Origin of the sequence: Marinobacter shunpengi (assembly GCF_045449715.1) — a bacterium.
In the GTDB taxonomy this organism is placed as follows: Bacteria; Pseudomonadota; Gammaproteobacteria; order Pseudomonadales; family Oleiphilaceae; genus Marinobacter.
The window spans coordinates 344,367-394,218 of the sequence record NZ_JBJJLA010000017.1 but is presented as its reverse complement, the minus strand read 5'-3'; the positions used below and the strand labels follow the sequence as shown (position 1 = coordinate 394,218).

The window sequence follows — 49,852 nt, the reverse complement described above, 5'->3', positions numbered from 1 at the left end:
CACTGGAAGACCTGACGCCATGGGAATACCTGGCGAAACACCAACGGGCGGAAAACTCTAATCAGCGGTGCAACTGAAACAGGGATGTTTACACAATACCATCAGGGACGCACCGACAGCCCCAAGTAATGCAAACAACGTCGTTAACGAGGCGTCAGTCATCAATCCACCAGATCATAGAGCCAGCCAATTATGTCCTTGAAGGCGTAATCGGCGCCAACCGCTGCCGCGCCGCCCGCAACGATACCAACAGCCAGCCCCACTGGGGTGACCGCAATCACCGCACCGATCAAAACGCCAGCGCCAATCCCCGCCAAGAACGACCCACCTTCCACCACCGCTTTACGCTCCCAGTTTTCGCCATTCTTCCAGCTCTGGTAGACCCCATTCGCCCTCAGATAACCATCAACCATAATGAACCCTGGGCCCGCGACCCGGCCAATCTTGGCAAGTTTGGTGAGTTTCTGCACATCGGCAATGTCACGAACAGGTATGGACTCCCATACGGTCCGGCCAGTCGCATTTGTGGTCTGACGCATCCTGAAAGTGTTGTTGTTCAGATAATTCTTGGATCGGCTGAACAGCACCTGATTCATCTCCTTGAAGGCGGCTTCCGCTCGCATTTTGCAACGGGGCATCCTGTTCAGCCTCACCGATTACCTGGAGTTGGTAGACTTCACCGGGCGGATCATCCGTCCCAACAAGCGGGGCCATATACCGGAGAACCAGCCACCGATCCTGACAAGGCTGGGGCTGACTACCGAAGAGTGGCTTACCGAAGCGACCGAGTTTGAAGATCGGTATCAGGCCAATCGCCGCGATCATCTGGATCGACGACGATCGGCGGCCTAACCTCAGCACTACTCCCCCACACGAACCTCTCAGTGGCCTCCCCTGCCAGGCCCTGACTCGCTCTGAAAACCGGCTGTAGACCGATTTTGGACTATTTTGCCTGTTGTGAGGCATTTGGCCGCCCCTAGACGGATTAGCCAGCGCTCTCAGGCAGCCTCCAGCGGTGAAAGAAGCTGTTCTTCTCTAGCAGTGCCTGTCCTTACTGGGAGAAAATCCGTGCCATCGGACCACAATCGACTGTATACCGACTGAAACCTTGTATAGTTGGCCCGACCAGTTAGCTGAATCATACCTCTGCCGCGATAACGCCAGCCATCACCAGAAGCCACATCCCCATAGACTGACCTAAGCCTGTCCTGTGACCTTCCAGGCTCCGGGCAAAACGAATGCACTAACGTTATCCATGGACCAAAAACCGGGACAGACAATAAAGCCGTCCCGGTTCTTCTTTGCAGTATGTCGCTTGGTTACAACTGGCCTAACAGTGTTTCGGCGCTACTCTGGTCCACGCCCTTGGCGTCGACCCCAAGCCATTCGACAACGCCGTCATTCGCAATGAGTGCAAAGCGCTGGCTACGGATGCCCATGCCCATGGCTGTGGCGTCGAGTTCCAGACCGAGCTGCCGGATGAAATCCCCATTGCCGTCGCTCAGCATGAGAATATGCTCGGCATTCTGGTCTTTTTGCCAGGCATTCATGACAAAGACGTCGTTCGTTGCCAGGCAAGCAATCTGATCGACGCCTTTCTCAAAAATTCTATCTGCATTGACCACAAAACCGGGCATGTGAGTCTGGGAGCAGCCCGGCGTGAAGGCTCCCGGTACTGCAAACAGGGCAACGCGCCGACCGCTGAAGAGCTCCTCAGTAGACAGTGTCTGAGGGCCTTTCTCACCCATTGTTCTGAGTTCCACGCTGGGGAGTTTGTCGCCTACCTTGATCGTCATGTCGTTGTGCTCCGGTGATTGGTGTGTTGCGGCACTTCGCCGCCCTTGGAGTCCTGCAGGGTTAGACCTTACACGGTTTTCTGGTCTTATACCTCAGCGGCCCCATTTTCAGAATGCATAATCGGTTTTCAAAAAGATAAATCCGGAGAATGACGCTGTCGCCACCGGGCACCGGATCACCACCTTCAGGAAAGAATCACTCCTCGCATCAACCTGGCAGAAGCCACCGAATTTGAGGATCGGTATCAGGCCAATCGCCGTGATCATCTGGATCGGTGACGATCCGCGGCCTGACCTAAACCCGACTTCCCTACCCGAACCTCTCAGTGGCCTCCCTGCCAGGGCCAGGCTCGTACTAAAAACCGCCTAAACGAGCGATCTGGGTCTGTTTTGCCTATTGTTGAGAGTTCGGACTGTCCCTGACGTATTCTCCAGCTCTCCCAGGCGGCCTAGATCGCTAACTGAATCCGTTCTTCTCTGGCAGTGCCTGTCATTGATTTCCGACTTTTTATTTACCTATCCTTCATTGGCTTCTCTTTTTAGAACAGAGGGCGCTTGCCCGTTCTCTCTGGCTCCATCACTTCCCTCCTGTAAGGGTCAATCTTCCGCTCCATAGCCTGCACTTTCTGTTCAAAGGTCTTCATATCCATATTTCGCCAATAGTTGGGTTTTCTTTTTACCATTCTGTCATATTCTTTAGTTTTCGGATCCTGGTCACGGAACTCCTCCAGGAAGGGAGCATCTGGTAAAGGCTGAGTAACATCCATATAGTTCTGTATGAAATCCCAAAATGCCTCACACTGTTTGTATTCCGTTTGAATCCCAAATATCGCGCCCAGATCGACTCGGTCTCCGGTTTCTCGATGTCGAAAATAGAAACCATGCCATACGGCGAACTCGCCTCCACCCACTCCACAGGACGCTTCATAGTGAATGAACGGGTTCTCGACTACCCTCGGTTCTCGCCAAAAAAAAAGACTGGGATACTTCCAAGTCTTAACCATGCCAGTCTCACGGTTAATCTCCCACTCAGGTCCCCGACCTTTCTTAGAGAACCAATCAGGGAAAACTTTAAGAATCAGTGTGGACCAGTGCCACATTAGCAATGGCAGAACCACAAAACCAAAATATAGCGGCCAAACCTCCAGCGATATATCATAGAAATCAGACCAACTATCAGACATATACCAAGTAAGCAATACGTTAACCACCAAAAACAGTGGAGTTGCGAACTGAAAAATTACCCCACCAAACGTCTCAAGATACGCCGCACTTATCACTCGAAAATGGTATGGAGAGTATCGAATACGTCGGTGGTCGAAGCAGCTTTCATGAATTATTCCCAAGTCAAGATCGGTACCGCTATTTGGATCTCGCAGATCCTCTGGCGTCTTAAACAATAAGAAGTGTGAAGGAATGACATTTCGGGTTTTCCCCCATAGAAGCTTAGTAGTACCGTAGCCTCTCTGATACCAAGGGTCTTTGTATTTACTTTCTCTGTTGGCTTTTTCTTGATCCCTATAAGACCTATACGCACTATCGGGATATTCCATAAATTCTTTCACATCAACTCCTTATGATGACCTTACGAAACTGAATCAGGTCTCCTATGATCGACCAAGACCAATCGCTTCCCTGAAGATACCGTTACTTCGCTCCATTATGTCAACAAACTGATCGCCGACAGGTAGCATTCATAGTCGAGAACTTCAATAGATACTGCTTGACGGTCGTGGCCGCGCTGTACGATATGATGAGGAAGTCCGGGCACGATCACCCTGGCGTGACGGGGCATTTTGGCTTCTCCTTGCCTTGTAGAGTCAAGGCACAGGATCCGTCCTGTGCCTGGTGCTTCGTATTCTAGCCTACAGAGTAAGACTTGACTGCTAGAGGAGCCAAATCGTCAAGGTGCCGCGCTTGAAAAATAGATCTGTCCCGGTTTTCCAGTTTCCCCTGCCCCTCAAACCATTGCTGAATTTTGAGGGGGCGGCACGGAACGAGCCCCAACGGGGCCTCTTGTTCAGCCTAAACGATTACCTGGAATTGGTGGATTACACGGGGCGGATGATTCACCCCAGCAAACGGTGTCATATTCCGGACTCTCAACCACCCATCCTGAAACGCCTTGGACTGAGCCCTGAAGAATGGCTGGCAGAAGCCACCGAATTTGAGGATCGGTATCAGGCCAATCGCCGCGATCATCTGGATCGACGACGATCGGCGGCCTAACCTCAGCACTACTCCCCCACACGAACCTCTCAGTGGCCTCCCCCGCCAGGCCCTGACTCGCTCTAAAAACCGGCTAGTAGACCGATTTTGGACTATTTCGCCTGTTGTGAGGCATTTGGCCGCCCCTAGACGGATTAGCCAGCGCTCTCAGGCAGCCTGCAGCGGTGAAAGAAGCTGTTCTTCTCTAGCAGTGCCTGTCCTTCAGTTCAGTGATGATGCCGCATTGAAAGTGGCGTTCCTGGCGATCCAGCAAGCCTCGAAAAAGTGGACCATGCCGATCCGAGATTGGAGCCTGCACTGAATCGATCGAATTCGGTGACCGCCTGGACGGCCACCTGTAATGGGGTGGGCAGTTACACAGATTTATTTACAGGCTCTTTTAGTCTGGATACCACGAATTCTCAACGTACGTACCCGATCTTATTCTGTTGCCTTCTGTATCCCATTTGGCTGCGGGACCGTTCCTTACTCCTTCCGCCATGGTGGTTTCAGCAATTTTCTGTCCAGTTTCCGGGTCCCATTCAGTCACCACGCCGTGAGACAAACCGTTTTTCATCGGTGCTTCAACCAGCAAGACGCCATCGGGGCTCCAAGATCGTACTACCCCATCAAGTTTCCCGTTGACCATATCAGCTGAATAGGTCAAGTTTCCTGTTTGTGGATCCCACTGTTTTTGTTTACCGTGTCCTTTGCCAGCATTGTTGTTGAACTCTCCGATGAGGTTGCTGTTCAATCCGAAGAATTTAGAAGTGCCGTCAGCCAAGCCGTTTGAAAAAGGGTACTCTGCTTGTATATCCTCACCGTTGAGGGAGTAGATTCTAAATTCCCCCTCCGGCCTACCACCCTCATAGCTGCCTTCCCAGCGTTTGGTTTCTGAGCGGGGAAGAAAACACTCCACACTACCCGAAAGAAGACCTTCCTCGACCCCAGCGCCACACACTAAGTTGTCCATATTCAGTGCTTCCTGACTATCTATGGGGCCCATCAATGTGTAATGGGTGGTGAATAGGCTTCGTATATCATCCGTCGATCGGATGAATTCGTCCGGTATATTTGTTACCTGCCCAGAAAATGGAGTATTGCTAGCCTTCTCATATATCAAGCCATTACTTACTTCGACGTTACGCCAATCAAGAATATCTTCGCCACATCCGCTCAGCATCGAAGTCGAAATCAGCAAACACGCGGCTTTGAACTTCATTCTATACTCCTTAATCTAGTATTATTACATTGCTCAATTTTAAGTAAACCTGCAGGTTATTTCCTGATATTCTCATGCATCAGGCCTGCTATACTTCGCCTGCAGGCATCTGTAATGCTTAAACCCCCAGCGCTATCTGCTTTGAGTGTCGGAGAATGGGGCCTTTCCCCAAATTCGCTTCAATATGGCCCTTTACTACTGCCATCACGGCATGGTGCATCCGATAGTCGATGCTCTGCCCCAAGGTTTCAATCACCTGCTCCTTTGCCATCTAGGAGACATCGAAGTCAATGCCTCTTATAGGTGCCTGTCCTTGATTGTTCTGTTGTGTCGGATGACGCGTTCGTTACTGTGAAGCATGAGGGCTACCTCTTGTGTTTCTATTCTAGGTTTAGGCACCTTCATCACCATCGGAAACCCTCTTTTATCCAAAAAGCCATATCATATCTGGCCTTAACTACTCCGCTTAAATTACCTCATGCTTTATTGAACTCACGCACTAAGATTTCCACTGCTTCGTAAACTCACCAAAATCTAGTTCAGTCCATTCATTCTTCCACAGCCTTAAATAAGGTATATCAGATGACGATGGGGGCATGCTAGTCACGTCTATTTTTACAAGTGAGGGTAGTATTGTAGCATCCCCCATCAGCAACGCCTCACCAGTTTTAAGTGAGGAAAGGTTAGCGGTCAAATTTCCAAAAGTATCAGGTAGAATCCTCCTAACATAATTCTGATCATCTGGATTAGTTAAGCGCATCGCGACAAAGTTGCTACATTGAGAAAAAATCGTTTCAGATATTTCTGACGGCCTCTGACTTGCTAACAAAAGTGTAACACCATATTTACGCCCCTCTTTTGCAACTCGTTCTATAGAATTTTTCGATGCACTAAACCTCGCGAGGTCACTTCTCGGTACATACTTATGCGCTTCTTCAAGAACGAGCAGAATCGGTATATCATGCTCACCTTCACTCACACTTGCCGCATATCGCTTATAATTGTATCCAAAGTCAAATAGAACCCTAGAGATCAAAGAAACGGTAATGCTCAGAACCTCAAAAGGAATTCCACTCAAATCAAATATCGTTACGTTTGCCTCTTTATTTTTTCTATAACCCAAAAACTGCCTAATTGCATCCTCAAACGAAATCAACTTAGCTTTCTCGCCAAACAAAAAGCTCAACCTATCTTGCCTGTACTTAGAAACAAAACGAGAGATAAATTTATCTAAAGTGCCATCTGCATAATCACCTTTTGTTACGTTGGAGCTTTTTGTCGGGCGAAACTCGAAAACTTTTTCGAAATATTTATTTAACTTATCTTCGTTGGTTAAATAAACTCCGGAATCAACAGTGGTGGAGCTATTCTCCGAATCACCCTCTTCACCAACGATCATGTAGCGGTCTGCCGCTTTGGCATTTTTCGTTTCATTCTTAAGATTAATAAGACAGTTTAGTACCTCATCAATATCAAACTTTATTGGACTGTCATAAAATATCTTGTTAATTTCAGGATTATGCTTTTTTTTGTTTTGCGTAATGACAGTTCGCAAGACCGAAGACTGGTTGTAGTTATTATTGTCTCCTGAATCCAGAAAAAGCTCTTCAAGCTCTTCACTATTCAATAGCCAATATGGCAAAACAATATCCTCAACACTTAGTTTGTTTGAAGAAGGAAACGCAGATGGATACTCTGCATGAATATCAAATATCATAATGTGCGAATTATTAAGACCAGAATATTCACCCTTTTTTTCTGATATAGCACTTTGGAGAATTGTCGCTATAGTATGCGACTTACCTGATCCTGTGGAACCTACAATTCCAATATGCTTATTGAAAAACTTATCTCCATCAACAGGGACTCTTACACTTTCATTATGTGATAGCTGAGAAAAATTGAGCTTTTCCTTTGAGTCAAGTCCATATGTATAGATTTTTTCTATTTCATTAGCTTTAGCTGGCTCCACTTTCTTGGGGGGGATAGCAATAGAATCCCCACCACGTGAAAAGACGTCGTCTTTAATTACGCCCAACGGACTAGCCTCAATAATATACTTCCTGTCACCGCTATCCTTAACTTCAATCGAAAAACTCTCTATTACAGCTATTAGAACAACATCGTCACTATCGGCAATCCTGAGATAGGAGCCTACTTTTAGATGCTCCTCCGCCAACCGAAACGAATCCAGATCATCTACAGATACTTTTACCCTATCAGGATACACAGATATTACTTCGGCGTTAATGTCGTCTGTCATTTGTTTAAATCCCTTACGTAGCTCAAATCTTCAATTTTAATTCTTACATGCTTATTGTTGACATCTGAATAATAAGGATTATCTATGTAGAATTGATAAATTTCAACTGCAACCGGCGACTGGTCAACTAAAATTTTTAAGTCAGCCACTGAATCAATAAACCTAAACCTTATCTTGTTATCTGCACTTGGATCAGTATAAAAATGCTCACTAGATAGCCTAGAACCCCTAAATGGGTAAGGATCCAAAAAGGCCATCCCTTCAAAGTATATAGAGTTTTTAATCTCATACCTCTCTTGATCACTCAGTCCATTTATATAAATCGCTGGACAAAAGCAAGGGCTTTGGCGCTTTGAAATTTTAGACCATTTTTTTGCGATCAGACGAACTGTCTCATTAATTAATGAAAGATCCTGACTGTTCTGACAATCAATAAGAAAAAACCTATTGAAAGGCTCCATATTCAGTCGGCTCGACAAAAACTCTCTCTTTATCGACTGAAGATACTTTTCACGACCCTTCCGCTTAATAAACCATGCATCAAAAATTTCGTCTTTTGCTGAGATACGGTCCAAAAAATCCGACTTTGAGATCTTCCTTTTATCACGATCCTGCTCCATCGACAGAGACTTTATTACCTTTAATGCTGAGTTGTAGTGATATAACTCGGCCTCGGAGTGAGACACATTGAGACATACCTTTATATTTTCTATGATCAAGCTATATTGCTCACTCATCGACGGAGCATTGATATCTAGCTCTAGAAGTCCTAAGAACTCCTCTAAATCATCATCTGTAAGAGCTAATTCTTCGTATACTCTATAGGTTACTTGTTGGACTTCATCTTTCTCATTCTTTTCTGTCTTCTTGTATGTCAAGAATTTTTCTTTAAGAAAATCGCAAGATAGCTCTGGCAGCTTCTCATGGCCTGAAGCGTAGTGGCCGTATAGATGATAATTGATGCCAGCGCTTCGATTTTTTGCGAAGTGACGAAGCATCATTACGACAGCCTCTTTGATAACCGAATGATTGTACTTTGTCTTTGCGTAGTATTTGCACTGTATAGCACTTGTATTGTCGGGATTCACTATATCAATGTCTTCAATACCTTCAACACACACAGAATTTTGATTGTCGGTTTGCTTCAAAATTTCAAGAATGGTTTTATCGAATTGATAAAAATACCCGGTTATCGTGTCGATAGCTTCTCTTGACGGCATTGACACCTCTACACAAAGTAGGCCTTTTTTATTGCTAAAGTTTATATTGGCGTTATCTAGTGGAAACTTTTAGGCTACCCCCTCAGCCTACCCAAAAATTCTTCCCCAACATCATCACCACGCTTACTAATCTGCCGAACCACCTCCCCACCAGAGTTCGGACAAACAACAGCATTCGTCTTGTCCTCTAAAATGTCCTGAACGTGCCGCACATGCTCTCGACTGGTCCTTAAAGAGGCGTCCAACCGCCCCGAAGCAACCCGCTCAATCACTTCCTCAACCTGCACAGGCGTCAGCACTTCTTCCCGATACGACTTGATAAATCGAAGATACCCACCACCCTCAGTCACATTCGGTGGCATCTGCATCTTGAAGGTGGAATCCCCCACAAACACCACCAGGGAATAGACCTGCTGATTATCCAGACCTAGCAGGTCCTGCACGGTTTTCACATGCTTGTAGTTCTGATGAAGCGGATTCTGGAACTTCTGGGTGTACCGATAGATCTTCTGAGTCCAATACCGCTGCCTCTCCCCACCAAAGATCCACCCCTTCATATTCTTCGTCTCCACCACAAACACTCCATACGGAGACACAATCAAATGATCAATCTGGGTAGTCCCATCCTCAGTCGGCAGCGTCACATTTCGGATCAGATGGTAGGTCTTGCGGTCGAGGAGGAAATGGGCCGACAGGTTAACAATGACCTCACCCACCCAGCCCTTGAATCGGGCGGACTTGAGGACAGCAACCAGTAGAAGGAGGGGAATGAGGAACCAGAGGTGTTCCAACAGCGGTTGCAGGATGACGGTAAAGTCCATTTTCTCGTCCGGGTGAAGTTTATTTAATCTATTTCAATCCACTCTAGAACATGCGGCCAAGCCTGTCTGAAAAAAATTGTAAAACGGCAATCAATTTACAGCTTTAGCACCACAAAAAACCCGCCCCAGCAAAGCCTGGACGGGCCAAAACCTCAAAACCGGTTTTCCCAGGCGATCAACCCACCATTAGGTAACCACCCACCGCAGCTAGGCCAGCCCCCACACCACGGGCAACCCGGTTGTCCGCCTTCATCAGCAGTGCCCCCAATCCGCGACCAGCAAAGGTAATGCCCAGCGTCGCAATGGAGAACCCAGCCAGATAAGCCGCCAGCATGGCACCAGATGGCATTTCGGTGCCGTGGGCGTAGCCATGGAACACCATGAAGGCCATCACCAGCGCCGCGCCTACAACCGTAGGCAGTTTCGCCATGGCCGCAATCAGGATGCCGGCGACGATGACGGACAGGACGATGCCGGTTTCAACGCCCGGCAGGGCGATACCGGCGAACGCAATGCCCGCGCCCAGGATCATGCCGCCCACCACGAACAGCGGGGTGGCGTTTTTCATGACGTTGCCCTGGCGGACGCTCCAGAAGCCGATGGCGGCCATGGCCAGCAGGTGGTCCAGGCCCAGCAGCGGGTGCAGCAGGCCGCTGGTGAAGCCGCTGGCGCCGTGGTCGTGGCCCGGGTGGGCGACGGCGGCGGTGGCGGTCAGCAGCAGGGCGGCGGTGGTGAGCAGTTTGGTGGTCAGTTTCATGGTTTACTCCTGGTTATCTGAATTCGTGTCCCGGTTTCGCTTATGCGCTTTCGGCCTGCTTGTTGGGACGTCTCTCGGGCAACATGCCTCGCTCCAGAATGAAGCTGATGATGGTTTCCAGCCCTACCCCGTCGTACAGGTTGGTGAAGACGAAGGGGCGTTCGCCGCGCATTTTCTTGCTGTCGCGGTCCATAACGTCGAGGGAGGCGTGGACCTGTTCGGCGATGTCGATTTTGTTGATGATGAGCATGTCGGATTTGGTGATGCCGGGGCCGCCTTTGCGGGGGATCTTGTCGCCGGCAGAGACGTCGATGACGTACAGGGTGAGGTCGCTCAGTTCGGGGCTGAAGGTGGCGCTGAGGTTGTCGCCGCCGGATTCGACCAGGACGAGTTCGAGGTTTGGGTGGCGGCTCTGGAGGTCGTCGATGGCCGCGAGGTTCATGGAGGCGTCCTCGCGGATGGCGGTGTGGGGGCAGCCGCCGGTTTCTACGCCCAGGATTCGGTCGGCTGACAGGGCCTCGTGTTTCAGGAGGAAGTCGGCGTCTTCTCTGGTGTAGATGTCGTTGGTGACGACGGCGATGTCGTAGTGATCACGCAGGGCGAGGCACAGTTGGCGCAGCAGTGCGGTTTTACCGGAGCCTACCGGGCCCCCTACTCCTACTCTCAGGCAATGTTTCATTTCAATATCCTCATCGGTTCAAACTCCGAGGGAAGGCGCATGATCGGGGACGCTTTCCGGGACACGCCGTGAATCCGTCCATGGAGGCTCTTCAAAAACGTCCCTGTTTTTGAAGGTCCCGGAAAGCGTCCCCGACCACGCGCCGCCATCTGCGGAGTTGTAGTCATGTGATTAACTCCGAAATAACCGGGAGTACTGTGTTTCGTGTAAGGCACTGGCCAGGGCTAGGCCCGGTAATATCGGTCCGAGTTCGTCGTCGGTTCGCGTCAGGGCGTTGTCGACGGCATCGACCAGTTGGGGCCGTAGCTGTTCGGTCAGGCGTTGGGCCGCTGTGTGGCCTAGCGGTAGGGCCTTGCAGGCGACCGCGAGTTGGTTTTCCAGCCAGGCCCAGGCGAAGCCGAGCAGGGTCTGACGTACCGGGACGTTGCGTGTGTGGGCGCACCAGGCGAACAGGGTGACGTAGCCCGGGGTGGCCGGTAGCAGGTCCCGTTCCGGGGCCAGGTCCAGGTTGCGCAGCAGGGTTAGCAGCGCGGTGCCCAGGCGGGTGTCTTCGTCCACCAGTTCGGCGGTTTCCCGGGTGGCGTGCAACCATTGGTTCCAGTGGTTGATGGCCACTGCGTCGTCTTCGGCCCAGGCCTGTTGCAGTCGGGTCAGCAGGGGCAGTTCGCAGCGGCTGAGGCCGTCGTCGAGGACGCCTTCCAGCCAGTCGCCCAGTTCGGCCTCGTTGTTGACCCAGCCCAGTTCGAAGGCGCTTTCCAGGCCCTGGGACCAGGCGAAGGCGCCGATGGGCAGGGCCGGGCTGACCAGTTGCATCAGGCCCAGCAGGGCCAGGTCGGCCTGTGGATCGGTGTCAGTGTGCATGGCTATGGCCGTGTTCATGGCTGTGGTCGTGGTTATGGCCGTGGCTGTGACTATGGTTGTGGCCGTCGCGGCCCGCCTTGTCGTAGGCGCCGGGTTCGGGGTCGAAGGGGGCCTGGTGGTGTTCCAGTTTGGCGCCCAGGCGTTCGGCCAGTTCTTCCAGCACGTGGTCCGGCGGGAAGCGCACCCAGCCTGTGCCGTCGCCCTCCACACCGATGGCCAGTTGCACGTGGCGGTTGCCCAGGTGATAGCAGAGTTTGGCCAGGGGCAGGCCCGCGTCGATGTGAGCGGTTACTACCGGCTCGTCCGCTGCTTTTATGCGGATGATTTCGCCGGTGTCGGCTTGCAGGCAGTCGCCGCTGCGCAGGACCGGGCCGCGGTCGAGGAACAGGCCGACGTCGTGGCCGGTGTCGGTGGTGGCCCGCAGGCGGCCGCGGATGCGCAGTTCCAGCGGCAGCGTGAGGGTGTCGTGGATTTCCGCCTGTTCCATGGGTTCGATGCGTTGTGTCAGTTCCAGCATGGTGTCATTCCTCAGAACAGGTGGTAGCGCTGGGCCAGGGGCAGTTCGGTGGCGGGCTCGCAGGTGAGCAGTTCGCCATCGGCGTGCACTTCGTAGGTCTGCGGATCCACGGTCAGGTGCGGGCAGGCGTCGTTGAGCTTGAGATCGCCCTTGCGCACGGTGCGGACGTTTTTGCAGGCGGAGAGCATACTGCGCAGGCCCAGTTCCTTGCCGATGCCGGCGTCCAGGGCAGCCTGGCTAACGAAGCTGAGCCGGGTCTGGCTGGCGGCGCGGCCGAAGGCACCGAACATGGGGCGGTAGTGTACCGGCTGCGGTGTGGGTATCGACGCGTTCGGGTCGCCCATCGGTGCGGCCGCAATCATGCCGCCCTTGATGATGGTGGAGGGTTTGGTGCCGAAGAAGGCGGGTTTCCACAGTACCAGGTCCGCCAGTTTGCCCACTTCGATGGAGCCCACATCGTGGGCGATGCCGTGGGTGATGGCCGGGTTGATGGTGTACTTGGCAATGTAGCGCTTGGCGCGGAAGTTGTCGGCGCCCCGCTCCTCGTCTTCCGGCAGCAGGCCGCGCTGGACTTTCATCTTATGGGCGGTCTGCCAGGTGCGGCACACCACTTCGCCCACCCGGCCCATGGCCTGGGAGTCGGAGGCGATCATGGAGATGACGCCCATGTCCTGGAGGATGTCTTCGGCGGCGATGGTTTCGCGGCGGATGCGGCTGTCGGCGAAGGCCACGTCTTCCGGGATGTTGGGATCCAGGTGGTGGCAGACCATGAGCATGTCCAGGTGCTCGTCGATGGTGTTGACGGTGTAGGGCCGTGTGGGGTTGGTGGACGACGGCAGTACGTAGTCCTTGGCGCACGCGGTTATGATGTCCGGGGCGTGGCCGCCGCCGGCGCCTTCGGTGTGGTAGGTGTGGATGCAGCGTTCCTTGAAGGCGGCCAGGGTGTCTTCCACAAAGCCGGACTCGTTGAGGGTGTCGGTGTGGATGGCGATCTGGACGTCGTATTTGTCGGCCACGGTCAGGCAGTTGTCGATGGACGCGGGGGTGGTGCCCCAGTCTTCGTGGAGTTTGAGGCCCATGGCGCCGTATTTGAGCTGCAGTTCCAGGGACTCGGGCAGGCTGGCGTTGCCTTTGCCCAGGAAGCCGATGTTCATGGGTATGTCGTCGACGGCCTGGAGCATTTTGCCGATGTGCCAGGGGCCCGGAGTGCAGGTGGTGGCGTTGGTGCCGGTGGCCGGGCCGGTGCCGCCACCGAGCATGGTGGTGATGCCGCTCATGAGGGCTTCGTCGATCTGCTGGGGGCAGATGAAGTGGATGTGGGCGTCAATGCCGCCGGCGGTGAGGATTTTGCCTTCACCGGCGATGACTTCGGTGCCGGGGCCGATGACGATCTGGACGTCGGGTTGGGTGTCGGGGTTGCCGGCTTTGCCGATGGCGGCGATTCTGCCCCCCTGGATGCCGACGTCGGCTTTGACGATGCCCCACCAATCGAGGATCAGGGCGTTGGTGATGACGGTGTCCATGACGGTGTCGTCGGCCCGTTGGCTTTGGCCCATGCCGTCACGGATGACTTTGCCGCCGCCGAATTTGACTTCGTCGCCGTAGTGGGTGGCGTCGCTTTCGACTTCGATCCACAGTTCGGTGTCGCCCAGGCGGATGCGGTCCCCGGTGGTGGGGCCGTACATGTCGGCGTAGGCCTGTCTGCTGATTTTCATGTTAATGCCTCGCTTTCTGGATTCCGGGGGAAGGAGCCGATCGGGTAAGGCTTTCCGGGACACGCCGTGGATACGTCCCTGTAGGCTCTTCGAAAACGTCCATGTTTTCGAAGGTCCCGGAAAGCCTTACCCGACCGTCTCCCCTGAATTTGGTTGCAAGCCTCACAGCTTTCCCATTACGTCGCCTCGGAAACCGTAAATAGTGCGATCGCCGGAGTATGGGATAAGCGTCACTTCGCGAGTCTGACCCGGTTCAAACCGGATGGCGGTGCCGGCGGCTACGTCGAGGCGATAGCCTTTGGCCTTGTCGCGATCAAACCGGAGCGCCGGGTTGGTTTCGGCGAAGTGGTAGTGGGAGCCGACCTGGATCGGGCGGTCGCCGGTGTTGGCGACGTCGACGGTGATGCGTTCGCGGCCGGCACAGAGTTCGATGTCGCCGTCTTTGAGTTGGTATTCGCCGGGTATCATCTGCGTCTCCTTAAACGATCGGGTTATGGACCGTGACCAGTTTGGTGCCGTCCGGGAAGGTGGCTTCCACCTGCACTTCGTCCACCATTTCCGCCACGCCTTCCATCACGTCGTCACGGGTGAGCACTTCGCGGCCGGCGCTCATCATGTCGGCGACGCTTCGGCCTTCCCGGGCGCCTTCCATGATTTCGGCGCTGATGAGGGCGACGGCTTCGGGGTAGTTGAGTTTCAGGCCCTTGGCCTTGCGTCTTTCCGCCAGCAGGGCGGCGGTGAAGAGCAGTAGCTTATCTTTGTCTCTGGGTGTCAGTTCCATCGTTTTGCTCCGATGATTGCAATGTTCTTTGTTTACTCCCTCTCCCCTGGAGGGAGAGGGGGAGACTCCCACTCCGGAGTTGGCTATCTTGGGCGCCTTTGGCGCCTCCCCCTCTCCCTGGCCCTCTCCCTCGTTGGGGAGAGGGGATGGTGTTTCAGACGCTCTGCCATGCCCGCTACCTGCTATGTCAGCCAGATCCTCGGTACATGGGCCGGCTGGCCGGTCAGTCTTGGTCTTAGTATTTCCCAGGCCTGTTGGCAGATGGCCCAGGCTTCGTTGCGTTCGTTGCCCAGGTAGCGCAGTAGCAGGACGCCGCCGCGCCGGGTTGCTGCCCAGCGTGGGTTGTCCGGGAGTTCCTCGCGCAGTTGTTCGATGGCGTTCGCCTCGTCTTCCAGTCCGACGGTCCACAGGGTGGCCTGGACGGTGTGGCCGCCCTGCCCCCATTTGCCGTTGAAGCGGCGGTGTTTGGGGTCGAGGGTCTGGCGTTCCTGCCAGACGGGTACGCTGTCGCGGGTCAGCTGGAAGCGTTGTTCCAGTTGGCCGGTGGCGAAGGGCAGTTCGCTGGCCGGACGGCCCAGAGCCAAGATTTCCCAGCCGATGCATTGGCTGCGGGAGCCCATCTCGATGGTGGTGGTCTGGGTGCCTCGGGAGCCGTCGAAGGCGAGGGTTTCCTGGGGCAGATATTCCAGGGTGCCGCCGTCTTCCACCGTCAGTTTTGTGTGCTGGGCCCAGGCGACGCCGTTGCGATCGGCCTTGTAGAGTTTGGCGGCGGCCGGTGTGGTCAACAGGGCGTGGGCGCCGGTGCCGACGGTGGCGTTGATTCGCAGGGCGTCGCCGCTGACCAGTCCGCCCGGGGGGTGTAGCAGGTAGACGTGGCAGCAGCCGTGGCGCCCCTCCGGGTAGAAGGGCCGCTGTACCCGCAGCGGGCCGCTATGGCGTGCGGTGGCCATGCGGGTGACGGGGCGGCCGTCCTGTTGCCGGCCTTCGAAGCCCAGGGTCAGGCTGGCCGCCCAGTGGCGGTCCTGGTCGAAGCGGTGGCCGGAGTCGGCCTTTTCCGGCATCGGCTGGTAGATGGTCATACCGTCAGGTATTGCTTGATGAGTTCATCGGACAGCTCGCCGATCTCGCCTTCGGCCATGCGGCGGCCCCGGTCGAGGATGGCGAAGCGGTCGGCGTATTTGCGGGCGAAGGGCAGTTTCTGCTCCACCAGCAGGACGGTCAGGCCGTCTTCCGCGATCAGTTTGCGGATGACCTCGCCGATCTGGGCGACGATGTTGGGCTGGATGCCCTCCCCCGGTTCGTCCAGGATCAGCAGCCTTGGTTCGATGACCAGGGCGCGGCCGATGGCCAGTTGCTGTTGCTGGCCGCCGGAGAGGTCGCCGCCGCGGCGGTTCTTCATTTCCTTGAGCACCGGGAACAGTTCGTAGATGCGCTCGGGGATGGTTTTCTGGCCATCACCCCGGGCGGCGAGGCCGGTGCGCAGGTTTTCTTCCACGGTGAGCAGCGGGAAGATCTGGCGGCCCTGGGGTACGTAGCCGATGCCCAGGCGGGCCCGCTGTTCCAGGGGTTGCTTGATAAGGTCCAGTTCGTCGGCAAAGCGGATGCTGCCGTTTTCCACTTTCTCCTCGCCCATGATGCATTTCATCAGGGTGGTCTTGCCCACGCCGTTACGGCCCATCACGCAGGTGCACTGGCCCTGGGGAACATCCAGGTCCAGGTCCCAGAGGGTGTGGCTTTCGCCGTAGTACTGGTTGAGTTTCTCGATCTGCAACATTCAGGCTTCCTCCCCCAGGTAGACCTTGATCACTTCCGGGTCGTTGGAGACCTGGTCCATGGTGCCTTCCGCCAGCACGCTGCCCTGGTGCAGTACGGTGACCTTGCGGGCGATGGAGCGGACGAAGCCCATGTCGTGTTCCACCACGACGACGGACTGTTTGCCCGCCAGGCTGGTGAGCAGGTCGGCGGTGCGTTCCATTTCCTGTTCGGTCATGCCGGCCACGGGCTCGTCCACCAGCAGCAGGCGCGGGCGCTGCATCAGCAGCATGCCGATTTCCAGCCACTGTTTCTGGCCGTGGGAGAGGATGCCGGCGGGCTGGCTGCGCAGGTCCTGCAGGTGGATGGTTTCCAGCGCTTCGTCAATGCGCTCCCGGTGTTCCGGTTTCATGGTGGCGGTCAGTGTGGGGAATACCCGTTTGTCCGCCGCCATGGCCAGTTCCAGGTTCTCGAATACGGTCAGCGCCTCGAATACCGTGGGCTTCTGGAACTTGCGGCCGATGCCCAGGCTGGCGATGTCCGGCTCGTTCATGTGCAGCAGGTTGTGACGGCTGCCGAACCAGACGGAGCCGGTGTCAGGCCGGGTCTTGCCGGTGATGATGTCCATCATGGTGGTCTTGCCGGCGCCGTTGGGACCGATGATGCAACGCAGCTCGCCGTCGTCGATGGTCAGGTTGAGGTTGTTGATGGCCCTGAAGCCGTCAAAGCTGACGTTGACGTCTTCCATATACAGGATCGGGCCGTGGCGCACGTCCACCGGGGAATCGGTGGGCGTGAGGAAGGTGAAGACCTGATCCCGGTTGGCCAGTTCGGTCATGATGCTCATGCGGTGGCCTCCGCCGTGGAATCGTTTGATGGTGTGTCGTCAGCCTTGCGCCGGCGCTTTTTCAGCAGCCCGGCAATGCCCTGGGGCAGGAACACGGTGACCAGTACAAACAGCGCGCCGAGGGCGAACAGCCAGGCGTCGGGCATGATGCCGGTGAACACGGTCTTGGCGTAGTTCACCAGGATGGCACCGATGACCGCGCCGTAGAGGGTGGCGCGTCCACCCAGGGCAACCCATACCACGATCTCGATGGAGAACAGGGGCGAGAACTCACTGGGGTTGATGATGCCCACTTGTGGCACGTACAGCGCCCCGGCGACACCCGCCAGCATGGCGGAGACCACGAACACGAACAGTTGCACCCGTTCCACCCGGTAGCCCAGGAAGCGGGTGCGGGCCTCTGCGTCGCGGCAAGCCACGCTGACCCGGCCCAGTTTGCTGGTGACGATGCCCCGGCACACCAGGTAACCGATGGCCAGGGCGATACCGGTAGCGATGAACAGGCCCAGCCGGGCCGCATCGGTGCGCAGGTTGAAGCCGAGGATGTCGCGGAAGTCGGTCAGGCCGTTGTTGCCGCCAAAGCCCATCTCGTTGCGGAAGAAGGCCAGCATCAGGGCGAAGGTCAGCGCCTGGGTGATGATCGACAGGTAAACACCGGTCACCCGTGAACGGAAGGCCAGCCAGCCGAACACCAGCGCCAGCGCGCCCGGCACCAGCAGCACCATGGCGAAGGCGAACCAGGCCATATCGAAGCCGTGCCAGTACCAGGGCAGTTCCTGCCAGTTCAGGAACACCATGAAGTCCGGCAGGATGGGGTCACCGTAGGTGCCCCGGTCGCCGATCTGGCGCATCAGGTACATGCCCATGGCGTAGCCGCCCAGGGCGAAGAAGGCGCCATGGCCCAGGCTGAGGATACCCAGGTAGCCCCATACCAGGTCCACGGCCACCGCCAGCAGGGCGTAACAAAGGTACTTGCCCAGCAGGGTGACGGTGTAGGCGCTGACGTGCAGCGCGTGCCCTTCCGGCAGGGCCAGGTGCAGCACGCTGACAACCAGCAGTGCCATGAAGAGGATTCCGAGGAACAGCTGGGTCGAGCGTTCCTGCAGAGGTCTGGTTAGCCACATGATATTACGCCTCTGCCGCGCGGCCCTTTTGAGGGAACAATCCCTTCGGCCGTTTCTGGATAAACAGGATGATGAACACCAGCACGATGATCTTGGCCAGGACGGCGCCCGCCCACGGCTCCAGTAGCTGGTTGATGGTGCCCAGCGACAGGCCCGCCACCAGCGTGCCCCACAGGTTGCCGACACCGCCGAACACCACCACCATGAAGGAGTCGATGATGTAGTTCTGGCCCAGGTTCGGGCCCACGTTGGTGAGCTGGGACAGGGCCACGCCCGCCAGCCCGGCCACGCCGGAGCCCAGGGCGAAGGTCATGATGTCGACGCGGGTGGCCTTGATGCCCATGGAGCGGGCCATGGCCCGGTTCTGGGTGACGGCGCGCACTTCCAGCCCCAGGCGGGTGCGGCGCATGATCAGCATCAGCGCGGCGAACACCACCAGGGCGAAGCCCAGCACATACATGCGGTTGAGGGTCAGCGACAGGGCGTCGTTGATCACCAGCGAGCCACTCATCCATTCCGGGCTGACCACGGTGCGGTTCTGGGGGGAAATCACGGTACGCACCAGTTGCTGCAGGATCAGGCTGATGCCGAAGGTGGCCAGCAGGGTTTCCAGGGGCCGGCCCTTGAGGAACTGGATAACGCTGCGCTCGATGGCGATACCCGCCAGCGCGGCGACAAGGAAGCCGGCCGGGATGGACAGGATCAGCGCCAGGCCAGGCTGACCCGGCAGCAGTTGCTGCATGCCCCAGGTGGTGTAGGCACCCAGCATAATGAGTTCGCCGTGGGCCATGTTGATCACGCCCATCACACCGAAGGTGATGGCCAGGCCGATGGCGGCGAGGACAAGGACGGAACCCAGGGACAGGCCGAAGTAGAGGGTTTCGGCGGCCTTGTTCATCTTCAGTTTCTGCTCGATAGAGCCCAGGGCCTTTTCCGCCGGGGCCCTGAGTGCGGGATTTTCCGAGGCGACGGCGCTATTGAGCGCGGCCCGGGAGCGGGGGTGCAGGCTACCGGCCAGCACGTCGACCGCTGCCACACTGCCCTGCTCTTCCACCTGGTAGATGGCCACGGCCTGTTCCAGGCGGTTGCGGATGTCGACGTTCGGTTCCTCGTCAATACGGGCGGTGACGGCTTCCACGATAGCGTCATCCACCTTGCCCAGCAGGTCCTGGGCGGCGGTTTCACGAGTCTCCACATTGTTGGCGTACAGGTCCATCATCGCCATGACGCCTTCCAGTTGCTGGCGGATGGCGTTATTGACGGCGATCCGGTCCAGATCCCGACGGGACATTTCCCCCAGGTTCTCGCCAGTGACGGCGTCGGCCACTTCCCAGTCACGGCCACGGTTGTTGAGTACGATCACGATTTGGCCGGTGTCTTCCACCCGGCTCAGGCGATTGTTGCCGTAGGCGTCCAGCCAGTCGCGGGCCCGCTCATGGCCGCTGGTGGCGATGGCCTTGATGACGGCCTCGGTCTCGCGGGGGGAGGCATCGGCCAGCTGCTCCAGCAGCGCCTCGGCGGAGGTGTCCTGCTGGGCCGAGGCGGTTACCGCCGGCAGGGTCAGCAGGACGATAAGGAGGAGTGTGAGCCATCGGGGGATGCTCATGGTGTCTTCCTGTCTGGTGTCTGGGTGAATGGAAGGTCGGGAAAGGTGAACCGGGGCGGCAGGCCCGCCCCGGCCGGGTACCGATTACTCGGCAGCCATGGCCTGCTCGCCGGCAGACGCACCACACTTGCCTTCCTTCACGTTGTAGTTGCCGCAGCGCATGGGGGCGCGCCAGTCGGCAATCAGGTCACGGGAACCGGGCAGGAAGTCGGACCAGGCATCACCGGCGACGGTGGCCGGGGTTTCCCAGACGATGGAGAACTGGCCGTTGTCCTGGATCTCGCCGATCAGCACCGGCTTGGTGATGTGGTGGTTCGGCATCATGGTGGCGTAGCCGCCGGTCAGGTTGGGCACGGTGACACCGATGATGGCGTCCTTGACCGCGTCCACCTCGGTGGTTTCCGCTTTCTCAACCGCCTTCACCCACATGTTGAAACCGATGTAGTGGGCTTCCATGGGATCGTTGGTGACCGCTTCCTCGTCGCCGGTGTATTCGATCCACTGGTCGATGAAGTCGTAGTTGGCGTCGGAATCCACGCTCATGAAGTAGTTCCAGGCGGCCAGGTGACCCACCAGCGGGCCGGTGTCGATACCGGAGAGTTCCTGCTCGCCGACAGAGAAGGCGACAACGGGAATGTCGGTGGCGGAGATGCCCTGGTTGCCCAGCTCGCGGTAGAAGGGCACGTTGGCATCACCGTTGATGGTGGACACCACGGCGGTCTTCTTGCCGGCGGAGCCGAAGGTCTTGATGTCGGAGACGATGTTCTGCCAGTCGGAGTGGCCGAACGGGGTGTAGTTGATCATGATGTCTTCCGCGGCGACACCACTGTCCTTGAGGTAGGTCTCGAGGATTTTGTTGGTGGTGCGCGGGTACACGTAGTCGGTGCCTGCCAGTACCCAGCGCTCAACGCCAAGCTCGTTCTTCAGGTAGTCCACCGCTGGAATCGCCTGCTGGTTGGGGGCGGCGCCGGTGTAGAAGACGTTTTCGGAAGATTCCTCACCTTCATACTGCACCGGGTAGAACAGCAGGCCGTTCAGTTCCTCGACCACCGGCAGGACGGATTTCCGGGAGACGGAGGTCCAGTTGCCGAAGATCACGTCCACCTCTTCCTGGGCCAGCAGTTCACGGGCCTTTTCCGCGAACAGCGGCCAGTTGGAGGCCGGGTCGACCACCACGGCTTCCAGTTCACGTCCCAGCAGGCCGCCGTTGGCATTCTGCTCTTCGATCAGCATTTCCACGGTGTCCTTCAGGACTGTCTCGCTGATGGCCATGGTGCCGGACAGGGAGTGCAGGATGCCCACCTTGATAGTGTCTTCCTGGGCCTGGACGGCCATTGCGCCGGAACCCAGAGCCGCCGCCACTACAACGCTGGCCAGTTGTTTCTTGAATGTTGTCACGTGCATATCCTCGCTTTCTCAGATGTTTGTGCGCTTCTTTGGCGCGGGGCGACTATCATTCGTTCGCCTTGTGCACTGAGAATTGCAAGCGGTGTGCCATACTGAGGCCGGCATTTTTTATTGTTACATTTCAGCGAATTACAAATGACAAACCGACCGTTGGAAAATCAAGGGTTTCAGATTTGGTGCATTGCGCCCGGAAGATCGCACCGTGATGAAGCACAAAACAGCAACAGGGCTCATACTTGGTGCGCCCGATTATCCAGCGCCCCAATTCGACGCAGGGCATGTCTCGGCCACCATCCGGTCCCTCTATGATGACGATAGATGCCCCGATAACTTGACCTGCGTCAGGTGCCACGTATGATCTGATCCGTGCCTTTATAAGGAGTCTCAATGATTCTTCAGCCCCGTTCTGCCCAATACCGGCCAATGCCAGGCATGAACCCGGCCCTGTCGCACGTGCCTGCTGTACACCTCAGCGGCCGCCTGCCCTATTTTCCCGACCCACCCACTGGTCGGCGGTAAGCCCGTTGGTGCCGTGGCACCATGCCTGCAATACTGACGCCGGGGCATCGTAGGGACATGAGGGAGCAGCGCGACTGCCGCGCCCCGACAATAAATCAGAAGAACGGAATAACGAGGTTGCGATGACACTGTCGCTGGTGGTGTTACTACCATTTCTCGGGGCCATTGCCGCGCCCCTGTTCGCCCAGGCCGGGCGAACGGCCATTGCCATAGCCTCCTCGGTGCCGGCACTGCTGGCACTGGCCACGCTGTTCCCCATGTGGAGCACACTGGCGGAGGGCGGCACCGTCGTTCAGACCCTGGAGTGGCTGCCACAGTTGGGGATCAACTTCAGCTTCCGGCTGGACGGCCTGTCGCTGATGTTTGCACTGCTGATCCTGGTGATCGGCCTGCTGATCATCCTCTATGCCCGCTACTACCTGAAGCCACAGGAGAACGTGGGCAAGTTCTACGCCATGCTGCTGTGCTTCAAGGGCTCCATGCTGGGTATCGTGCTGTCCAGCAACCTGCTGCTGATGATGGTGTTCTGGGAGCTGACCAGCCTGACGTCGTTCCTGCTGATCAGCTTCTGGAACCAGAAGCAGGACGCCCGCCGCGGCGCCCGCATGGCCCTGGCGATCACCGGCGGGGGCGGGCTGGCGCTGCTGGCCGGCATCCTGCTGATTGGCCGCATTGTCGGCTCCTTCGAACTGGACGACGTGCTGGCTGCCGGCGACCAGATCAAGGCCCATGCCCTCTACCCCTATGCCCTGACGCTGGTGCTGCTGGGGGCGTTCACCAAGTCCGCCCAGTTCCCGTTCCATTTCTGGCTGCCCCATGCCATGCAGGCACCCACGCCGGTGTCCGCCTACCTGCACTCCGCCACCATGGTGAAGGCCGGTATCTTCCTGATGGCGCGGCTGTACCCGGCCCTGGCGGGCACCGAGCAGTGGTTCTACATGGTGACCTTCACCGGTATGGTCACCCTGCTGATCGGCGCCTATGTGGCGCTGTTCAAGCATGACCTGAAGGGCCTGCTGGCCCACTCCACGGTCAGTCACCTGGGCCTGATCACCCTGCTGCTGGGCATGGGCACGGAACTGGCGGCGGTGGCCGCGCTGTTTCACATCATCAACCATGCCACCTTCAAGGCCTCCCTGTTTATGGCCGCCGGCATCATTGACCATGAAACCGGCTCCCGGGACATGCGGCAAATCAACGGCCTGTGGAAGTACATGCCCCACACCGCCACCCTGGCGATGGTGGCGGCGGCCTCCATGGCGGGGGTGCCGTTGCTGAACGGTTTCCTGTCCAAGGAGATGTTCTTCGCCGAGGCCCTGAGCCTGAACCTGCCCGGCATCTGGGCGTGGATTCCGCCCATTGTGGCTACCCTGGCGGGCATCTTCGCGGTGGCCTATTCGGCCCGTTTTATCCACGACGTGTTCTTTAATGGCGCACCCCGCAACCTGCCCATCTTCCCGCCCCACGAGCCGCCCCGGTACATGAAGATTCCGGTGGAGATCCTGGTGGTGGCCTGCGTGCTGGTGGGGCTGTTTCCGGCGTTCTCGGTAGGGCCGCTGCTCCACGCCGCCGCCTCGGCCACCCTGGGCGGCCAGGTGCCGGACTACGGCCTGGCGGTGTGGCACGGCTTCAACCTGCCGCTGATGATGAGCTTCGCGGCGTTCATCGGTGGTCTGATCATGTACCACTACCGTCAGACGTTCTTTGATTTCCACGACCGCTTCCGGGAGATCGACGAGAAGGCGGTGTTCGAGGCGGTGGTGTCCTGGCTGGTGGAACGGGCCCGCACCCTGACGGCGAAACTGGAGAACGGCTCGCTGCAGCGCTACGCCATGCTGCTGGTGGTCAGTGCGGTAGTGGTGGCCATCGTGCCGCTGTCGGGCATGGACCTGATCGGCAGCAATGGCCTGACCCCCATCGACGTGCCAACCGCCATTGGTGCCGCCATCCTGATCTTCTGCACCTTCGCCACGGTCTACATCCGCCGGGAGCGGCTGACATCGCTGATCATGCTGAGTGTGGTGGGGCTGTTCGTGTCCCTGACCTTTGCCCGCCTGTCCGCACCGGATCTGGCCATGACCCAGATCTCGGTGGAAGTGGTGACCATCGTGCTGCTGATGCTGGCGCTGTTCTACCTGCCACCCTGGACGCCGTCCGAGGGATCGAAGGGCCGGCACGCCCGTGACCTGGCCATCGCGGGCGTGGCGGGCCTGGGCATGACGGCGGTCACCCTGGCGATGCTCACCAGCCCGTTCAGTTCCATTTCCGACTACTTTCTCGAAAACAGCAAGCCCGGCGGTGGCGGCACCAATGTGGTGAACGTGATCCTGGTGGACTTCCGGGGCTTCGATACCCTGGGTGAGATCACCGTGCTGGCAATCGCCGCCCTGGGCATCTACGCCATGCTACGAGGTCGCGAGTTGCAGGCGCCGCCCACCGACGGCCTGGGTCACCCGTGGGCGCTGGATGCCCATCCCACCATGTTGCGGCAGATGTCGCGGCCACTGCTGCCGCTGGCGCTGATGGTGTCGGCGTACATCTTCCTGCGCGGGCATAACCTGCCGGGCGGTGGCTTTATCGCCGGCCTGATCACGGCCATTGCCCTGCTGATCCAGTACATTGCCAGCGGCGACAACTGGACCCAGGCGCGGGTGAATGTCCGTTACCACAATATCCTGGCGCTGGGCCTGTTCTTCGCCACCGTCGCCGGTGCCGCCAGCCTGGTGTTCGACTACCCGTTCCTGACCTCCACCTTCACCTATCTCAAGTGGCCGGTGGTGGGCAAGTTCGAGGTGGCCTCGGCGCTGGTGTTCGACCTCGGGGTCTACCTGACGGTGGTGGGCGCCACCCTGCTGGCCCTGGTCAGCCTCGGCAAACTGACCCCTGCGGGCCGGCCCATGACCCGAACCGAAGCACGGGAGGAGTCGTAACCCATGGAGATTACGTTTGCACTGATCATCGGGTCGCTGACCTTCGCCGGGGTGTACCTGGTGCTTCGCGCCCGCACTTTTCCGGTGGTGGTGGGGCTGACCCTGCTGTCCTATGGGGTGAACCTGTTCCTGTTCTCCACCGGTCGCCTGATGACCGGCGGCCAGCCGATCATCGGCAGCACGGACACCTATTCGGACCCCCTGCCCCAGGCGCTGGTACTGACCGCGATTGTCATCGGCTTTGCCATGACCGCCTTCGTGGTGGTGCTGGCCCTGCGGTCCAAGGCGGACACCGGAGATGACCACGTGGACGGCACCCACCGTACCGACCTGCCCGACGAGGCCACCATTGACCAGCCCCGGGAGGAGACCGGCCAATGAACCACTGGCTTATCGCGCCCATCCTGATTCCTCTGATTGGCGGTTTCCTGCAGGTATTCGTGGGCTATGCCCCCCTGAGCCTGCGCCGTACCCTGGGGCTGGTGACCTCCGGCCTGTTGCTGGTCAGCGCCTTCTTCCTGCTGATGCTGGCCGACGACGGCAGTTACCGGGTCTACGCCTTTGGTAACTGGGCGCCGCCGTTCGGCATCGTGCTGGTGCTGGACCGGCTGTCGGCATTGATGGTGTTTGTCACCGCGCTGCTGGGGCTGTTCTGCCACCTGTATTCCCTGGGTCGCACGGATGTGGGCAGCCGACAGTTCCATGCCCTGTTCCTGTTCCAGTTGTTGGGGCTGAACATTGCCTTCCTCACCGGTGACCTGTTCAACCTGTTCGTGGCTTTTGAGGTGCTGCTGATTGCCTCCTATGGCCTGTTGCTTCACGGCGACGGCACCAAACGTACCGTGCCCGGTTTCCACTACGTGGTACTCAACCTGATCGGTTCGGCCATGTTCCTGATCGCCGTGGGCATGATCTACAGCGTGACCGGTACCCTCAACATGGCGGACCTGGCGGTGATCGTTCCCACCCTGGCGACAGAGAACCTGCCCCTGGTGAAGGCCGGCGGCATGATCCTGCTGGTGGTGTTCGCCCTCAAGGCCGCGCTGCTGCCGCTGACCTTCTGGCTGCCCAGGGCCTATGCCAGCGCCACGGCGCCGGTGGCCGCCCTGTTTGCGGTGATGACCAAGGTGGGCGTGTACGCCATCATCCGCGTGTACACCCTGATTTTCGGCGAGGATGCGGGTGCCCTGGCCCACCTGGGTATGGACTGGGTGTTCCCCCTGGCCCTGCTGACCATGGTGCTGGGCGTTGTCGGCATGATCGGCTCCGGCGGGCTGCGGACCCTGGTCGCCTGGCAGGTGGTGGTGTCGGTGGGCACTATCCTGGCGGCCTTCTCGCTGCTTAACGAGGCCGGCCTGTCATCGGCCCTGTTCTATATGGTGCACACTACCTGGGTGGCCGCCGGCCTGTTCCTGGTGGTGGACATGATCGCCGCCCAGCGGGGTGCCGCCAGCGACCAGATCGTCACCGCCCCGCGCATGCCCAACCGGACCTTTATCAGCGTGATGTTCATGCTGGGTGCGGTGTCCGCGGCGGGGCTGCCACCGCTGAGCGGGTTCTTCGCCAAGCTACTGATCATGAACGCCGCCACGCCCGGTGTGGACATGGCGGCCCTGTGGTCGGTGATCCTGCTGGCCGGCTTCATGTCGCTGGTGGCCTACAGCCGGGCGGGCAGTATCGTTTTCTGGCGCAACGTGCAGGGGCACATCGACAATCCGGAGAAGCTGACCTTCCCCCACACCGTGGGCGCCGGCGCGCTGATTGCCCTGAGCATCGCCATCGTGGTGGTGGCCGGTCCACTCAGTGAGTACACCGATGCCACCGCCGAACAGCTGCGGGATACTTCCGCCTATACCAGTATTCTGGACGCGAAAATGGTCGGGGAGGATGAATCATGACGGCTGAACGTCTGGGCTTTCCGCAGCCCTGGCTGAGTGTTGCCCTGTTCGTGGTCTGGCAATTCCTGGCGGACGGGGTCTCTGGGGCGAGCGTGGTGATGGGTATTATCCTGGCCGTGATCATTCCCCAGATTACCCACCGCTTCTGGCCGGACAGCCCGAAAATACGCAAACCCTGGGTGCTGATCCGCTATCTGGTGGTGGTCATCTACGACATCATCGTGGCCAGCATTACCGTGGCGATCCTGATCCTGAATCCCCGCCGCCCACGACCGGCGTTCGTGTCCTATCCCCTGACGCTGGACCATCCGCTGGCCATTACCATGCTGGCGAGCACTATTTCGCTGACGCCAGGTACGGTGAGTGCGGATGTGAGCGACGACGGCGAGCTGCTGCTGATTCACGCCCTCGACGTTGATGACAACGAGGAGCTGATCCGTGCGATCCACCAGCGCTATGAGAAGCCCCTGATGGAGATGTTCCAATGATGACCATCGCGCTCCATATCACCCTGGCCATGGTGGCCATTGCGGCCCTGCTTAACCTGTACCGGCTGGTTCAGGGCCCCGACGCACCGGACCGGATCCTCGCGCTGGACACCCTGTACATCAACGGCATTGCGTTGATTATCCTGCTGGACCTGGTTGTGGGGTCGCGCCTCTATCTTGAGGCCGCCATGCTGATGGCCATCATGGGCTTTGTCGGCACGGTGGCCCTGGCAAAATACCTGAAACGCGGCAGCGTTATCGAATAAGGAGCGACACCGTGGAGACCATGAGCATGCATCCCGTTGCCGAGGTGATTATCAGCGTTCTGCTGCTGACCGGTGGCTTCTTTACGCTGGTCGGCGCGATAGGCCTTGTTCGATTGCCGGACCTGTACGCGCGCCTGCACGCGCCCACCAAGGCGACGACCCTGGGCGTCGGCAGTGTGGTGATTGCCTCGATGATCTATTTCTCGTTGCACACCGGAGAGATTGCGGTGACCGAGTTGCTGATCACTGCGTTCCTGTTTCTGACCGCCCCGGTCAGTGCCAACTTCATAGCCAAGGCGGCCATGCATCTGAGGGTGGAGCGCTCTGAGGAGACTCGGGGGCATCCCTGGGATCAGTGACCTTCGTTTATTAGGTAGGACTGCCGGCTTGGGTGCCTGGCTGGGGGACCAGGGGGAGCTTTTCTTCGCCGCAATTCACGGTCCATCCCTGGACCGACCTTGCTCCGCGACATCCTGTCGCTGCTACGAAAAACTCCCCCAGGTCCCCCATCCGTCAGACTGATTTTCTGGTCGCACATCAAAGCCCGGTAAAATCGAAATCCAATTCAGGAGTCCGGCCAGAAACCACGTCGGCCAGAGCCGCAGCGGACCCACAGGAATGGGTCCACCCAAGTGTGCCATGCCCGGTATTCAGATACAGGTTGGTCAGTGGGCTCTTGCCAATATAGGGCACGTTGGAGGGCGTAGCAGGCCGCAACCCGGTCCAGAACTCGCACTGATCCCAGTAGGCCCCCTCCGGCATGATCTCCGCAGCCCGGCGCACAATCGCCTGGCAGCGCACCAGACTCAGGTCCCGGTCATAGCCGCCAAGCTCGGCCGTACCCGCGATCCGTAAACGGTCACCAAGGCGGGAATAGACCAGCTTGTACTCATCGTCCGTCAGACTTACCTGGAACGCAGCTTCCTCGTTCTTCACCGGTGCGGTGATGGAGTACCCCTTGGCCGGATAGATATTCAGGAAGAAACCCAGCTTGCGGGCGAAATGGGCGCTGTAGCTGCCCATGCTCAGCACATAGCTGTCCATGCGCAGGGTGCGGTGACAGCCATCCGGACCAATGACACCGACGCCCAGTATCCGGTCGCGAGTGTTTTCGAAGCCCACCACCTCGGTGTCGTAGAGGAATTCCACTCCGGCCTCTTCCGCTTTCTTTGCCAGTTCCTGGGTGAACTTGCGGGCGTCGCCGGATTCATCCTCTTTCGTGTAGGTGGCACCGGCGATCCGGCTGGCAATGGGTTTGAGTGCGGGCTCCAGCTCCAGGGCCTGGTCGGCACCAATCACCTGCCGGTCACAGCCCAGGTCCTGCATGATGCGGGTGGGCTCCCGGGCGGCGTCGAATTCCTTATCGTTGGTATAGAAATGCAGGATGCCCTTTTCCAGGTGATCATAGTCCAGGCCCACGTCCTTGCGCAGGACCTGCAGTTGGGTCCGACTGTAGGTTCCCAGGTTCACCATCTGGCGGATGTTCCAGGCCGCGCGTTTGGAGGTGCACTGGGTGAGGAACTTCAGGCCCCAGATCCACTGGGCCGGGTCCAGCTTGAGCTTGAACAGCAGCGGGGCGTCCGGCTGGCTCAGCCACTTGAGCACCTTTAGCGGGGCCGATGGGTTGGCCCAGGGTTCGGCATGGGACACGGAGATCTGGCCACCATTGGCGTAACTGGTCTCGATACCGGCTCTCGGCTGACGGTCCACCACCGTTACCTCATGACCTGCCTGCTTCAGATACCAGGCCGTGGTCACACCAACCACACCGGCGCCCATCACCAGTACGTGCATATCCGATCCCCTGTCTGTTCTGGAAGTGTGGGCACCGTAGCCTGTAGCGGCTGCTACAGGCTACGGTGCCCTGGAAGATGAGCCTGTTTCGCTATCCGCCGGACCGCTTCACGGTCCAGCCCTGGTCCTGCAGGATCGGGACCAGGATATCCCGCTGGTCGCCCTGGATCTCAACGACGTTGTCCTTGACGGTGCCACCGGTGCCGCACTTGGCCTTGAGCTTCTTGGCAAAGTCCTTGAGGCCCTTGCCCGCCAGTGGAATGCCGGTCACCAGCGTGACGCCCTTGCCCTTGCGGCCCTTGGTTTCGCGGCTGACTCGCACCACACCGTCACCAGCCGGTGCGGCCTGCTCCCCGCAGGTGCATTCATCCACCGGGTTGCGACATTCCGGACACATACGGCCCTGTTCGGTGGAAAATACCAGGCCGCCGGCTCCGCGTTTCTTCACAGTCTCTCCTGTCATCAATCAGTGATCCGCCCGGGGGCTGCACACCGGGCGGGACGTCGGGTTCAGGTCAGTTGCCCGGAGGATAACGGCTGAACATATCCGCGACCACCTCGTTGATCAACTTCTCGCGGGTTTCGGGGGACTGGTTCTGGTTGAGGTAGCGCTTGCTGGTACCACGCCAGACCACTTTGTTGGTGGCGGTATCCACCAGATCAACAATGAGCTGGCCTTCCTTCACTTCCCGCACCGGGGGCGCTGTGGAGATCCCCCAGCCGAAGTTACCGCGCCCGAAACCAAGGCCGTAGGAGAACCCGGAGGTATCCAGGCGGTCGACATCGTCAATATGGTAGGTGACCAGCAGGTCGGCCGAGTCGGCATCCGTCCGGGTCATGCCTTCGACTGCCAGCGCCTTGCTGACTGCATCCTCCACCCGGGAGCCATCCAGCGAGGTGTAACGGTTGTCCGCGCTGGAACCAAATGCCCAGGTCTGGTAGCTGTCGTAGGCCGCACCGGCGTCGTAGTCCGTCACCACATTGGATGCGCAGCCGGTTATCAGGACGGCCATGGCCACAATCACCAATGCCGGGCTTGCCAGTACTCGTTTCATTGCAGACCTCCGGTTCATGAATTCTCCAAACCTTCCCTTATGGTAGCCGTCCCGGGCGGAAACGGATCATCCGGCCCTGTCCGGGTAATGGTAATCCAGTTGATTGGCCTCACAAAATGAGACCAGGGATTCCTTCGCGGGTTCAGGCAGATACACCGTCATGGTGACCCCGTCGCCATAGACGGCCTCCGCCGGATCCGCGTCGTGTTGCTCACACCAGTGCCGCAGGGGCTGCTCCAGGGCGAAGGGAAGCGACACCACCACTTCCTCCATGGGCCGGTTAACCTTTCGCTCCACAGCGGACAGTACCGATTCCGCCGCCCCCGCATAGGCCCGCACGAGGCCACCGGCCCCCAGCTTGATGCCGCCGAAATAGCGGATCACGATCACCGCCACATCGCCCATGTCCTTGTGCTGGATGACATTCAGGATCGGCTTGCCAGCCGTTCCGGAGGGCTCGCCGTCGTCGTTCATCGCCGCCTCCGCCGCCGAGCCGGGCTGGCCGATCTGGTAGGCCCAACAGACATGGCGGGCATCCGGATGGTCCTGCCAGGCCAGATGCACCAGCGCCTTGACCTGTTCACGGTCGTGGACCGGGGCGACCCTGGCGATAAAGCGGCTCTTGCGGATTTCCGTCTCTTTTTCCAGAACGCCCGCCGGTATCGGGTAACCAACGCTCACGGGCGCCTCCGGGTGGCCCCTTCACCCAGACCGGGGTCGTCGGCGCTGGTGAAGACCGGCAGCCGGATATGAACCTGCAGGCCGCCATCGGCCACATTACGGGCCTCGATCTGGCCGTCGTGGGAGGCGATGATGTCACGGGCAATGGCCAGGCCCAGCCCCCAGCCCTTGCCACTACGGGCCCGATCAGCCCGGTAGAAGGGTTCAAACAGCTGGGAGAGCATTTCTTCCGGCGCGCCGGGGCCCTGGTCGATAATGGTGCATGATAGTGTGCCACCCTCGCGGGCCAGCCTGACGGTCACGGTTTTGCCCGGTGGCGTGTAGTCGAGGGCATTCTGGAGGATATTGTCCAGCCCCCGGCGCAACAGTTCGCCGTTGGCCAGCACCGTCACCTGCTGGCAGTCGGCACCCGCCTCGAAATGGCAGTCCACCCGCTGGTGTTCGGCGTAGTCGGCGGCGTCCCGGAGCACATCGTTGATGGCCCGCACCATGTTCACCGGTTCCCGCTCCAGACCATCGCCACCGCCGGACACCCGGTACAGGGTGAGGATCTGGCCGGTCATTTCTTCCAGGCGTTCGTTCTGGCGCCGGATGCTGGCCAGCAGTTCCGGTTCCATACCCCCGCTGTCCGCCGCCAGCTCGATGGCGACCCGCTGGCGAGCCAGCGGTGTGCGAAGATCGTGAGAGATATCCCGCATCAACTGTTGCTGTCGGTCCAGCAGGTCACAGAGGCGTTCCGTCATGGCGTTGAAGGCCCGGGCGGTGAGGCCGATCTCGTCCCGACGGCGGGCAATGCGTTGGTTGACCCGCAGGCTCAGGTCGCCACCGGCAATAGCCTGGGCAGTGCTTTCCATATGGCGCAACGGACGGGAGACCAGGCGTGCGATCCACCAGCAGGCAAAGGTCAGCAGGATAACCCCCAGGGACAGTTCCAGGGTCCGGGCCACGCCGGGGGAGATGCGCCCCTTGCGGTCCGACCTGGGCCAGGCCACCAGCCGCTGGGTCTCGTTGACCTCAATCACCGCCGGCTTGCGGTGGTACCAGGAACGCATGCGCTCCTGCACGGAATCCGGCAGCTCGTCGCGGGCCTGGTCCGTATCCACCAGCATCAGATGCAGGTCCAGTTCATGGCCTTTTTCACGGAGGTATCCCCAGAAGGCGCCCCGGTCAGTGCCCCGATCCAGTCTGGCCGCCTCGACCGCTACGTCACGCAGGCTTTCCAGGTCCTCGATGGCCTCCCGCTCACGCTCCAGGAGTTCTCGCGTCACCAGATTACTGAGCACGATAGCGGACGCCAGCGCCAGCCAGATCAGCAGGAAGATCCGCCAGAACAGCGGAAACATGAAGGGACGCTTGCCGTGGGTGTTCAAGGAAACTCCTGAAAGTCAGTTGGTCGCCGTCGGGTCGGGGTTGGTGACCCGATAGCTGTAGCCCAGACCGCGTACGGTTTCAATACGGGACGGGTCTTCCGGTCCCAGCTTGCGGCGCAGGTTACTGATGTGCATGTCGAGGGTACGGTCGTAGGCGGCCAGGCGACGGCCCAGGGCCCACTGCATCAGATCGGTCTTGCGCACCACGCTGCCGGCGTGGGCCAACAGTACCTGCAGCACCTCGTACTCGGTGGCGGTCAGGTCCACGGTCTCACCCCGCAGCAGTACCCGCCGCTGCTCCGGCTCCACCCTCAGGTCGCCGAATACCCGGTCAGCATTCACATCCGCCTGATGGTCCCAGGCTACCCGGCGCAACACGGCCTGGATACGGGCCACCAGTTCCCTGGGGTTGCAGGGCTTGGGAATATAGTCGTCGGCGCCCACCTCGAAACCCACAATGCGGTCGGTCTCGTCACCCCGGGCGGTCAACAGCAGTACCGGCAGGTGATTGCGGGCCCGCAGTTCGCGCAGCACATCCAGCCCGGAAATGTCCGGCAGCATGATGTCCAGTACCACAATATCGGTCAGGCCTTCCGCCGCCAGCGTCAGGCCATCGCTGCCCGTTTCCGCTTCGCGTACCTCAAACCCCTGCCCCGTCAGGTAGCGGGCCAGCAGGGTGCGCAGCTCCTCGTCGTCTTCAACCAGTAGTACCCGGTTCTGCATCCGGTATTCCCCTTTTTGTTCCGGTACAAACCATACCACCCCACTCCCCACCGGCGCAGCCCCGCCGGGGCATTTACAGATTTTTTACCACCGTCTGACAGGAGCTTACACCCGGTTTCCTATCATGCTCATGCAACTTGCGTGATACACCCTCACGCCCAATGACGATGAAACAGGAGTGATTCCATGAAAACACTGAAAACCGGTCTGTTCACCTCCGCCCTGATCTCAGCCGCCCTGCTGGCCAGCCCCCTGGCCATGGCCGACCACCATGGTGACCGGGATGGCCACCACGGCAAGCGACACGGCGACTTCTGCGAGAAAATGGAGAGTGGCGACTGGCAGGAAAAGCGCGATGAAATGCGCGAAAAGGCCGACGAACGCCACGAGGACATGGCCGAGCGCCTGCAACTGACCGCCGAACAGCGGGAAATCTGGGACGAGATGCGTGACGAGCGCCGGGAGAAGTTCGAAGAGCGGGTCGAACACATGAAGGAACGTTGCGAAAACCGCGACGGGGAGTGATCAGCCCCCGAATTATATCGTAAAGTATCCCGGACATTCTCATTCTCACGGCCTCCCCGGAGGCCGTTTTTCCGGGAACCTCATGACCGAGCACACCACCGCCCCGTCCGGGCTCGATATTGTGACAGTGGACAGCATCACCGACATCGGTCGCGACCACTGGAACCGGTTCGCTGGCACCGACAACCCTCTGGTCAGCTACGACTTCCTGGAGGCACTGGAGGCCAGCGGCTCGGTATCCCGGGACACCGGCTGGCAGCCCTGCCACCTGACATTCCACCTGGACGGCCACTGGATTGGCGTGGCGCCCGCCTACCGCAAGTTCCACTCCATGGGAGAGTATGTGTTCGACTGGGCCTGGGCCGATGCCTGGCAGCGCCATGGCCAGCCCTACTATCCCAAGCTGGTGGTGGCGGTTCCCTTTACCCCCTGCCAGGGGCCCAGACTGCTGATCCCGGGGCCGGCCCGGGCAGACCTGGCACCGGAACAACTGCACCAGGCACTGGACCACCTGATGGCCCGGGAGGGCCTGCATTCCTGGCACCTGTTATTCCCGGACAGCGACGACCAGGCCCTGCTGGCAAGCCCCGGCACCCTTCACCGGCAGGGCTGCCAGTTCCACTGGTTCAACCGGGGTTATCAGACCTTCGACGACTTCCTGGCGCAGCTCACCTCCCGCAAGCGCAAGTCCATTCGCAAGGAACGCCGGCAGGTGGCGGAACAGGGCATTACCTTCGAGCACTGGAGCGGCGATGCCCTGCCCGACGATGTGCTGGACGACTTCTTCCTGTTCTACACCGCCACCTATCTCAAACGGGGCATGCACCCGTACCTGAACCGGACATTCTTCCAGTTGCTGGCGCAGCGCCTGGGCAAGGGGCTGAGAATTATCACCGCGTCACGGGAAGGCCAGCGCATCGCGGCGGCTCTGTTCATTATGGGAGAAGACACCCTGTTCGGGCGCTATTGGGGCTGCCTGGACGACTACAACCACCTGCATTTCGAGACCTGTTACTACCAGGGTATCGACCTGGCCATCAACGAAAGGCTGGCGCGCTTCGATGCCGGCGCCCAGGGGGAGCACAAGCTGGTGCGGGGCTTTGAGCCGGTGACCACCCACTCCTGGCACAACGTGGCGCAACCAGGTTTCCGGGATGCCGTGGCCCACTTCTGCCAGGAGGAAGCGGAGGACGTGGCCCGCTACCGCGAGGCGGCACTGGAGGCCCTGCCCTACCGGCAGGAGCCCCAGGAGTCTGCGGGACGCTATTCGTCCTGATCGCTGTAGTGCCATTCCTGCAGGTGGGCAATGCGCTCCAGGGTGCGGACCTGCTGCTGTTTCAAGGACTCGCTGAAGCGGACCGGGTAGGCCTCCCGTGCCGGCGCCAGGCGCTTCTGTTCCGGTGGCAGCGCCGCCACCGACTCACGGGCATGGGTCACCTGATCTTCCAGGCTCGCAATGGCGCCTTCCACCAGCCGGCCATCGGCCATCAGCGGCTGTAAAAGCGGCGTTCCATCCCCCTGTTCATGGGCTTCGGCAATCAGGTCCCCCTGCATGTGGCCGTTGGCGTCCAACTGCCGGAAGACCTGCTTGGGGCAGGGCCAGGAGCGCTTGCCGGTGGATTTCTTCATGCGGGGTTCGCCCCCGTAGGCGGTCAGCTTGTAGGCCAGTTCGATGGCCGGGGCGTCGTTGGCCACGCCGATGGCGGTGCCCACGCCGAAGCCATCAATGGGCGCGCCGGATGAGACCAGCGCCTCGATCTGGTATTCGTCCAACCCCCCGCTGGCCATGATGCGGATCCGGTCCAGACCCGCCTCGTCCAGCAGCCGGCGGCACGCCCGGGCCTCGTCCCCGAGGTTGCCGGAATCCAGCCGGATACCGCCGATGTCCACCTCCGGGTTTTCCCTCAGCCAGCGGATGATGTTCCGCACCGCTCCCTGGGTGTCGTAGGTATCCACCAGCAACGTGGTGCCGGGATAGAGTTCGGCATACAGGCGGAAGGCGGCCATCTCGTCCTCGCAGGCCTGCACGAAACTATGGGCCATGGTGCCCTTGACCGGCAGGCCGAAATCGAGCCCGGCCTGGATGTTACTGGTACCCGCCAGCCCCGCAATTCGGTAGGCCCGGACGCCGCGCCAGGCGGAATCCAGCCCGTGCATGCGCCGCATGCCGAAGTCCACCACCGGGCGCCCCTCCGCCGCCAGCACATGCCGCACCGCCTTGGAGGCCAGGGTGGATTCCAGGTGCACATAGTTCATCACCAGGCTTTCCAGGATCTGGGCCTCGATCACCGGGGCGCGGACTTCCAGCAGGGGTTCCTGGGGAAACACCGGGGTGCCCTCGGGCACTGCCTGCACGCTGCCGGTGAACCGCCAATGGCGGAGCCAGTCCAGGAAGCGGTCATCGAAGCGTTCCAGTTGTCGCAACCGGTGGATATGGTCATCAGTAAACCGCAGCGACTGGATAACCCGTGCCACCTGCTGCTGACCGCAGGCCAGGATGAAGTTACGGTGCTCCGGCAGCTTGCGGAAGAACAGGCTGAAGACGGCCTCGCCGTCCATGCCGGAACGCCAGTAGGCCTGGGCCATGGCCAGTTCATACAGGTCGACAAACAGGGGCAGGTCCTGCTCCCTGGGCATCAGTGGCTGCTCAGCCATTCAGTCACTCCTTTACAGGGGGTGGACACAGGCGCCCGCTCCCCGGAAGCCGGGCGCCTGGCGAACGGGGAGTCCGGTACTACTCCCGGATCAGGCGAACGCCGTCGTCTTCCAGAGTCTGCAGTACCGTGGGGCCTTCGGCCTTGTCCACGGCACGGGTGCCGTCCACCAGCAGGTCCACGTCGAACCCCAGCTTGCGGGCGTCACGCACGCTCGCCTGCACGCAGACATCCAGGGCCAGGCCCGCCACCACAAGCTTCTGGATGCCATGGCGGCGGAAGTAGTGCTCCAGTTCGGTGCCGTCGAAGGCGGAGTAGGCATCGGTTTCAAAGGAGGTGCCCTTGCTCACCCGGATGGTCTCGGGCGGCAACTGCATATGGGGATGGAAGTCGGCGCCATGGGTATCCTGGACACAGTGTTCCGGCCAAGGCCCACCACGGGACTCAAAGCTGCGGTGCTCCCGCGGGTGCCAGTCACGGCTGGCGACTATCGGCCAGCCACGACCATGGGCCAGCGCGATCCACTGGTTAACGGTATCGAAGATGGCGTTACTGTCCGGCACCGCCAGGCTTCCGCCCTCGCAGAAGTCGTTCTGGATATCCACCAGTAACAGCGCGGTATCGTGATCACTCATGGCAACCTCCTTTTCCATATCAAACCGTATGGCAAGGATGTATTACCTAGAATGAGGGTGAATCATCCAATGCTCAACCCCCTGCAGATTTCCTGGATCCCGGGGCCGGACAAACGTCCCTGGAACCGTTTTTTGCAGGGTGCAATCCGTTTTCCGGATATTTCCGGCTACCAACGTGAATTCTCTACTCTATTGTTTTAAAAGGATATTTTATGGAAATGACGTTGCTTTTACGCTCCCTTACAGCCGGCCCGGCCCGATGCTTACAGATCTGTAAGCTTTTTCCTACACGCCACGGCGGGGATGTCTTATTTGACGAAACCGGTCGATGCGTAGAATAGATCCTGTACACGGAAGTCACCAAGGGAATGCAAGGGACTGACCGACGTAGGGAAAGCGTAGTCAAGGAGTGAGGGCTACTGCAGGGAGTGTAGCAGCGGATTGAGCAGGGAACCGCTTACCGCCGGCCAGGATGGCCAGCGTAGCATGGATGCTCAAGGGATTGCCGACAGGGACTGTCGCCCAGGGATTTGGGCAATGCCGAAGGAACCGGCATCGGGTCTGGTCGCGGACAGGGGTCACAGGGAGCGTGGCCCCAGCCGTGGACCGGCTTTTTCCTTCCCCATATCCGCCATGGCAGCCGCAAAACAGGGCGCCGCAGGTAGTTGCACGTTTTTCCCGTCAGGCCATAACCCCGCCATCCGAGGCGGACGGCCCAGATTCGTAGTACATGGTTGGCAATCTTTATAAGTGGTGGTTTGTCGTGGTTCCGTGATGATGCAGCCCGGGAGCGCTCTCCGTCGGTCAGTCCGGCGTTCGAAACCATAACCAATCGACACAATGCGAACCATGAAACAGACACAACGACTTTTTGCATCACTGGTACTGATTTTCAGCCTTTTTGCCATGCAGGCACCGGCCTGGGCCGAGGAGCCTGCCGAAACCCAGGCCCCCGTGGTGAACATCAACACCGCCACGGCCACAGAGCTGACCACTCTGGATGGCATCGGCGAAACCAAGGCACTGGCCATTGTCGCCGACCGCGACACCAATGGCCCCTTCGAATCCGGGGACGATCTCACCCGAGTGCGTGGCATTGGTGATGTCACGGTGGAAAAGAACGCCACCCGCATCACCACACGCTGATCCTTTTGCCCCGCCTTCCGGCGGGGCTTTTTTCATCCCTCTGAAATACCAATCATCTGGCCCACCCCGGCGAATCACACGCCTTCGCCCAAAGTCGCCTGGACAGAGCCATGGGGTACCCCTATCGTTGTCATCAACGATTCACCGTCAGATGTTCCGCCATGGCCGACACCCTCAAGTTGTATCCAAGCAAGCCCGACAAGGTCTATTTCTACGGTACCTGCCTGGTGGACCTGTTCTATCCGGAAGCCGGCATGGCCGGTATCCGCCTGCTGGAGCGGGAGGGCATCGAGGTGATCTTTCCCCAGGACCAGACCTGCTGCGGCCAGCCCGCCTGGACCTCCGGCTACCATGACGAAGCCCGTGCCGTGGCCCGGCGGCAACTGGAGTTGTTCCCGGAGGACTACCCCATTGTGGTGCCCTCGGGCTCCTGCGGCGGCATGATGCGGCAGCACTACCCGCAACTGTTCCGGGATACCCCGGAACTTGAGACCGCCAAAGAGGTAGCCGGTCGGGTCTGGGAGCTGACGGAGTTCCTGCTGAATGTCTGCCATATCCAGCTGCAGGACCTGGGCGAGCCGGTGACCGTGGCCATGCATACATCCTGCTCCGCCCGCCGGGAGCTAGGCCTTGGAGGCACCGGTCCGGCCCTGCTGTCACAACTGGAAAAGGTCACGGTGGTGGAACAGGCCCGGGCCGAGGAGTGCTGCGGCTTTGGTGGCACCTTCGCGGTGCGGCACCCGGAAATCTCCGGGGCGATGGTGTCCGAGAAGGTGGCCACCATCACCGACACCGGAGCCCGTGAGTTCGTCACCACCGACTGCGGCTGCCTGATGAATATCGACGGTTACGCGGAAAAACAGGGTGTGCCCCTGAAAGGGCAGCATATCCTCAGTTTCCTGTGGCAACGCACGTCCGGCGAGGACGGGGGGCCGGCATGAGTGAGCAGCCCCCCCACAACCCGGATGTGCAGGAATTCCACCCCCGCGCCCGGGCCGCCATCAATAACCCCCAGATCCGCCAGAACTTCCGTCGCGCCATGGACGGACTGATGGGCAAGCGCAAAACCGCCTTTGAGGGCTGGGACCTGGAAGCGCTGAGAACGCTGGGGGCCGATGTACGCCGGAATGCCCTCGCCAACCTGCCGGATCTGCTGGAACAGCTTGAGGAAAATCTCACCGCCAATGGCGTTCGCGTGCACTGGGCGCTGGATGGCGAGGAGGCCTGCCGGATCGTCACCGACATCTGCCAGGCCCGGGATGCCCGCAGCGTGATCAAGGGCAAGTCCATGGTGAGCGAGGAAATGCACCTCAACCACCACCTGGAGCAGCATGGCATCGAAGCCCTGGAATCCGACCTGGGGGAGTACATCGTCCAGTTGGCCGGGGAAACGCCCTCCCACATCATCATGCCCGCCATCCACAAGAACACCGGCGAGATTTCCGAGCTGATGCACGAGCGCACCGGCACCGAACGCTCCACGGATGTGGAGTACCTCACCGCCAGTGCCCGCCAGCAACTACGGGAGAAGTTCATGCGGGCGGACGTGGGCATTTCCGGCGTCAACTTCGCGGTGGCGGAAACCGGTACCCTGTGCCTGGTGGAGAACGAGGGCAATGGCCGCATGACCACTACAGTGCCCCCCTGCCATATCGCCGTCACCGGTATCGAGAAGGTAGTGCCGTCGCTGGAGGACATGTCCGCCCTGCTGGCCCTGCTGACCCGCTCGGCGACCGGCCAGCACATCACCACCTACATCAACATGATTTCCGGCCCGCGCCGGGGTGAGGAACTGGACGGCCCGGAAGAGGTCCACCTGGTTCTGGTGGACAATGGCCGCTCCGGCATCTACCAGGATGACGAACTGGTGGATACCCTGCGGTGCATCCGCTGCGGCGCCTGCATGAACCATTGCCCGGTGTACACGCGGGTGGGCGGCCACACCTACGGCACTACTTACCCGGGCCCCATCGGCAAGATCCTGATGCCCCACCTGGTGGGCCTGGACGAAGGTCGACACCTACCCAGCGCCTCCAGCCTGTGTGGCGCCTGTGGCGAGGTATGCCCGGTGAAGATCCCGATACCGGACTTGCTGGTACGGCTACGCCAGGAATCTGTGGATGGCGACCGGTTGCACCCGGCAGTGGTCGACGGCCATGGCGCCAAACGGAACACCGCCGAGGCCCTGGCCTGGAAGACCTGGCAGTTCGTCCACGCTCACCCCCTGGCCTACCGCGTCGGGGCCGCTGTGGGCAGCCAGCTCAGGGCCCTGCAACCCTCCCGCCTCGGCGCCTGGACCCGCTACCGCACGGCCCCGAAACTGGCCGCCCGCACCCTGCACCAGCAATTGAAGGACCGACAGTCATGAGCGCCCGGGACACCATCCTCCAGCGTCTGCGCAACCGGTCCGGTGATACGTTGCCAACAGCAGAGCGGGATTTTTCTGCCATGGAGCGGCCAGACTGGAGCACTGACGAGAAACTGACCCGGTTCCGTCAGGCCATGGAACCGGTACATGGGGAAATCCACGACTGTCGAAAAGGCAACTGGGTGGCAACCTTGTCCACTTTGCTGGCCGAACGTCGGGTTTCCCTGATGCTGGTCGGCAATGGCGCAGAGCCACTGGCCACCCTGAAGGCGTCGCGGCAGGACCTGCCGGAACTGCTGATCTACGACGAACCGGTGGGAAGCTGGCAGGAGCACCTGTTCAACCAGGTGGGCGCAGGCCTGACCACCACCCGTGGTGGCATTGCGGAGACCGGATCACTGATCCTCTGGCCTTCGGCGGAGGAGCCCCGGCTTACCAGCCTGGTGCCCCCGATACACGTTGCCCTGCTGCGAGCTTCCGGCCTATACGGCACCCTGCGGGATGCCATGGCGGCACAGGACTGGTCCGGCGGCATGCCCACCAACGCCCTGCTGGTGTCCGGACCGTCCAAGACCGCCGACATTGAGCAGACACTCGCCTACGGGGTCCACGGTCCCCGGGAACTGATCGTACTGGTAGTAGAATGATACGAGGAGCTCTGCTCATTGCCTTTACCTCACTGCTGTGGGGTACCACCAGCATTGTTGCCAAATTCCTGTTTGCCGACACGGACCTGCAGCCCCTGACCCTGGGGCTGCTGCGGCTGGTGGTGGCCCTGCCCTTCTTCTGGCTGCTGATGAAGGGGGAGCTGGACCGGGAAGCCGCCGCTACCAACGGTCGCAAACGTCTGTGGCCATCCCTGACCACCAAGGGCCTGCTGGTACTGGCCAGCCTGGGCCTGTTCCAGGCCTTCTACCAGGGCAGCTACCTGATGGCGGTGGACATGATAGGCGCCGGCATCGCCACGCTGATTGCCCTGTGCCTGCCGCCGGTGATGGTGGCCATCCTGGCGGCACCCTTGCTGGGGGAGAAACCCCGGCTGGTGACGGTGATCGCCCTGGTGGCCGCCATTGCCGGCACCGGCATGCTGGTGGCCAGTGATATCGACACCGCCGGCAGCTTCCGGCTGGCGGGCATCCTGATGGCCCTGCTGGCCGCCACCGTCTATACCGGCTTTAACATGACCAGCCGCTATAATTCGGCGGGTACGCCGGTGTTCACCACCGCCTTTGTCTGCTTCCTGGTGGCCGCACTCCTGCTGTTGCCACCGGTGTGGCTGAGTGGCGGATTTGCCGACCTGGCCAGCCTGGGGCTGAAAGAATGGCTGATGGTCATCTATATTGGTGTGGTACCCACGTGCCTGGGATATGTCTGTTTCTTTACCGGGATGAAGACCACGCCGGCCACCCTGGCGAGCATTATCGTCACCCTGGAGCCACTATTCGTGGCCCTGCTGGCGTGGCTGATCCTGGGTGAGATCCTGGGCGTTATCGGCATTGCCGGTGCCGTTATCCTGACCCTGGCGGTGATCGTTGCCTCCGCCAGCAGTCGTACCGCATCAACGGGAAAGGAGGACACCAACTGACCATGCAGTCCGGACCAGAGCAGGACCCTGAAGGCATCGCCTTCCCCCGGGACCCATCCAGTGGCCGCCGCAGCACGTCCGAGGCGTCGCGGCATATCCTTGCGGCGGCGGCCGGCGCCGTATCGGATGAGGCTGCCGAGGCTATCCGGCAGACCCGGAACTGGCGCAAGGGTTATGTGGATCATTTCCGTCGTCTGGTGGAGCTGGGCCTGACCAGCCCCGAAGCGGCGGTCGCCATTGCCCGGGCGGCACTGGACGCCACCCGGCGGGAGTTCGTCTTCCATAGTGCCGACGGTGATCTGGGTATCAATGCCGCCGTGGCTCAGCCACAGGATGAACTGACAACCCTGACCATTGACGGACGCAGCACCGAGGGGCCAGCCCCGTGGGCCGTGCCGGTGGATGGCGAGTGGCTGTCCGGCGACCGCCTGCGGGTACAACTGGAACGCTGGGTATTCCGGGGCGTGATGGAACCGTCCGCCGCCGATGCCCTGCACCGGTGCCTGGACAACCCGGACTGGTTTGACCTGTCGGACCGTACCTTTGCCCTGCTCGGGGCCGCTTCCGAGGCGGGCCCCCTGGGCTGGCTGGCCCGCTGGCGGGCGCGCCTGGTGGCTATTGATGTGCCCGCTGCCGGGCCCTGGAACCGTATCCTGCGGAAAGTCCGCCAGGGCAACGGCATACTCCACGCCCCCGTCGCCGCCAACGCCAGGGTGAGAGCACAGGACCTGCACGATAGCTGGCAGGAGGGCCTCGGGGCCAACCTGCTGACCCAGGCCCCGGCCATCACCCGCTGGCTGGCCGGCTTCGGGACGCCGCTGGATGTGGGTTGCCTGGCCTACCTGGATGGCGAGAAGCACACCCGGGTATCAGTGGCCATGGATACCATTGCCGATGCGCTACAGCGGGACAACCCTGATACCACCATTGCCTATATGGCCACGCCGACAGACAGCTTCGCGGTGCCGGACTCCGTGGCGGGCCGGGTCATGACCGCCTGGCAGGAACGCTCCGTACTGAAAAAGGCCGTGCAATGGCCCCTGGGTCACCACGCCTTTGCTCCGGGCATCACCCGGAAGTACGAGTGCAGCAACGGTAAGCGCTACGGCATTGTCGACAGCACCATCACCCAGCAGGGGCCCAACTACGCCCTGGCGAAACGGCTCCAGCAATGGCGGGCCACGGTGTCCCGTGCCGACGGGCGTCATGCGGTGATGAATATCGCGCCGTCCACCACCACCCGCTCCGTGACCAGCAACCCCGCCCTGGCGGCGGGCTTTGCGGGAGCAGACCTGTTCAATGTGGAAGTCTTCGCGCCGGAAACCACCAATGCCCTGATGGCGGCGCTGTGGGTGCATGAGCTGAGGTACGGGAAGGCGGCGTCCAGGCCGGAAACCACCCTGGACCATCCGTTCGAACTGTTCATGGACAACGCCATCCATGGCGGCCTGTGGTCGGTGCCCTACCTGCCGCGCACGGTGCTGCCCTTCGCGGCGGCGGCCGGATTCATGCGACAGCACCTGCCGGGCCACAAGCGATAAGGGCGACGGCGAAGGGGCTCCTGGCGCGGTTCAGCTGCCCTTGCGCTGGCGCTCCATCATGTCCGGTTGCAGGATCTCGATCCAGTAGCCATCCGGGTCCCGGATGAAGGCGAGGCCCTTCATCTTGCCGTCGTCCGGACGCTTGACGAAATCAACCCCCAGCTTCTCGAAGCGCTCACAGGCGGCATAGACATCCGGCACGGCGACGCCAATGTGGCCAAAGCCCTGGGGCTCGTCATTGCCGTTGTGATAACGGAAGTCATCGTCGTGCTCGGTACCCCAGTTGTGGGTCAGCTCCAGCATCGCCTCGCGGCCAAAGGTGAAGGTGGTCCGGTGACCGTCGTCCCCCGGCACCATCTGTGCCTGGCGGTCATCCAGGTAACCCAGGAAGTACAGCGTGAACTCCATTTCCGGAAAATCCAGCTTCCGCACCAGGCGCATGCCCATGACACGGGTGTAGAAATCCATCGACGCTTCGGGGTTGCGGATGCGCATCATGGTCTGGTTGAAGACATAGCCTTCGGTCTCCGGTACCAGCTCGTCGTGCAGACCGGGCGCCTGTTCAAAATGTCGGGGCATGGGTGGCTCCAATTGGGCGGTGGGTTTCAGTTATCCATTATACCTGCGTTTGCAACCGGCGGATTTCAAGGGTGCCGGGCTGATTCGCTGGCCACTGCCATCCAGGCAAGGCTACACTGTGCGCTGTTTTTTTCGATGGAACCGCTGACAGGGTCGCAGGCCCGGGCTGTCGCCCGCAGGATGATCCCAGCGACTCCCCAATGGATCCGGAACCATGGCGAACCCACAACAACCTTCCACCTCCGGCCGGCGCCTGCTTGTCTTTTCCGTACTGTTCCTGGCACTGACCGGCGTGGGACTGTGGGTGGTCTACCAGCAGTTCGCCGACCGCAGCCTGACCTTTGACTGGCGGCTGTTCTCTCCCTGGACCCTGGCCACGGTAGGGGGCCTGTTGCTGGTCTACTTCGCCAGCGACGGCCTGCGCCTCTATTTTACCCTGCGGGCCCTGGGCTACCGGGTCCGCATAAGGGCCATCGCCCGCCTGGTGTTTATCAACATCTTCTTTTCCAACGTCACGCCCATGGCCACCGGCGGGGGCTTTGCCCAGATCTGGTACCTGCAACGGGAGGGCGTGCCCCTGGGCTTTGCCACGGCGGCGACCACCATACGCACGGTGCTGGCGGTCGCGTTCATTTTCTCACTGGCGCCGGTTTTCCTGATGACCCTGCCGGCCCTGAAGCACCAGCCCCTGCTGGGCCAGATCAGTTGGATACTGTCGCTGCTGATCGTGCTCTACCTGGGGTTCTTCGCGGTGGTGCTGTTCCGCACCCGCTGGCTGATCCGGCCACTGACCGGGGCACTGAGTCTGCTGGACCGGTGGCACCTGATCAGCCCGGCCAGGCATCGGCGCTGGCAGTTCAGGGCCCGGCGGGAAATGATGCGTTTCTCCCGGAGCTTCGGTTACTACCTGAAGGGAGACCGTCGCTGGGTCTGGCTGTCGGTGCTGTGCACCGCGGTGTTCCTGCTGAGCCTGTTCAGTTTCCCCTGGCTGCTGATGACCGGGCTGGACTACGATGTGTCGTGGTTGAACTCTCTGGGCCTGCTGGTGGTCACCACCTTTATCATGTATTTCTCACCCACGCCGGGGGCATCGGGCATCTCGGAGGGGGTATTCGGCAGCTTCTTCCGGGATATCCTCAGCGGTAATCACCTGGTACTGGTGACTATCGCCTGGCGGGTGGTCACCATCTACCTGGGCATGCTGATCGGACTGGTGCTGTTGCAGAGGGATCTGGCGAGGAGTCACAGGAAATGATCCGCAATCCACTGAAGTGGCTGTTCTACCTCAATATCACGGTGGTGGCTCTGCTGCTGGGGTACAAGGCCTACCTGAACTACTTCCTGCCGGAATTCGAGGGGGTCCACACCCAGCAACTGGAAGCCATCCACCGCGCCGTTGACGACAGTGACCGGTTCCGGTTCGCGGTGGTGGGCAACATCAATAACTCCGTCGGCATGTTTGAGAAGCGCATCATTCCGCGCATCAACACCAGTGACGCCAGTTTCCTGATCTCAGCCGGCAACGCCGTGAACAACGGTGGCGAGGACAAGTACCAGGCGCTCTATGGCACCCTGGGACAACTGGAGATCCCCTACCTGCTGACCTTTGGCGAGAATGAACACAGCACCTTTGGCAGCTACCGGTTCTACGAACATTTCGGCCCCCACTATTTCAGCTTCCGGGTGGCCGACACCCGGTTCATTTTCCTGGACAGCACCGGCAAGACGCCCTGGCGCTGGCAGGTACGCTGGCTGACGGACCTGCTGGAGGAGGACAGCTCGAAACACCGGATGGTGTTCGTGGGCCACCCGCTGTTCCAGGTGGACGACACCCTGCTGTTCGATGACGAGGATGACTACCTGCACCCGGAAGCCTTCCGGGAGGCCCTGCTGGATCTGTTCCGCAAACACCGGGTGGATACGGTGTTCTCGGCCAACATCGCCACCTGGTCCGAAACCGAGGTGGACGGCACCCGCTTTATCACCACCGGCGGTGCCGGCGGCCTGGTGCTCAACACCGACAACAGCTTCTACCACTACCTGATGGTGACCGTGTCGGATGAGGGGGTCAGCACCGAACTGGAGTTGATCGATACCCGCCAGCACCCGCTGCTGAAGCACCTGGAGGGGATCTGGTTCTTTATCTATTCCCTGTTCTACACCGGCTTCCTGAATTTCGTGCTGATTGTCAGCGTGCTGACCATCCTCGCCATCAAGCTCTACACAGTGGTGTTCCGGGGTCGGGACTACTACCCCAACTATGACCTGGACCCGACCCCGTTCCTGGACAGGCCGCTGAAGGTCACCATGTTCACCAACAACTACCTGCCGTTTATTGGTGGCGTTCCCATTTCCATCGACCGCCTGCGTCGCGGCCTGACCACCCTGGGAGATAAGGTGCAGGTGGTGGCGCCCGCCTACCAGGACCAGCCGGACCAGGAAGAACGGGTGCTGCGGGTACCGTCACTCCTGTCCATGGGGGCGCGCAGCGAGTTCCGCATGGGCAATATCTTTCTGGCGCGGATCCGTCGGGGGGTGCGCGAATTCCGGCCGGACGTGATCCACCTGCACCACCCCTTCTGGCTGGGCTCCCTTGGCCTGTTCATGGCCCGTGTGCTCAACGTGCCGGCGGTATACACCTACCACACGCGCCTGGAGCATTACGCCCACTTTGTACCACTACCGGGCCTGCTGTTCCGCAACCTGATTTCCCATGCGCTGATCAAGCGCTTTGCCAGCCGCTGTGACGGGGTAATCGTGCCCACCTACTCCACCGAGGAATACCTCCGCATGATCGGGGTGAAGACCCCGACCTATGTCCAGCCCACCGGTATCGAGTACGACCGGTTCCGGCAGGTGGGCCCGGAGGACATCGACGCCCTCCGGCAGCGGCTTGAACTGCCTGCGGAGACGAAGATCTTTATCAGCGTGGCCCGGCTGTCCAACGAGAAGAACATCGATTTCATGATCGATGCCCTGGCCGGGCTGCGCCAGCAGTCCGATACGCCCTTCCACTTCCTGATGATTGGCGACGGCCACCAGCGTGACCGTCTGCAGGAACGTATCCGGGAGCTGGATATGGATGACTGCATCACCCTGGTGGGCGCCGTGCCGCCGGACGAGATGGCGGTCTGGTACCGGCTGGGGGATGCCTTCCTGTTTGCCTCCAAGTCGGAGACCCAGGGCATGGTTATCCTGGAGGCCATGGCCGCCGGCCTGCCGGTGGTGGCGGTACGGTCCAGTGGTATCGACGATGTCATCCAGCACGGTTTCAACGGCTACAAGACCCCGGAACGTCATGACCTCTGGTGTGAGCGGGTCAGGCAACTGCTGGACGATGATGACCTCAGGCAGACACTCTCCGACAATGCCCTGGCCTTTGCCCGGGACTATTCGGTGGAGAATTTCGCCGGCAACGTCCGGGAAATCTACGCCACCCTGCTGGCCACCCGGCTCGACCAGGATAAACAGCGACGATTCCGTCGCGGATCCGGGGCCTGACAAAGGCTGACTCTGGCGCAGTGGTGATCGACCCGCGGTCGGTGCTCGTATATCGTTGGATATAGGTGATCCCATGATTCCGCAGAGCGCGTAGATATGAGCAAGATTCCCGTCGGCATCAGCACCTGTCTGCTTGGCGGGGAGGTCCGCCATGATGGCGGTCACAAGCATTCCCGCTACTGCACCCAGGTGCTGTCACGCTACTTTGATTTCCGTTCCATCTGCCCCGAGCTGGAAGCCGGTCTGGGAGTCCCCCGCCCCGCCATCCACCTGCGGGAAGTCGATGACGGCCTGAAGCTGGTGGAGGTGAAGGGCGGTGAAGACCATACCGCGGCCGTGCATGCCTTTATCGATCAGGTCATGCCCGCCCTGGGGGACCTGAGGGGCTATATCCTGATGGCCAAGTCTCCCTCCTGCGGCATGGAGCGAATCAAGGTTCACAACGCCGACGGCAATGTCACCCGCCGGGATGGTCGTGGTATGTTCGCGGAAGCCCTGATCCGGGAATATCCGCTGATGCCGGTGGAGGAAGAGGGCCGCCTCAACGACGACCAGCTGCGGGAGAATTTCATTGAACGGGTCTTCGCCTACGATGACTGGATGCAGAACGTGGCCGGTGACCGGCTGACGCCACAGGCGCTGATCGAATTCCATACCCGTCATAAGTTCCAGTTACTGGCCCACTCCGAGAAGATCTACCGCCAGCTTGGCCCCATGCTGGGGGACCTGAAATCCGAGCCCCTGGTGGATATTGCAGGTCGCTACATCCACCGGTTCATGGCGGCCATGACCCAACGGGTCAGCCGGGGTTCCCATGTGAATGCCATGCAGCACCTGATGGGCTACCTGAGGGACGTGCTTGAGGACGAGGAACGCAGGGTGCTGCTGGAGCAGATCGATGCCTACCACCGGGGAGAAGTGCCCCTTATCGTGCCCATGACCCTGTTGCGCATGGCCCAGCGCCGGGAACCCATCGATTACCTCAGCCGCCAGCATTACCTGTCGCCATACCCGGATGACCTTGGCCTGAGGAACCGAATCTAGGACAACTCTGGTGGCAGAGAGCCCCGCCTGGGCTATAGTGCAAGAATCGGGATGTGAGTGACACACCCCATTGAGCACACCCGGCCATCCCCCAAACCAATAACAAGGCTCCAGTACCAACCATGCGCCACTGTGTCATTGTCCTCATGTTACTGATGTGGGCACACACCGCTGTCAGTGACGACGTCCCGGACAAGCTGACCTTTAACATCAGCACCGGGGGGTACCCGCCCTTCACCATTGTCCACGAGAACGGCACTGTCTCGGGTATCTTCTGGGACGCTCTTGTAATCATCACCCAACGGCTGGACATACGGCTGGATTCGATCGAGATACCGCCCAAACGCAGTGACAACCTGCTTCGGGAAGGCTACTCGGACGTCACCATGCGGGCCATCGAGTGGACCACTAACCCGGATGAGTTTGTCTTCTCCGACCCGGTGATGATGACCCGTGATGCCATTTTCGTGCATGACGAGAGTCCCCACACCATTAAGGACATCAGCGACCTGCAGGGCACGTTACTGACCCGCCTGGGCTTCAGATACCCCTGGCTGACGGAACGCCTGGACACAGGCGAGGTGACAACCATACCAGTGCAGAAACAGCGCCCCCTGTTCAAGCGCCTGTACCACGGCGGCAACCGCTTCACGGGGGCCATCAGCAACGCGCACGCCGGCTACTGGGTGCTGAAAAACCATCCCTCCTGGGACGATCACATCAGCGAGGCGCCCATTCGCCTGGACGAGGTTGCCTACCGCCTGATGTTCCCACCCCGCCACGCGGAGCTGGTTCCCCTCGTCAACCGAGAGCTGGCCAGGATGCGTGAGTCCGGGGAGCTGGCGGAGATTATCGAGACCTATCAGTGAGGCAATCGGAATCGGGAGGAATCCGGACTCAGAACCCGTAAAGAATGGAAACAGACGTCTCGGTATCGGTGCTCTCGGAATCCTGTGGCGGGTCAGACACATGAG

The 49,852-nt window shown here is 60.0% G+C and carries 49 protein-coding genes and 2 pseudogenes (1 of these 51 running past the window's edge); 20 read left to right on the top strand and 31 right to left on the bottom strand.

The features are described from left to right. Nucleotides 1-161: 161 nt before the first annotated feature. The gene (locus ACJO3T_RS12400; RefSeq protein ID WP_406978641.1) at nt 162-623 is read right to left on the bottom strand and encodes a hypothetical protein; all 462 of its coding nucleotides are present in this window, start codon (nt 621-623) and stop codon (nt 162-164) included. A gap of 1 nt (nt 624) precedes the next feature. Between ACJO3T_RS12400 and ACJO3T_RS12395 the strand changes: the two genes are divergently transcribed. Further along, nucleotides 625-852 (top strand): hypothetical protein, encoded by a 228-nt coding sequence (locus ACJO3T_RS12395; RefSeq protein ID WP_406978640.1) that lies wholly within the window; start codon nt 625-627, stop codon nt 850-852. Nucleotides 853-1,112: 260 nt separating this feature from the next. Here ACJO3T_RS12395 and ACJO3T_RS12390 read toward each other — a convergent pair. The 3 genes and pseudogenes from ACJO3T_RS12390 to ACJO3T_RS12380 all read right to left on the bottom strand — a co-directional run. Further along, nucleotides 1,113-1,199, bottom strand: a pseudogene (locus ACJO3T_RS12390) (glycoside hydrolase family 19 protein); the annotation flags it as partial. 120 nt (nt 1,200-1,319) lie between these two features. Beyond that, a complete protein-coding gene (locus ACJO3T_RS12385) occupies nt 1,320-1,796 on the bottom strand; it encodes a peroxiredoxin (protein WP_406978639.1) in 477 nt (158 codons plus the stop codon). A 539-nt stretch (nt 1,797-2,335) separates the two neighbouring features. Continuing rightward, complete coding sequence (locus tag ACJO3T_RS12380) at nt 2,336-3,361, bottom strand: hypothetical protein (protein WP_406978638.1); 1,026 nt, start codon at nt 3,359-3,361, stop codon at nt 2,336-2,338. An 872-nt stretch (nt 3,362-4,233) separates the two neighbouring features. On the opposite strand from ACJO3T_RS12380, the pseudogene ACJO3T_RS12375 reads away from it, so the two are divergent. Beyond that, nucleotides 4,234-4,366: pseudogene (locus ACJO3T_RS12375) on the top strand (IS256 family transposase); the annotation flags it as partial. Between the two features lie 38 nt (nt 4,367-4,404). Here ACJO3T_RS12375 and ACJO3T_RS12370 read toward each other — a convergent pair. The 17 genes from ACJO3T_RS12370 to urtA form a co-directional block, all read right to left on the bottom strand. Continuing rightward, nucleotides 4,405-5,226 (bottom strand): toxin-antitoxin system YwqK family antitoxin, encoded by an 822-nt coding sequence (locus tag ACJO3T_RS12370; RefSeq protein WP_406978637.1) that lies wholly within the window; start codon nt 5,224-5,226, stop codon nt 4,405-4,407. A 499-nt stretch (nt 5,227-5,725) separates the two neighbouring features. After that, the gene (gene herA, locus ACJO3T_RS12365) at nt 5,726-7,489 is read right to left on the bottom strand and encodes an anti-phage-associated helicase HerA (protein ID WP_406978636.1); all 1,764 of its coding nucleotides are present in this window, start codon (nt 7,487-7,489) and stop codon (nt 5,726-5,728) included. Next, entirely contained in the window at nt 7,486-8,709 is a 1,224-nt protein-coding gene (locus ACJO3T_RS12360; protein WP_406978635.1) for a DUF4297 family anti-phage-associated protein, read from the bottom strand. The genes herA and ACJO3T_RS12360 overlap by 4 nt, the downstream gene beginning before the upstream one ends. 74 nt (nt 8,710-8,783) lie before the next feature. Next, nucleotides 8,784-9,530, bottom strand: coding sequence for a nuclease-related domain-containing protein (locus tag ACJO3T_RS12355; RefSeq protein WP_406978634.1), 747 nt, complete (start codon nt 9,528-9,530; stop codon nt 8,784-8,786). A 175-nt stretch (nt 9,531-9,705) separates the two neighbouring features. Next, complete coding sequence (locus tag ACJO3T_RS12350; RefSeq protein WP_406978633.1) at nt 9,706-10,287, bottom strand: HupE/UreJ family protein; 582 nt, start codon at nt 10,285-10,287, stop codon at nt 9,706-9,708. A gap of 40 nt (nt 10,288-10,327) precedes the next feature. Then, entirely contained in the window at nt 10,328-10,966 is a 639-nt protein-coding gene (ureG, locus tag ACJO3T_RS12345) for an urease accessory protein UreG (RefSeq protein ID WP_406963910.1), read from the bottom strand. 171 nt (nt 10,967-11,137) lie between these two features. Next, the gene (locus tag ACJO3T_RS12340) at nt 11,138-11,845 is read right to left on the bottom strand and encodes an urease accessory protein UreF (protein ID WP_406978632.1); all 708 of its coding nucleotides are present in this window, start codon (nt 11,843-11,845) and stop codon (nt 11,138-11,140) included. Then, nucleotides 11,817-12,344 carry an urease accessory protein UreE gene (gene ureE / locus ACJO3T_RS12335; protein ID WP_406978631.1) on the bottom strand — a complete coding sequence of 176 codons (528 nt, stop codon included), beginning with the start codon at nt 12,342-12,344 and terminating at the stop codon, nt 11,817-11,819. Before ureE ends, ACJO3T_RS12340 begins: the two co-directional genes overlap by 29 nt. A gap of 11 nt (nt 12,345-12,355) precedes the next feature. Next, the gene (gene ureC, locus ACJO3T_RS12330; protein WP_406978630.1) at nt 12,356-14,059 is read right to left on the bottom strand and encodes an urease subunit alpha; all 1,704 of its coding nucleotides are present in this window, start codon (nt 14,057-14,059) and stop codon (nt 12,356-12,358) included. A 162-nt stretch (nt 14,060-14,221) separates the two neighbouring features. Then, on the bottom strand, nt 14,222-14,527 hold the full coding sequence (locus tag ACJO3T_RS12325) for an urease subunit beta (protein WP_406978629.1): 306 nt from the start codon (nt 14,525-14,527) through the stop codon (nt 14,222-14,224). 10 nt (nt 14,528-14,537) lie between these two features. Further along, nucleotides 14,538-14,840: an urease subunit gamma gene (gene ureA / locus ACJO3T_RS12320; RefSeq protein WP_406963905.1), complete on the bottom strand. Its 303-nt coding sequence runs from the start codon at nt 14,838-14,840 to the stop codon at nt 14,538-14,540. 182 nt (nt 14,841-15,022) lie between these two features. Further along, nucleotides 15,023-15,919 carry an urease accessory protein UreD gene (locus ACJO3T_RS12315; RefSeq protein WP_406978628.1) on the bottom strand — a complete coding sequence of 299 codons (897 nt, stop codon included), beginning with the start codon at nt 15,917-15,919 and terminating at the stop codon, nt 15,023-15,025. After that, complete coding sequence (gene urtE, locus ACJO3T_RS12310; RefSeq protein ID WP_406978627.1) at nt 15,916-16,614, bottom strand: urea ABC transporter ATP-binding subunit UrtE; 699 nt, start codon at nt 16,612-16,614, stop codon at nt 15,916-15,918. The genes ACJO3T_RS12315 and urtE overlap by 4 nt, the downstream gene beginning before the upstream one ends. After that, nucleotides 16,615-17,439, bottom strand: coding sequence for an urea ABC transporter ATP-binding protein UrtD (gene urtD / locus ACJO3T_RS12305; protein WP_406978626.1), 825 nt, complete (start codon nt 17,437-17,439; stop codon nt 16,615-16,617). After that, entirely contained in the window at nt 17,436-18,563 is a 1,128-nt protein-coding gene (urtC, locus tag ACJO3T_RS12300; protein ID WP_406978625.1) for an urea ABC transporter permease subunit UrtC, read from the bottom strand. The genes urtD and urtC overlap by 4 nt, the downstream gene beginning before the upstream one ends. A gap of 4 nt (nt 18,564-18,567) precedes the next feature. Continuing rightward, nucleotides 18,568-20,169, bottom strand: coding sequence for an urea ABC transporter permease subunit UrtB (urtB, locus tag ACJO3T_RS12295; protein WP_406978624.1), 1,602 nt, complete (start codon nt 20,167-20,169; stop codon nt 18,568-18,570). Nucleotides 20,170-20,253: 84 nt separating this feature from the next. Further along, complete coding sequence (gene urtA, locus ACJO3T_RS12290; RefSeq protein WP_406964135.1) at nt 20,254-21,504, bottom strand: urea ABC transporter substrate-binding protein; 1,251 nt, start codon at nt 21,502-21,504, stop codon at nt 20,254-20,256. 713 nt (nt 21,505-22,217) lie between these two features. Between urtA and ACJO3T_RS12285 the strand changes: the two genes are divergently transcribed. Genes ACJO3T_RS12285 through ACJO3T_RS12260 form a run of 6 tightly spaced genes read left to right on the top strand, consistent with a single transcriptional unit; the run spans nt 22,218 to nt 28,036 of the window. Then, the gene (locus ACJO3T_RS12285; RefSeq protein ID WP_406963899.1) at nt 22,218-25,025 is read left to right on the top strand and encodes a monovalent cation/H+ antiporter subunit A; all 2,808 of its coding nucleotides are present in this window, start codon (nt 22,218-22,220) and stop codon (nt 25,023-25,025) included. Nucleotides 25,026-25,028: 3 nt separating this feature from the next. Continuing rightward, the gene (locus tag ACJO3T_RS12280; RefSeq protein WP_406963898.1) at nt 25,029-25,406 is read left to right on the top strand and encodes a Na+/H+ antiporter subunit C; all 378 of its coding nucleotides are present in this window, start codon (nt 25,029-25,031) and stop codon (nt 25,404-25,406) included. Next, complete coding sequence (locus ACJO3T_RS12275) at nt 25,403-26,923, top strand: monovalent cation/H+ antiporter subunit D (RefSeq protein ID WP_406978623.1); 1,521 nt, start codon at nt 25,403-25,405, stop codon at nt 26,921-26,923. Before ACJO3T_RS12280 ends, ACJO3T_RS12275 begins: the two co-directional genes overlap by 4 nt. Beyond that, a complete protein-coding gene (locus ACJO3T_RS12270) occupies nt 26,920-27,411 on the top strand; it encodes a Na+/H+ antiporter subunit E (RefSeq protein ID WP_406963896.1) in 492 nt (163 codons plus the stop codon). Before ACJO3T_RS12275 ends, ACJO3T_RS12270 begins: the two co-directional genes overlap by 4 nt. Then, nucleotides 27,408-27,677: a K+/H+ antiporter subunit F gene (locus ACJO3T_RS12265; RefSeq protein ID WP_406963895.1), complete on the top strand. Its 270-nt coding sequence runs from the start codon at nt 27,408-27,410 to the stop codon at nt 27,675-27,677. Before ACJO3T_RS12270 ends, ACJO3T_RS12265 begins: the two co-directional genes overlap by 4 nt. Before the next feature lie 26 nt (nt 27,678-27,703). Further along, complete coding sequence (locus ACJO3T_RS12260) at nt 27,704-28,036, top strand: Na+/H+ antiporter subunit G (RefSeq protein WP_406964134.1); 333 nt, start codon at nt 27,704-27,706, stop codon at nt 28,034-28,036. A gap of 178 nt (nt 28,037-28,214) precedes the next feature. Here the strand turns inward: ACJO3T_RS12260 and ACJO3T_RS12255 are convergent, their stop codons facing one another. The 6 genes from ACJO3T_RS12255 to ACJO3T_RS12230 form a co-directional block, all read right to left on the bottom strand. Then, nucleotides 28,215-29,471: a D-amino acid dehydrogenase gene (locus ACJO3T_RS12255; RefSeq protein ID WP_406978622.1), complete on the bottom strand. Its 1,257-nt coding sequence runs from the start codon at nt 29,469-29,471 to the stop codon at nt 28,215-28,217. Between the two features lie 91 nt (nt 29,472-29,562). Then, nucleotides 29,563-29,919, bottom strand: a complete 357-nt coding sequence (locus ACJO3T_RS12250; protein ID WP_406978621.1) for a translation initiation factor Sui1 — start codon at nt 29,917-29,919, stop codon at nt 29,563-29,565. A gap of 67 nt (nt 29,920-29,986) precedes the next feature. Then, nucleotides 29,987-30,526, bottom strand: coding sequence for a DUF4136 domain-containing protein (locus ACJO3T_RS12245; RefSeq protein WP_406978620.1), 540 nt, complete (start codon nt 30,524-30,526; stop codon nt 29,987-29,989). Nucleotides 30,527-30,592: 66 nt separating this feature from the next. After that, entirely contained in the window at nt 30,593-31,207 is a 615-nt protein-coding gene (locus ACJO3T_RS12240) for an IMPACT family protein (RefSeq protein WP_406963891.1), read from the bottom strand. Then, complete coding sequence (locus ACJO3T_RS12235; RefSeq protein WP_406978619.1) at nt 31,204-32,577, bottom strand: sensor histidine kinase; 1,374 nt, start codon at nt 32,575-32,577, stop codon at nt 31,204-31,206. Before ACJO3T_RS12235 ends, ACJO3T_RS12240 begins: the two co-directional genes overlap by 4 nt. A gap of 15 nt (nt 32,578-32,592) precedes the next feature. Beyond that, on the bottom strand, nt 32,593-33,300 hold the full coding sequence (locus ACJO3T_RS12230; RefSeq protein WP_406978618.1) for a response regulator transcription factor: 708 nt from the start codon (nt 33,298-33,300) through the stop codon (nt 32,593-32,595). Nucleotides 33,301-33,486: 186 nt separating this feature from the next. Between ACJO3T_RS12230 and ACJO3T_RS12225 the strand changes: the two genes are divergently transcribed. Then, nucleotides 33,487-33,825 carry a hypothetical protein gene (locus ACJO3T_RS12225; RefSeq protein WP_406963888.1) on the top strand — a complete coding sequence of 113 codons (339 nt, stop codon included), beginning with the start codon at nt 33,487-33,489 and terminating at the stop codon, nt 33,823-33,825. An 82-nt stretch (nt 33,826-33,907) separates the two neighbouring features. Further along, nucleotides 33,908-35,101 carry a GNAT family N-acetyltransferase gene (locus tag ACJO3T_RS12220; RefSeq protein ID WP_406978617.1) on the top strand — a complete coding sequence of 398 codons (1,194 nt, stop codon included), beginning with the start codon at nt 33,908-33,910 and terminating at the stop codon, nt 35,099-35,101. Here ACJO3T_RS12220 and ACJO3T_RS12215 read toward each other — a convergent pair. Further along, the gene (locus ACJO3T_RS12215; RefSeq protein ID WP_406978616.1) at nt 35,089-36,480 is read right to left on the bottom strand and encodes a nicotinate phosphoribosyltransferase; all 1,392 of its coding nucleotides are present in this window, start codon (nt 36,478-36,480) and stop codon (nt 35,089-35,091) included. The genes ACJO3T_RS12220 and ACJO3T_RS12215 overlap by 13 nt on opposite strands. 79 nt (nt 36,481-36,559) lie before the next feature. Beyond that, nucleotides 36,560-37,114 (bottom strand): isochorismatase family protein, encoded by a 555-nt coding sequence (locus tag ACJO3T_RS12210; RefSeq protein WP_406978615.1) that lies wholly within the window; start codon nt 37,112-37,114, stop codon nt 36,560-36,562. A gap of 849 nt (nt 37,115-37,963) precedes the next feature. Here ACJO3T_RS12210 and ACJO3T_RS12205 point away from each other — a divergent pair. From ACJO3T_RS12205 to ACJO3T_RS12180, 6 genes are all read left to right on the top strand, one after another. After that, nucleotides 37,964-38,260: a ComEA family DNA-binding protein gene (locus tag ACJO3T_RS12205; RefSeq protein ID WP_406963884.1), complete on the top strand. Its 297-nt coding sequence runs from the start codon at nt 37,964-37,966 to the stop codon at nt 38,258-38,260. 161 nt (nt 38,261-38,421) lie between these two features. Further along, nucleotides 38,422-39,201, top strand: coding sequence for a (Fe-S)-binding protein (locus ACJO3T_RS12200; RefSeq protein ID WP_406978614.1), 780 nt, complete (start codon nt 38,422-38,424; stop codon nt 39,199-39,201). Further along, nucleotides 39,198-40,628 (top strand): LutB/LldF family L-lactate oxidation iron-sulfur protein, encoded by a 1,431-nt coding sequence (locus ACJO3T_RS12195; protein ID WP_406978613.1) that lies wholly within the window; start codon nt 39,198-39,200, stop codon nt 40,626-40,628. Before ACJO3T_RS12200 ends, ACJO3T_RS12195 begins: the two co-directional genes overlap by 4 nt. Beyond that, entirely contained in the window at nt 40,625-41,275 is a 651-nt protein-coding gene (locus ACJO3T_RS12190; RefSeq protein WP_406978612.1) for a LutC/YkgG family protein, read from the top strand. The genes ACJO3T_RS12195 and ACJO3T_RS12190 overlap by 4 nt, the downstream gene beginning before the upstream one ends. Further along, entirely contained in the window at nt 41,272-42,213 is a 942-nt protein-coding gene (locus tag ACJO3T_RS12185) for a DMT family transporter (protein ID WP_406963880.1), read from the top strand. The genes ACJO3T_RS12190 and ACJO3T_RS12185 overlap by 4 nt, the downstream gene beginning before the upstream one ends. Nucleotides 42,214-42,215: 2 nt before the next feature. Beyond that, nucleotides 42,216-43,754 (top strand): hypothetical protein, encoded by a 1,539-nt coding sequence (locus ACJO3T_RS12180; RefSeq protein WP_406978611.1) that lies wholly within the window; start codon nt 42,216-42,218, stop codon nt 43,752-43,754. A 30-nt stretch (nt 43,755-43,784) separates the two neighbouring features. On the opposite strand, the gene gloA is transcribed toward ACJO3T_RS12180, so the two are convergent. Continuing rightward, nucleotides 43,785-44,333 carry a lactoylglutathione lyase gene (gene gloA / locus ACJO3T_RS12175; protein WP_406978610.1) on the bottom strand — a complete coding sequence of 183 codons (549 nt, stop codon included), beginning with the start codon at nt 44,331-44,333 and terminating at the stop codon, nt 43,785-43,787. A gap of 214 nt (nt 44,334-44,547) precedes the next feature. Between gloA and ACJO3T_RS12170 the strand changes: the two genes are divergently transcribed. The 4 genes from ACJO3T_RS12170 to ACJO3T_RS12155 all read left to right on the top strand — a co-directional run bounded on the left by ACJO3T_RS12170 (nt 44,548) and on the right by ACJO3T_RS12155 (nt 49,747). Beyond that, the gene (locus ACJO3T_RS12170; RefSeq protein ID WP_406978609.1) at nt 44,548-45,588 is read left to right on the top strand and encodes a lysylphosphatidylglycerol synthase transmembrane domain-containing protein; all 1,041 of its coding nucleotides are present in this window, start codon (nt 44,548-44,550) and stop codon (nt 45,586-45,588) included. Next, on the top strand, nt 45,585-47,834 hold the full coding sequence (locus tag ACJO3T_RS12165; RefSeq protein WP_406978608.1) for a glycosyltransferase: 2,250 nt from the start codon (nt 45,585-45,587) through the stop codon (nt 47,832-47,834). Before ACJO3T_RS12170 ends, ACJO3T_RS12165 begins: the two co-directional genes overlap by 4 nt. 96 nt (nt 47,835-47,930) lie before the next feature. Then, nucleotides 47,931-48,878 carry a YbgA family protein gene (locus ACJO3T_RS12160; protein ID WP_406978607.1) on the top strand — a complete coding sequence of 316 codons (948 nt, stop codon included), beginning with the start codon at nt 47,931-47,933 and terminating at the stop codon, nt 48,876-48,878. A 155-nt stretch (nt 48,879-49,033) separates the two neighbouring features. Further along, on the top strand, nt 49,034-49,747 hold the full coding sequence (locus ACJO3T_RS12155; protein WP_406963874.1) for a substrate-binding periplasmic protein: 714 nt from the start codon (nt 49,034-49,036) through the stop codon (nt 49,745-49,747). A 28-nt stretch (nt 49,748-49,775) separates the two neighbouring features. On the opposite strand, the gene ACJO3T_RS12150 is transcribed toward ACJO3T_RS12155, so the two are convergent. Then, nucleotides 49,776-49,852: the final stretch of a DUF481 domain-containing protein gene (locus tag ACJO3T_RS12150; protein WP_406963873.1), read on the bottom strand. 655 nt of this gene lie beyond the right edge of the window; only the last 77 of its 732 coding nucleotides appear in the window; its start codon lies off the right edge, out of view; it ends in the stop codon at nt 49,776-49,778.

Excerpts from the sequence above, each read along its gene's own strand:
- urtC (WP_406978625.1), bottom strand. The coding sequence starts at position 18,563 with ATGTGGCTAACCAGACCTCTGCAGGAACGCTCGACCCAGCTGTTCCTC.
- ACJO3T_RS12275 (WP_406978623.1), top strand. The coding sequence starts at position 25,403 with ATGAACCACTGGCTTATCGCGCCCATCCTGATTCCTCTGATTGGCGGT.
- ACJO3T_RS12205 (WP_406963884.1), top strand. The coding sequence starts at position 37,964 with ATGAAACAGACACAACGACTTTTTGCATCACTGGTACTGATTTTCAGC.
- ACJO3T_RS12160 (WP_406978607.1), top strand. The coding sequence starts at position 47,931 with ATGAGCAAGATTCCCGTCGGCATCAGCACCTGTCTGCTTGGCGGGGAG.
- ACJO3T_RS12260 (WP_406964134.1), top strand. The coding sequence starts at position 27,704 with ATGCATCCCGTTGCCGAGGTGATTATCAGCGTTCTGCTGCTGACCGGT.
- ACJO3T_RS12265 (WP_406963895.1), top strand. The coding sequence starts at position 27,408 with ATGATGACCATCGCGCTCCATATCACCCTGGCCATGGTGGCCATTGCG.
- urtA (WP_406964135.1), bottom strand. The coding sequence starts at position 21,504 with ATGGCCGTCCAGGCCCAGGAAGACACTATCAAGGTGGGCATCCTGCAC.
- ACJO3T_RS12400 (WP_406978641.1), bottom strand. The coding sequence starts at position 623 with ATGCGAGCGGAAGCCGCCTTCAAGGAGATGAATCAGGTGCTGTTCAGC.
- ACJO3T_RS12225 (WP_406963888.1), top strand. The coding sequence starts at position 33,487 with ATGAAAACACTGAAAACCGGTCTGTTCACCTCCGCCCTGATCTCAGCC.
- gloA (WP_406978610.1), bottom strand. The coding sequence starts at position 44,333 with ATGCCCCGACATTTTGAACAGGCGCCCGGTCTGCACGACGAGCTGGTA.
- ACJO3T_RS12195 (WP_406978613.1), top strand. The coding sequence starts at position 39,198 with ATGAGTGAGCAGCCCCCCCACAACCCGGATGTGCAGGAATTCCACCCC.
- ACJO3T_RS12340 (WP_406978632.1), bottom strand. The coding sequence starts at position 11,845 with ATGAACACGGCCATAGCCATGCACACTGACACCGATCCACAGGCCGAC.
- ACJO3T_RS12385 (WP_406978639.1), bottom strand. The coding sequence starts at position 1,796 with ATGACGATCAAGGTAGGCGACAAACTCCCCAGCGTGGAACTCAGAACA.
- ACJO3T_RS12270 (WP_406963896.1), top strand. The coding sequence starts at position 26,920 with ATGACGGCTGAACGTCTGGGCTTTCCGCAGCCCTGGCTGAGTGTTGCC.
- urtD (WP_406978626.1), bottom strand. The coding sequence starts at position 17,439 with ATGAGCATCATGACCGAACTGGCCAACCGGGATCAGGTCTTCACCTTC.
- ACJO3T_RS12285 (WP_406963899.1), top strand. The coding sequence starts at position 22,218 with ATGACACTGTCGCTGGTGGTGTTACTACCATTTCTCGGGGCCATTGCC.
- herA (WP_406978636.1), bottom strand. The coding sequence starts at position 7,489 with ATGACAGACGACATTAACGCCGAAGTAATATCTGTGTATCCTGATAGG.
- ACJO3T_RS12350 (WP_406978633.1), bottom strand. The coding sequence starts at position 10,287 with ATGAAACTGACCACCAAACTGCTCACCACCGCCGCCCTGCTGCTGACC.
- ACJO3T_RS12245 (WP_406978620.1), bottom strand. The coding sequence starts at position 30,526 with ATGAAACGAGTACTGGCAAGCCCGGCATTGGTGATTGTGGCCATGGCC.
- ureG (WP_406963910.1), bottom strand. The coding sequence starts at position 10,966 with ATGAAACATTGCCTGAGAGTAGGAGTAGGGGGCCCGGTAGGCTCCGGT.
- ACJO3T_RS12315 (WP_406978628.1), bottom strand. The coding sequence starts at position 15,919 with ATGACCATCTACCAGCCGATGCCGGAAAAGGCCGACTCCGGCCACCGC.
- ACJO3T_RS12215 (WP_406978616.1), bottom strand. The coding sequence starts at position 36,480 with ATGGCTGAGCAGCCACTGATGCCCAGGGAGCAGGACCTGCCCCTGTTT.
- urtB (WP_406978624.1), bottom strand. The coding sequence starts at position 20,169 with ATGAGCATCCCCCGATGGCTCACACTCCTCCTTATCGTCCTGCTGACC.
- ACJO3T_RS12280 (WP_406963898.1), top strand. The coding sequence starts at position 25,029 with ATGGAGATTACGTTTGCACTGATCATCGGGTCGCTGACCTTCGCCGGG.
- ureE (WP_406978631.1), bottom strand. The coding sequence starts at position 12,344 with ATGCTGGAACTGACACAACGCATCGAACCCATGGAACAGGCGGAAATC.
- ACJO3T_RS12185 (WP_406963880.1), top strand. The coding sequence starts at position 41,272 with ATGATACGAGGAGCTCTGCTCATTGCCTTTACCTCACTGCTGTGGGGT.
- ACJO3T_RS12200 (WP_406978614.1), top strand. The coding sequence starts at position 38,422 with ATGGCCGACACCCTCAAGTTGTATCCAAGCAAGCCCGACAAGGTCTAT.
- ureA (WP_406963905.1), bottom strand. The coding sequence starts at position 14,840 with ATGGAACTGACACCCAGAGACAAAGATAAGCTACTGCTCTTCACCGCC.
- urtE (WP_406978627.1), bottom strand. The coding sequence starts at position 16,614 with ATGTTGCAGATCGAGAAACTCAACCAGTACTACGGCGAAAGCCACACC.
- ACJO3T_RS12180 (WP_406978611.1), top strand. The coding sequence starts at position 42,216 with ATGCAGTCCGGACCAGAGCAGGACCCTGAAGGCATCGCCTTCCCCCGG.
- ACJO3T_RS12220 (WP_406978617.1), top strand. The coding sequence starts at position 33,908 with ATGACCGAGCACACCACCGCCCCGTCCGGGCTCGATATTGTGACAGTG.
- ACJO3T_RS12165 (WP_406978608.1), top strand. The coding sequence starts at position 45,585 with ATGATCCGCAATCCACTGAAGTGGCTGTTCTACCTCAATATCACGGTG.
- ACJO3T_RS12230 (WP_406978618.1), bottom strand. The coding sequence starts at position 33,300 with ATGCAGAACCGGGTACTACTGGTTGAAGACGACGAGGAGCTGCGCACC.
- ACJO3T_RS12190 (WP_406978612.1), top strand. The coding sequence starts at position 40,625 with ATGAGCGCCCGGGACACCATCCTCCAGCGTCTGCGCAACCGGTCCGGT.
- ACJO3T_RS12155 (WP_406963874.1), top strand. The coding sequence starts at position 49,034 with ATGTGGGCACACACCGCTGTCAGTGACGACGTCCCGGACAAGCTGACC.
- ACJO3T_RS12355 (WP_406978634.1), bottom strand. The coding sequence starts at position 9,530 with ATGGACTTTACCGTCATCCTGCAACCGCTGTTGGAACACCTCTGGTTC.
- ureC (WP_406978630.1), bottom strand. The coding sequence starts at position 14,059 with ATGAAAATCAGCAGACAGGCCTACGCCGACATGTACGGCCCCACCACC.
- ACJO3T_RS12255 (WP_406978622.1), bottom strand. The coding sequence starts at position 29,471 with ATGCACGTACTGGTGATGGGCGCCGGTGTGGTTGGTGTGACCACGGCC.
- ACJO3T_RS12170 (WP_406978609.1), top strand. The coding sequence starts at position 44,548 with ATGGCGAACCCACAACAACCTTCCACCTCCGGCCGGCGCCTGCTTGTC.
- ACJO3T_RS12360 (WP_406978635.1), bottom strand. The coding sequence starts at position 8,709 with ATGCCGTCAAGAGAAGCTATCGACACGATAACCGGGTATTTTTATCAA.
- ACJO3T_RS12370 (WP_406978637.1), bottom strand. The coding sequence starts at position 5,226 with ATGAAGTTCAAAGCCGCGTGTTTGCTGATTTCGACTTCGATGCTGAGC.
- ACJO3T_RS12210 (WP_406978615.1), bottom strand. The coding sequence starts at position 37,114 with ATGAGTGATCACGATACCGCGCTGTTACTGGTGGATATCCAGAACGAC.
- ACJO3T_RS12325 (WP_406978629.1), bottom strand. The coding sequence starts at position 14,527 with ATGATACCCGGCGAATACCAACTCAAAGACGGCGACATCGAACTCTGT.